Source organism: Dongia sp. (genome assembly GCF_041909655.1).
Classification (GTDB): Bacteria; Pseudomonadota; Alphaproteobacteria; order Dongiales; family Dongiaceae; genus Dongia.
Map to the genome: position 1 here is coordinate 1 of NZ_JAYRDA010000012.1, position 55,206 is coordinate 55,206.

The 55,206-nt window shown below is 62.2% G+C and carries 55 protein-coding genes; 25 read left to right on the top strand and 30 right to left on the bottom strand.

All coding sequences use genetic code 11. The annotated features are described in order from the left end of the window. Window positions 1–395: TauD/TfdA family dioxygenase (locus tag ACE3PR_RS18645; protein ID WP_374375118.1), on the top strand; the 395-nt coding region annotated here is incomplete at its 5' end. Then, window positions 392–934, top strand: a complete 543-nt coding sequence (locus tag ACE3PR_RS18650) for a phosphonate degradation HD-domain oxygenase (RefSeq protein WP_374375120.1) — start codon at window positions 392–394, stop codon at window positions 932–934. The genes ACE3PR_RS18645 and ACE3PR_RS18650, both read left to right, overlap by 4 nt. A 114-nt stretch (window positions 935–1,048) precedes the next feature. On the opposite strand, the gene ACE3PR_RS18655 is transcribed toward ACE3PR_RS18650, so the two are convergent. Continuing rightward, complete coding sequence (locus ACE3PR_RS18655; protein WP_374375122.1) at window positions 1,049–1,537, bottom strand: transcriptional repressor; 489 nt, start codon at window positions 1,535–1,537, stop codon at window positions 1,049–1,051. 208 nt (window positions 1,538–1,745) lie between these two features. Between ACE3PR_RS18655 and ACE3PR_RS18660 the strand changes: the two genes are divergently transcribed. Genes ACE3PR_RS18660 through ACE3PR_RS18675 form a run of 4 tightly spaced genes read left to right on the top strand, consistent with a single transcriptional unit; the run spans window position 1,746 to window position 5,149 of the window. Further along, window positions 1,746–2,660 carry an NAD(P)-dependent oxidoreductase gene (locus ACE3PR_RS18660; protein ID WP_374375124.1) on the top strand — a complete coding sequence of 305 codons (915 nt, stop codon included), beginning with the start codon at window positions 1,746–1,748 and terminating at the stop codon, window positions 2,658–2,660. A gap of 4 nt (window positions 2,661–2,664) precedes the next feature. Then, window positions 2,665–2,985, top strand: a complete 321-nt coding sequence (locus tag ACE3PR_RS18665; RefSeq protein ID WP_374375127.1) for a DUF2849 domain-containing protein — start codon at window positions 2,665–2,667, stop codon at window positions 2,983–2,985. Between the two features lie 12 nt (window positions 2,986–2,997). Continuing rightward, window positions 2,998–4,680, top strand: coding sequence for a nitrite/sulfite reductase (locus ACE3PR_RS18670; protein ID WP_374375129.1), 1,683 nt, complete (start codon window positions 2,998–3,000; stop codon window positions 4,678–4,680). Then, the gene (locus tag ACE3PR_RS18675) at window positions 4,643–5,149 is read left to right on the top strand and encodes a DUF934 domain-containing protein (protein WP_374375131.1); all 507 of its coding nucleotides are present in this window, start codon (window positions 4,643–4,645) and stop codon (window positions 5,147–5,149) included. Before ACE3PR_RS18670 ends, ACE3PR_RS18675 begins: the two co-directional genes overlap by 38 nt. A gap of 72 nt (window positions 5,150–5,221) precedes the next feature. Here ACE3PR_RS18675 and ACE3PR_RS18680 read toward each other — a convergent pair whose 3' ends face one another. After that, on the bottom strand, window positions 5,222–5,911 hold the full coding sequence (locus ACE3PR_RS18680; protein WP_374375133.1) for an OmpW family protein: 690 nt from the start codon (window positions 5,909–5,911) through the stop codon (window positions 5,222–5,224). Window positions 5,912–6,081: 170 nt separating this feature from the next. Then, the gene (locus tag ACE3PR_RS18685; protein WP_374375136.1) at window positions 6,082–7,533 is read right to left on the bottom strand and encodes a deoxyribodipyrimidine photo-lyase; all 1,452 of its coding nucleotides are present in this window, start codon (window positions 7,531–7,533) and stop codon (window positions 6,082–6,084) included. A gap of 110 nt (window positions 7,534–7,643) precedes the next feature. Between ACE3PR_RS18685 and ACE3PR_RS18690 the strand changes: the two genes are divergently transcribed. Both ACE3PR_RS18690 and ACE3PR_RS18695 read left to right on the top strand, forming a co-directional pair. Further along, window positions 7,644–8,426 carry a 5'-methylthioadenosine/adenosylhomocysteine nucleosidase gene (locus ACE3PR_RS18690; protein WP_374375139.1) on the top strand — a complete coding sequence of 261 codons (783 nt, stop codon included), beginning with the start codon at window positions 7,644–7,646 and terminating at the stop codon, window positions 8,424–8,426. Window positions 8,427–8,428: 2 nt separating this feature from the next. Next, the gene (locus tag ACE3PR_RS18695) at window positions 8,429–8,656 is read left to right on the top strand and encodes a hypothetical protein (RefSeq protein WP_374375141.1); all 228 of its coding nucleotides are present in this window, start codon (window positions 8,429–8,431) and stop codon (window positions 8,654–8,656) included. Here ACE3PR_RS18695 and ACE3PR_RS18700 read toward each other — a convergent pair. Then, window positions 8,650–9,072, bottom strand: coding sequence for an HIT domain-containing protein (locus ACE3PR_RS18700; RefSeq protein ID WP_374375143.1), 423 nt, complete (start codon window positions 9,070–9,072; stop codon window positions 8,650–8,652). The two genes, ACE3PR_RS18695 and ACE3PR_RS18700, sit on opposite strands and share 7 nt — an antisense overlap. An 87-nt stretch (window positions 9,073–9,159) precedes the next feature. Between ACE3PR_RS18700 and ACE3PR_RS18705 the strand changes: the two genes are divergently transcribed. Further along, window positions 9,160–10,038, top strand: coding sequence for an EamA family transporter (locus tag ACE3PR_RS18705; RefSeq protein WP_374375145.1), 879 nt, complete (start codon window positions 9,160–9,162; stop codon window positions 10,036–10,038). Continuing rightward, window positions 10,035–11,309, top strand: coding sequence for an MFS transporter (locus ACE3PR_RS18710; protein WP_374375147.1), 1,275 nt, complete (start codon window positions 10,035–10,037; stop codon window positions 11,307–11,309). The genes ACE3PR_RS18705 and ACE3PR_RS18710 overlap by 4 nt, the downstream gene beginning before the upstream one ends. A 120-nt stretch (window positions 11,310–11,429) precedes the next feature. Here ACE3PR_RS18710 and betA read toward each other — a convergent pair whose 3' ends face one another. Beyond that, window positions 11,430–13,097: a choline dehydrogenase gene (gene betA / locus ACE3PR_RS18715; protein ID WP_374375149.1), complete on the bottom strand. Its 1,668-nt coding sequence runs from the start codon at window positions 13,095–13,097 to the stop codon at window positions 11,430–11,432. Between the two features lie 4 nt (window positions 13,098–13,101). Next, window positions 13,102–13,686, bottom strand: coding sequence for a transcriptional regulator BetI (betI, locus tag ACE3PR_RS18720; protein ID WP_374375151.1), 585 nt, complete (start codon window positions 13,684–13,686; stop codon window positions 13,102–13,104). 343 nt (window positions 13,687–14,029) lie between these two features. Between betI and ACE3PR_RS18725 the strand changes: the two genes are divergently transcribed. From ACE3PR_RS18725 to ACE3PR_RS18740, 4 genes are all read left to right on the top strand, one after another. Continuing rightward, on the top strand, window positions 14,030–14,974 hold the full coding sequence (locus ACE3PR_RS18725) for a glycine betaine ABC transporter substrate-binding protein (RefSeq protein WP_374375153.1): 945 nt from the start codon (window positions 14,030–14,032) through the stop codon (window positions 14,972–14,974). Window positions 14,975–15,100: 126 nt separating this feature from the next. Then, window positions 15,101–15,979, top strand: coding sequence for a choline ABC transporter permease subunit (gene choW, locus ACE3PR_RS18730; protein ID WP_374375155.1), 879 nt, complete (start codon window positions 15,101–15,103; stop codon window positions 15,977–15,979). 13 nt (window positions 15,980–15,992) lie between these two features. Beyond that, window positions 15,993–17,234 carry a choline ABC transporter ATP-binding protein gene (choV, locus tag ACE3PR_RS18735; protein WP_374375157.1) on the top strand — a complete coding sequence of 414 codons (1,242 nt, stop codon included), beginning with the start codon at window positions 15,993–15,995 and terminating at the stop codon, window positions 17,232–17,234. A gap of 5 nt (window positions 17,235–17,239) precedes the next feature. Further along, window positions 17,240–17,953 carry an HAD family hydrolase gene (locus ACE3PR_RS18740; protein ID WP_374375159.1) on the top strand — a complete coding sequence of 238 codons (714 nt, stop codon included), beginning with the start codon at window positions 17,240–17,242 and terminating at the stop codon, window positions 17,951–17,953. A gap of 122 nt (window positions 17,954–18,075) precedes the next feature. Here the strand turns inward: ACE3PR_RS18740 and rnd are convergent, their stop codons facing one another. Next, entirely contained in the window at window positions 18,076–19,224 is a 1,149-nt protein-coding gene (rnd, locus tag ACE3PR_RS18745; RefSeq protein ID WP_374375303.1) for a ribonuclease D, read from the bottom strand. 202 nt (window positions 19,225–19,426) lie between these two features. Here rnd and aspS point away from each other — a divergent pair, with 202 nt between their 5' ends. After that, window positions 19,427–21,208: an aspartate--tRNA ligase gene (gene aspS / locus ACE3PR_RS18750; protein ID WP_374375162.1), complete on the top strand. Its 1,782-nt coding sequence runs from the start codon at window positions 19,427–19,429 to the stop codon at window positions 21,206–21,208. A gap of 137 nt (window positions 21,209–21,345) precedes the next feature. Continuing rightward, a complete protein-coding gene (locus tag ACE3PR_RS18755; RefSeq protein ID WP_374375164.1) occupies window positions 21,346–22,383 on the top strand; it encodes an agmatine/peptidylarginine deiminase in 1,038 nt (345 codons plus the stop codon). 151 nt (window positions 22,384–22,534) lie between these two features. Here the strand turns inward: ACE3PR_RS18755 and ACE3PR_RS18760 are convergent, their stop codons facing one another. From ACE3PR_RS18760 to bmt, 5 genes are all read right to left on the bottom strand, one after another. Beyond that, the gene (locus ACE3PR_RS18760) at window positions 22,535–23,671 is read right to left on the bottom strand and encodes an aminotransferase class I/II-fold pyridoxal phosphate-dependent enzyme (RefSeq protein ID WP_374375167.1); all 1,137 of its coding nucleotides are present in this window, start codon (window positions 23,669–23,671) and stop codon (window positions 22,535–22,537) included. 12 nt (window positions 23,672–23,683) lie between these two features. Then, window positions 23,684–24,313, bottom strand: coding sequence for a transcriptional regulator (locus tag ACE3PR_RS18765; protein WP_374375169.1), 630 nt, complete (start codon window positions 24,311–24,313; stop codon window positions 23,684–23,686). Window positions 24,314–24,531: 218 nt separating this feature from the next. Then, window positions 24,532–25,074: a GNAT family N-acetyltransferase gene (locus ACE3PR_RS18770; protein WP_374375171.1), complete on the bottom strand. Its 543-nt coding sequence runs from the start codon at window positions 25,072–25,074 to the stop codon at window positions 24,532–24,534. Between the two features lie 4 nt (window positions 25,075–25,078). Then, the gene (argS, locus tag ACE3PR_RS18775; protein ID WP_374375172.1) at window positions 25,079–26,842 is read right to left on the bottom strand and encodes an arginine--tRNA ligase; all 1,764 of its coding nucleotides are present in this window, start codon (window positions 26,840–26,842) and stop codon (window positions 25,079–25,081) included. A 133-nt stretch (window positions 26,843–26,975) separates the two neighbouring features. Beyond that, window positions 26,976–28,025 carry a betaine--homocysteine S-methyltransferase gene (gene bmt, locus ACE3PR_RS18780; RefSeq protein WP_374375173.1) on the bottom strand — a complete coding sequence of 350 codons (1,050 nt, stop codon included), beginning with the start codon at window positions 28,023–28,025 and terminating at the stop codon, window positions 26,976–26,978. Between the two features lie 117 nt (window positions 28,026–28,142). Here bmt and ACE3PR_RS18785 point away from each other — a divergent pair, with 117 nt between their 5' ends. Then, the gene (locus ACE3PR_RS18785) at window positions 28,143–28,811 is read left to right on the top strand and encodes a gamma-glutamylcyclotransferase (protein ID WP_374375174.1); all 669 of its coding nucleotides are present in this window, start codon (window positions 28,143–28,145) and stop codon (window positions 28,809–28,811) included. Here the strand turns inward: ACE3PR_RS18785 and ACE3PR_RS18790 are convergent. Next, window positions 28,801–29,268 carry an Lrp/AsnC family transcriptional regulator gene (locus tag ACE3PR_RS18790; protein ID WP_374375176.1) on the bottom strand — a complete coding sequence of 156 codons (468 nt, stop codon included), beginning with the start codon at window positions 29,266–29,268 and terminating at the stop codon, window positions 28,801–28,803. The two genes, ACE3PR_RS18785 and ACE3PR_RS18790, sit on opposite strands and share 11 nt — an antisense overlap. A 130-nt stretch (window positions 29,269–29,398) precedes the next feature. Between ACE3PR_RS18790 and phhA the strand changes: the two genes are divergently transcribed. Further along, complete coding sequence (gene phhA / locus ACE3PR_RS18795; protein ID WP_374375179.1) at window positions 29,399–30,274, top strand: phenylalanine 4-monooxygenase; 876 nt, start codon at window positions 29,399–29,401, stop codon at window positions 30,272–30,274. A gap of 6 nt (window positions 30,275–30,280) precedes the next feature. On the opposite strand, the gene ACE3PR_RS18800 is transcribed toward phhA, so the two are convergent. Continuing rightward, a complete protein-coding gene (locus tag ACE3PR_RS18800) occupies window positions 30,281–31,054 on the bottom strand; it encodes a ferredoxin--NADP reductase (RefSeq protein WP_374375182.1) in 774 nt (257 codons plus the stop codon). 271 nt (window positions 31,055–31,325) lie between these two features. On the opposite strand from ACE3PR_RS18800, the gene ACE3PR_RS18805 reads away from it, so the two are divergent. Next, window positions 31,326–31,913: a hypothetical protein gene (locus tag ACE3PR_RS18805; RefSeq protein ID WP_374375184.1), complete on the top strand. Its 588-nt coding sequence runs from the start codon at window positions 31,326–31,328 to the stop codon at window positions 31,911–31,913. Window positions 31,914–32,069: 156 nt separating this feature from the next. Next, the gene (locus tag ACE3PR_RS18810; RefSeq protein ID WP_374375186.1) at window positions 32,070–32,525 is read left to right on the top strand and encodes a hypothetical protein; all 456 of its coding nucleotides are present in this window, start codon (window positions 32,070–32,072) and stop codon (window positions 32,523–32,525) included. Here the strand turns inward: ACE3PR_RS18810 and ACE3PR_RS18815 are convergent. The 3 genes from ACE3PR_RS18815 to ACE3PR_RS18825 form a co-directional block, all read right to left on the bottom strand. Beyond that, the gene (locus ACE3PR_RS18815) at window positions 32,509–33,387 is read right to left on the bottom strand and encodes an alpha/beta hydrolase (protein WP_374375188.1); all 879 of its coding nucleotides are present in this window, start codon (window positions 33,385–33,387) and stop codon (window positions 32,509–32,511) included. The genes ACE3PR_RS18810 and ACE3PR_RS18815 overlap by 17 nt on opposite strands. Window positions 33,388–33,615: 228 nt before the next feature. After that, window positions 33,616–34,509 carry a hypothetical protein gene (locus ACE3PR_RS18820; protein WP_374375190.1) on the bottom strand — a complete coding sequence of 298 codons (894 nt, stop codon included), beginning with the start codon at window positions 34,507–34,509 and terminating at the stop codon, window positions 33,616–33,618. Between the two features lie 148 nt (window positions 34,510–34,657). Next, window positions 34,658–37,219, bottom strand: coding sequence for an FAD-dependent oxidoreductase (locus tag ACE3PR_RS18825; RefSeq protein ID WP_374375193.1), 2,562 nt, complete (start codon window positions 37,217–37,219; stop codon window positions 34,658–34,660). 314 nt (window positions 37,220–37,533) lie between these two features. Here ACE3PR_RS18825 and ACE3PR_RS18830 point away from each other — a divergent pair, with 314 nt between their 5' ends. Together ACE3PR_RS18830 and ACE3PR_RS18835 are read left to right on the top strand one after the other, a co-directional pair. After that, window positions 37,534–39,111, top strand: a complete 1,578-nt coding sequence (locus ACE3PR_RS18830; RefSeq protein ID WP_374375196.1) for a trimethylamine methyltransferase family protein — start codon at window positions 37,534–37,536, stop codon at window positions 39,109–39,111. A gap of 178 nt (window positions 39,112–39,289) precedes the next feature. Continuing rightward, window positions 39,290–40,843 (top strand): phospholipase D family protein, encoded by a 1,554-nt coding sequence (locus ACE3PR_RS18835; RefSeq protein ID WP_374375198.1) that lies wholly within the window; start codon window positions 39,290–39,292, stop codon window positions 40,841–40,843. A gap of 15 nt (window positions 40,844–40,858) precedes the next feature. Here the strand turns inward: ACE3PR_RS18835 and ACE3PR_RS18840 are convergent, their stop codons facing one another. From ACE3PR_RS18840 to ACE3PR_RS18850, 3 genes are all read right to left on the bottom strand, one after another. Then, on the bottom strand, window positions 40,859–41,389 hold the full coding sequence (locus ACE3PR_RS18840; protein ID WP_374375200.1) for a PAS domain-containing protein: 531 nt from the start codon (window positions 41,387–41,389) through the stop codon (window positions 40,859–40,861). Window positions 41,390–41,577: 188 nt separating this feature from the next. Then, complete coding sequence (locus ACE3PR_RS18845; RefSeq protein ID WP_374375202.1) at window positions 41,578–42,348, bottom strand: sulfite exporter TauE/SafE family protein; 771 nt, start codon at window positions 42,346–42,348, stop codon at window positions 41,578–41,580. Between the two features lie 8 nt (window positions 42,349–42,356). Beyond that, the gene (locus tag ACE3PR_RS18850; RefSeq protein ID WP_374375205.1) at window positions 42,357–42,929 is read right to left on the bottom strand and encodes a septation protein A; all 573 of its coding nucleotides are present in this window, start codon (window positions 42,927–42,929) and stop codon (window positions 42,357–42,359) included. A gap of 92 nt (window positions 42,930–43,021) precedes the next feature. Here ACE3PR_RS18850 and can point away from each other — a divergent pair, with 92 nt between their 5' ends. Beyond that, window positions 43,022–43,693, top strand: coding sequence for a carbonate dehydratase (gene can, locus ACE3PR_RS18855; RefSeq protein ID WP_374375208.1), 672 nt, complete (start codon window positions 43,022–43,024; stop codon window positions 43,691–43,693). Window positions 43,694–43,876: 183 nt separating this feature from the next. On the opposite strand, the gene ACE3PR_RS18860 is transcribed toward can, so the two are convergent. The 6 genes from ACE3PR_RS18860 to ACE3PR_RS18885 form a co-directional block, all read right to left on the bottom strand. Continuing rightward, window positions 43,877–44,341: a hypothetical protein gene (locus ACE3PR_RS18860; protein ID WP_374375210.1), complete on the bottom strand. Its 465-nt coding sequence runs from the start codon at window positions 44,339–44,341 to the stop codon at window positions 43,877–43,879. Between the two features lie 96 nt (window positions 44,342–44,437). Continuing rightward, the gene (locus tag ACE3PR_RS18865; RefSeq protein ID WP_374375213.1) at window positions 44,438–45,277 is read right to left on the bottom strand and encodes a DMT family transporter; all 840 of its coding nucleotides are present in this window, start codon (window positions 45,275–45,277) and stop codon (window positions 44,438–44,440) included. 182 nt (window positions 45,278–45,459) lie between these two features. Beyond that, entirely contained in the window at window positions 45,460–46,071 is a 612-nt protein-coding gene (locus ACE3PR_RS18870; protein ID WP_374375216.1) for a sarcosine oxidase subunit gamma, read from the bottom strand. Next, complete coding sequence (locus ACE3PR_RS18875; RefSeq protein WP_374375218.1) at window positions 46,064–49,078, bottom strand: sarcosine oxidase subunit alpha; 3,015 nt, start codon at window positions 49,076–49,078, stop codon at window positions 46,064–46,066. The genes ACE3PR_RS18870 and ACE3PR_RS18875 overlap by 8 nt, the downstream gene beginning before the upstream one ends. 1 nt (window position 49,079) lies before the next feature. After that, a complete protein-coding gene (locus ACE3PR_RS18880) occupies window positions 49,080–49,370 on the bottom strand; it encodes a sarcosine oxidase subunit delta (RefSeq protein ID WP_374375220.1) in 291 nt (96 codons plus the stop codon). A 22-nt stretch (window positions 49,371–49,392) separates the two neighbouring features. After that, a complete protein-coding gene (locus ACE3PR_RS18885; protein WP_374375222.1) occupies window positions 49,393–50,646 on the bottom strand; it encodes a sarcosine oxidase subunit beta family protein in 1,254 nt (417 codons plus the stop codon). A 426-nt stretch (window positions 50,647–51,072) separates the two neighbouring features. Here ACE3PR_RS18885 and ACE3PR_RS18890 point away from each other — a divergent pair, with 426 nt between their 5' ends. Then, window positions 51,073–52,077, top strand: coding sequence for a GlxA family transcriptional regulator (locus ACE3PR_RS18890; protein WP_374375225.1), 1,005 nt, complete (start codon window positions 51,073–51,075; stop codon window positions 52,075–52,077). 128 nt (window positions 52,078–52,205) lie between these two features. Here the strand turns inward: ACE3PR_RS18890 and ACE3PR_RS18895 are convergent, their stop codons facing one another. The 3 genes from ACE3PR_RS18895 to ACE3PR_RS18905 all read right to left on the bottom strand — a co-directional run bounded on the left by ACE3PR_RS18895 (window position 52,206) and on the right by ACE3PR_RS18905 (window position 53,524). Next, complete coding sequence (locus tag ACE3PR_RS18895) at window positions 52,206–52,493, bottom strand: hypothetical protein (RefSeq protein ID WP_374375227.1); 288 nt, start codon at window positions 52,491–52,493, stop codon at window positions 52,206–52,208. 157 nt (window positions 52,494–52,650) lie between these two features. Next, window positions 52,651–52,932, bottom strand: a complete 282-nt coding sequence (locus ACE3PR_RS18900; protein ID WP_374375230.1) for a hypothetical protein — start codon at window positions 52,930–52,932, stop codon at window positions 52,651–52,653. Window positions 52,933–52,942: 10 nt separating this feature from the next. Continuing rightward, entirely contained in the window at window positions 52,943–53,524 is a 582-nt protein-coding gene (locus tag ACE3PR_RS18905) for an HD domain-containing protein (protein ID WP_374375232.1), read from the bottom strand. Between the two features lie 87 nt (window positions 53,525–53,611). Between ACE3PR_RS18905 and ACE3PR_RS18910 the strand changes: the two genes are divergently transcribed. Further along, window positions 53,612–54,301: a ferredoxin gene (locus ACE3PR_RS18910; RefSeq protein WP_374375234.1), complete on the top strand. Its 690-nt coding sequence runs from the start codon at window positions 53,612–53,614 to the stop codon at window positions 54,299–54,301. Between the two features lie 207 nt (window positions 54,302–54,508). Here ACE3PR_RS18910 and ACE3PR_RS18915 read toward each other — a convergent pair whose 3' ends face one another. Beyond that, window positions 54,509–55,024 (bottom strand): DUF4410 domain-containing protein, encoded by a 516-nt coding sequence (locus tag ACE3PR_RS18915; RefSeq protein WP_374375237.1) that lies wholly within the window; start codon window positions 55,022–55,024, stop codon window positions 54,509–54,511. Window positions 55,025–55,206 lie beyond the last annotated feature (182 nt).

Here is a 55,206-nt window from a genome sequence, read left to right on the forward strand (position 1 = left end):
CCGTCAATTTCCGTTTCCAGGCGGTTGATGCCGATCTCGAAGCGCGCCAGACCCTGATCTCGGTCGATGCCTCCGGCGACGTCATCGGCGTCCATTTCAACAACCGCTCGCTCGATTGGCTGGATGCACCGGCCGGCAGTGTCACCGCCTGGTTCGCGGCGTATCGCAAATTGGCCGAGATCCTGCACCGGCCCGATGGCGAATTGATCTTCCGCCTGGAACCGGGCGATTGTGTGGTGATGCAGAACGACCGCGCCCTCCATGGCCGCACGGCCTTTGATCCCAGCCGGGGCCGCCGGCATCTGCAAGGCGCCTATGTCGACAAGGATGGATTGGAAAGCCGCGCGCGGGTCCTGCGCCGGCGCTTGAAGGAAGGAAGAGGGGTAGCGGCATGAAGGTGTTGCGGGAAATCCGCCAGGCGTTCGACAAGCGCGGCCTGGAAAGCTATGGCGAAGGGGTGAGCCAGCTCGAGCACGCTTTGCAATGCGCCTATTGCGCCGAGCGCGATGGCGCCCAGGCCCCGCTCATCGTGGCGACGCTCCTCCACGATATCGGCCATCTGCTGCACGACCTCCCCGAGGACATCGCCGATCAGGGTATCGACACCCAGCATGAAAGCCTGGGCTCCGCCTGGCTGTCGCAATATTTCGGCCCCGAGGTTTCCGAACCCGTGCGCCTGCATGTTCCGGCCAAACGCTATCTCGCCACGAAGGAGAAGGGCTATTACGACCTTCTCTCGGAAGCCTCGTTGCTCTCGCTGAAACTGCAAGGCGGCCTCATGTCGGAGGCGGAGATGCAGGCCTTCGAACAGGAACCCTATCGCCGCGAAGGCATCCAGCTCCGCCGCTGGGATGACGAAGGCAAGATCGTCGGCTGGGAAGTCCCCGACCTCGGCCATTTCGAGAAATACATCGAGGAATGCGCGGCGCGGTAATTGGTCACCGCTATTCCCTCTCCCTTCAGGGGGAGGGTTAGGGTGGGGGCGTCATTCCGGAATCCAGTCTGATCGCTCCCCTCCCGACCTCCCCCCTAAAGGGAGGAGGAGAAGCTAACCCGCCGCCCTACTGCAATTCGGGCACAGGCCCTGCAATTCGATCGTCAGGCGGCTGACCGTGAACCCCGCCGTGCCTGCGCTCTTCTTCACCGCGCTCGAGATCGCCGGGTCCTGGATCTCGACCGCCGAGCCGCATTTGGTGCAGATCAGGAACTGGCTCACATGCCGGTCTTCCGGGTGGTCGCAGCCGATGAAGGCGTTGAGGCTCTCCAGCTTGTGGATGAGACCGTTCTCCAACAGGAAATCGAGGGCGCGATAGACCGTGGGTGGGGCGGCGCCCCGATCTCCCTCCCGGAGATGGTCGAGGATCGCATAGGCGCCGACCGGCTTGTGACTGTTCCAGATCAGTTCCAGCACCTTGCGGCGGAGCGGCGTCAGGCGCACCCCGCGTTCCTCGCACAGGCTTTCGGCGCGGCTCAGGGCCTCGCTCTGGCAATGGGTATGGTCATGGGGCGCTGTCGCCCGGCTGGCAGATTTGTCCATGATTCCAACGACCGTCACGCGATTCCGGCAACATTATACCCAGTCTTGGCGAACCGGTCCCGCTGTTAAAATATCTCACGCTCGTGTGAATTATCATTTTACAGTGTAAATAGGCGTTGACTGGTCAATGGGCGGGTATATATCAGCCTGATGCAGTCGTTTATGTGGCTGAGATAAAACCCATTTCACCGGTGTGAATAGGCTTCAGATGCGTGCGTTTCCGCTTTTCGTCCGGCTCGAAAATCGCCCGGTGCTGCTCGTCGGTGGTGGCGAGATGGCGGCGGCGAAGCTGCGCTTGCTGCGCGCCGCCGATGCCGCGGTGACTCTATTGGCCCCGGATCTCACGCCGGACCTCGCCGTCTTGCTTGATGACAAGGTTACCTGGATCGCGCGCGATTTCATGCCCGCCGACCTTGCCGGCCATTCGCTGGTTTTTAGCGCGATCGAGGACGAGGCGAAGGATGCGGCGGTCTCCGCCGCTGCGCGTGCCGCCGGCATCCTGGTCAACGTGGTCGACCGCCCGGAGCATTCCGACCTCATCATGCCTGCCATCGTCGACCGTGGCGAGATCGTGGTCGCCATCTCCACCAATGGCGCCTCGCCGGTCCTGGCCCAGCGCGTCCGCGCGGCAATCGAGGCGGCGATCCCCCACGGTATCGAAAAGCTGATCTCCTTTGCGCGCCGCTTCCGTGGCGCTGTCCATCATCGCATTGAGGGTCATGACGGCCGCCGCCGTTTCTGGTCGGGCTTCTTCGACGGCCCCATCGCCGAAGCGGTATTGAAGGGGCAGGAACGCCAGGCCGCGCGCGAGATCATCCGTGCGATCAACGGCAAAGGCGCCGAGGGTCACGATCTCGGCCGTTTCATCGAACTCTCCGTCGATCCCGCGAATGTCGACCTGCTCACCCTGCGTGACCTCCGCGCTTTGCAGCAGGCGGATATCGTGCTCTTCGACACCGGCATCGCGCCCGAGATCGTCGATCTTGCGCGCCGCGATGCGCGCCGGCTTGCGTGGGACGAGGCGGGCAGTGACGTTCAAACCGCGGCCTTGGCCGCCGGCAATTTTGTGGTACGCGTGACATCGCGCGGCATGGCTGCGCAGCGCGCGGCCAATTCGAGGTAACATCATGGCGAACGATCGCACGGAACATCAGATGGTGACCGCCCAATGGCTGCTGGGCGGTGAATCGATCTATTGGACCGGCCAGGCCTGGTCGGAATCCTTCGGCGATGGCGCGATCTATGCCGATCAGACATCCGCCGATGCGGCACTCGCCGCAATTGAGTCATTCGTCAAGGACCGCATCATCGTCGGCCCCTATCTCATCGAGGTCGAGGTGGATAATGACGGTCCGAAGCCCACTTCCGCACGCGAACGCATCCGCGCCGCCCACAACGCCACCTTCGCGATCGATCACGGCTCCTGGACGAGCCGGATCGCGGATTAAGGAGCAGCCGGCATGTACCGCTACGATGAATTCGATGCCACTTTCGTCCGCGAACGCACGGCCCAGTTCAAGGGCCAGGTGGCGCGCCGCCTCGCCGGCGAGCTGACGGAAGAGGAATTCCGGCCGCTGCGCCTGAAGAACGGCCTTTATCTGCAGCTTCATGCCTATATGCTGCGCGTCGCAATTCCCTATGGCGAATTGTCGTCGAAGCAGATGCGCAAGCTCGCTTTCATCGCGCGGCGCTACGACAAGGGTTATGGCCATTTCACCACGCGCCAGAACATCCAGTACAACTGGCCGCGCCTCGACGACGTGCCCGATATCCTCGCGCATTTGGCCGAGGTCGAGATGCATGCGATCCAGACCAGCGGCAATTGCATCCGCAACGTGACCGCAGATCACTTCGCCGGCGTGGCCGCCGACGAAATCGAGGATCCGCGCGTCTGGGCCGAGGTCATCCGGCAATGGTCGACCCTGCATCCGGAATTCAGCTACCTGCCGCGCAAGTTCAAGATCTGCATCATCGGATCGGAGCACGATCGCGCCGCCATGCGGACGCACGACATCGGATTGCGCATCGTCAAGAACGAGAAGGGCGAGCTTGGCTTTGCCTTCTATACCGGCGGCGGCCAGGGCCGCACGCCGATCATCGGCCCGCTGGTGAAAGCCTTCGTCGCCAGGGAGGATCTGCTCTCCTATCTCGATGCCACCTTGCGCGTCTACAACATGCATGGTCGCCGCGACAATATCTACAAGGCCCGCATCAAGATCCTGGTCCAGGCCCTGGGGGCCGAGGAATTCGGCCGCCAGGTCGAAGAGGAATGGATGCGCATCAAGGAAAGCGTCCTGAAGCTGCCCGAGGAAGAGGTCGCGCGCATCCGCCAGTATTTTGCACCGCCGGCCTACGAGAAGCTCCCGGCCTATGTCGAAAGCTTCGAGGACAGGAAGCTCGCCGATCCCGATTTCGCCCGTTGGGTCCGCGCCAACACCCATGCCCACAAGGTCGACGGCTATCGCATCGTCACCATCTCGCTGAAGCCGGTGGGTGCCGCGCCCGGCGACATGACGGCCGATCAGATGGATCTCGCCGCCGATCTCGCCGATGCCTACAGCTTCGGCCAGGTGCGCGTGACGCATCGCCAGAACCTGGTGCTGCCGGATGTCCGCCAGCAGGATCTCTTCGATCTGTGGCAGAAGCTCACGGGCTCGAATCTGGCGGAAGCGAATATCGATTTCGTGACCGACATCATCGCTTGCCCGGGTCTCGATTACTGCAACTTGGCCAATGCCCGCTCGATCCCGGTGGCGCAGCGCATCTCGCGGCGCTTCAGCGATCCCAAGCGCCTTGCCGAGATCGGCGAATTGCGCCTCAACATCTCCGGCTGCATCAATGCCTGCGGCCATCACCATGTCGGCCATATCGGCATCCTGGGCGTCGACAAAAAGGGCGAGGAATTCTACCAGGTGACCCTGGGCGGCTCCTCGGCCGAGGACATTTCGCTCGGCAAGATCCTGGGTCCGGCTTTTTCGTTCGACGAAATCACCGACGCCGTCGAGACGGTCGTCGACACCTATCTCGATCTGCGCACCGGGCCGGAAGAGCGCTTCATCGACACCTATCGCCGCACCGGCATCGATCCCTTCAAGGAGAAGGTCTATGGCAATCTTAAGGAACGGCGTTCCGCAGCCGAATGAATGGGTCCGCGTGGCGGACGACCAGCCGCTGCCGGAGACTGAGAAGGCGATCGTCTCGCTCGAGCGCTGGCAGGCCGAGCGCGAGAGTCTGCGCCAGCGCAATGCCGCCATCGGCGTCTCGCTGAAGAGCGATCAATCGCCGCTGCTGATTGCCGAGGATCTCGACCGGCTCTCGCTGGTGGCGCTTGAATTCCCGAAATTCACCGATGGCCGGGCGTTTTCCTATGCGCGCCTGCTGCGCGATCGCTTGGCCTTCACCGGCGAGATCCGTGCTTTCGGCCAGGTGTTGCGCGACCAATATGTCTTCATGCTTCGCTGCGGCATCGACACGATCGAGCCGCCGGCCGGGAAGCGCATCGAAGGCTATGCCGAGGCATTGAAGGAATTCTCGGTCTTTTACCAGCCGACCGATGACGGCCGCGCGACACCCTTGCAGCTCCGTCACCGCAAGGCCGCCGTCGCCGCCTGATCCGATTTGACGATGACAAAAGGCCCGCGACCATCCAGTCGCGGGCCTTTTTCATTTGGGTAGTCGTGTCGTTTAGAACTTATACCCAATACCCATACCGAAGATCCACGGATCGACGTCGACATCGGCCTTGACGCCGCCATTGTTGACGTTGACGTCGGTGTCGAGGAATAGCCGCTTCACGTCGGCGTTGACGTACCAGTTCTCATCCAGCCGGTAATCGACGCCGACCTGCAAGGCCCAGCCGATGCTGTTCTCGTAATCGACATCGGTGGCGATGCTGTTCTTCGCTTCATCGACGCCGTAGAAGATCGTGTAGTTGATGCCGGCGCCGACATAGGGGCTGAAGCGTTCCTTGGTCAGGAAATGGTATTGCACCAGCAGCGTGGGTGGCAGCAGCCAGACGTCGCCGAGATCGATATCGCCCGCATCCGTATTGCGCGCCGAGACTTCGTGATGGGTTGTGGCGGCGATGAGTTCGAAGGCGATGTTGTCGGTGACGAAATAGGTGAAATCGATTTCCGGCATGCCGGTATTCGACAATTCGGTATCGCCGCCGATCGGATCGATATCCGCATTGTCCGCCGGAATGACCCCGATGCCGCGCAGGCGGATCATGAAATCGCCCGCATATTTGCCGGGCACCTTGGCCGTTGTATCAGCGGGTGCCGGCGTCGCTTCCTGTGCCACGGCATTGCCGGCCGCGAGTGTCAGCATCAGCGCGGCGATGGCGCCGGTACCAAGTCCTTTGATCTGAATCATGTCTGTCCCCAGTTGAGTCCCGAACAGATTTCGGCATCACCCGATGCCGAAGTCGTGAGCGGAATGTGGACTTGGAACATGGATATGTCAGTCCGACCGAATGCCGCGTGTCACGGTGGCGCGGCTGGCGCAACTTTGATTCAGGTCAATGCGGCGGGAGCGCATAGCACTTAGGAGAATAGATCGTCCTGCTTCTTCGGGGTCGGACCCGATAGGGGATTCTGGCCGCGGCCTTGATAGAGATCAAGCGCATGCTGCCGAGCTTTCGCATGATCGACCATGGGGCGCGGATAGTCGCGGCCAAGTCTTATACTCGCATCGATCAACACTTCAGCTGGTGCCGTTTCCGGTGCATGTATGTATCGTGCCGGCATCTTCGCTAGCTCCGGCACCCAGCGGCGGATGTAATCGCCATTGCCGTCGAACTTGATGCTCTGTGTGGTGGGATTGAAAATGCGGAAATAGGGAGCCGCATCGGCGCCGCATCCCGCGACCCACTGCCAGTTACCGGCATTCTGCGCGAGGTCGGCATCGACCAGCGTATCCCAGAACCATTTCTCGCCTTCGCGCCAATCGATCAGCATATCCTTTATCAGGAATGACGCGGTGATCATGCGCACGCGATTGTGCATCCAGCCGGTCAGCCAGAGTTGCCGCATGCCGGCATCGATGATGGGATAACCGGTCAGCCCCTTCTGCCATTGGCGGAATTGCTTGCCGGGTTTTTCCCAGGGGAAGGCGCGAAACTGCGCACTCCAGCTTTCCACCGGGAGTCGCGGGAAGTGATAGAGTAGGTGTGTGTTGAAATCGCGCCAGCCCAACTCGCGCAGGAATCCGTTTTCCACGGCCTTGCCGCTGCCGGTCAATTGCCGCCAGATCTCATGCACGCTGATCTCGCCCCAGGCGAGATGCGGGCTCAGGCGCGAGGTGCCGTCGGTCGCGGGCAGATCGCGCGCCTCATGGTAATGGGCGAGTTTGCCGGCGACCGATTTGAGGTGAACGAGCGCACCGGCTTCGCCGGGCTGCCAGGCAGCGGCCATTCCGGTGGTCCAGATTGCCTTCTCCTGCAGCTTTTCCATCGGCAAACCTCCGGGCCAGATCGCAGGCGCTACCAACTTCTTCGGTCGTGGCCAAGCCTGCGGTGTCCGGTAATTCTCGGCGAGCCGACGCCAGAAAGGCGTGAAGACGCGGAATGACTCTCCCTTCAGCGTCTTCAGCGCCCAGGGCTCGTGCAAGCGGTTCCCCTGATGCTCATGCACCTCGATTCCCAGATGGCCGGCTTCTGTGGTGATCTCCGCGTCTATTCCGAGGCCTTTCGGCTCGAAGCGGCGGTTGATGTGGAGATGTCGCGCCCCGGTCTCATGGAGCAGCGCCATGATCGCATCGAGCGGAGTGCCCTCGCGCAGGATCAGCCGGGATCCCAACCTCTCCAATGACGCGCCGAGCATTTCCAGCGACCGCCCGCGCCACCAACGTGCGGCACCGCCCAGCCGGTCTGGGCGCTCCACAATAAAGACCGGGATCACCGGCGCGCCGGAATCCGCCGCGGCGGCGAGGGCTGGATTATCCTCGAGCCTCAAATCGCGGCGGAACCATACGACGTGGGGGGATTGTTTGGGCATGCGGGACTTTTCTGACGCTAGTTGCTAATTTACGACCCGTGCCGGCCGGTGGATCACCCATCCATTGCATCGGCCCGGTGCGCAATCCCTTTCAGCCTTGCCAGGATACCATGTCCACACCCTTAGCGCCCCTTGCCGTCATTTGTGCCATGGCCCAGGAAAAGGCGGCCTTGCGGGCCTTGATGAGCCATATCGAAACGCGCGACCTGCTGGACCGCAAAGTCACCCTCGGGCAATTGGATGGTCATGACGTGGTCGTGGCGGAGAGCGGTATCGGCAAGGTGGCCTCGGCCGTCATGGCCTCGCTGATCGCCCGCGAATTCGGCTGCCGCGGTTTGGTGGTGAGCGGCGTGGCCGGCGGGCTCGATCCGGAACTGCATATCGGCGATACCGTCATTGCCCATTCCCTGGTGCAGCACGATTACGGCCAGCTTCATGATGCCGGCCTCAAATCCTTCCGCCCCGGCGTGCCGCCGCTGGGCCCGGACCGGGCCGATTTCGCCTTCACTGTTGCGCCCGATCTGGTGGCCAAGCTCCAGCACATCGCCGGCGATATCGATCTTCCGGATCTGCCGGCGGATCTCTTGCCCGCCTCGGCACCCAAGGCCTGGCGCAAGCGGCGCGTGATCATGGGCCGCATCCTGAGCGGCGATCAATTCATCAACAGCGAGGTTGTGCGCGAGCGCTTGCACCGCGATTTCGATGCTCAGGCGGTCGAGATGGAAGGGGCGGCCGTGGCGCAGGTCGGCGCTCTCCTGGGCCTGCCGGTCGTCGTCGTGCGTTGCCTCAGCGACCTTGCCGGTACCGACAGCCATCTCGATTTCCCGCGTTTCGTCGACGCCGTGGCGCCGGGCGCTGCCATGGTGCTGCGCCAGATCGTGCGCGAGCTCTGATCGTGCCGGGCGGTCCCTCGCTCACGGCAAGCGTGTCTGTGCTGGTGGTCGCCATTCTGGTGGCCGCTTTTGCGAACTTCCAGTTACGGCGCGACTACATCCATCGCATTCCAGGCGTGCCCTGGTTCGGGGTGCAATTCGTCGCGGCGGCGGTCTGCCTGGTGATGACGGCGCATCTCGTCTCGCTGCTCACCGGGCACGATCTTCACAGCAGCCGCATGGGCTATTGATCGGGTTTCAGGGCCGCGCGCCATTTCGCCAGTTCAGCCGCGGCTTCCTCAGCGCTGAAAGCTGCCGGCGCCACCACGCCCCAGATCGGCTTGGGCCAGGCGGCATCCTTGGTGAAGCGCGCGATCACGTGGACATGCAATTGCGGCACGGCGTTCCCGAGCGCCGCGACATTCAGCTTGTCAGGTCGGGTCACCAGGCGCAGCACCTTGCTGGCTTGCCCGATCTCGCTCATCAGGCGCTGCTGCTCGGAATCGCTGAGGTCGATCATGTCACGCATGCCCGGCACGCGGGGCACCAGGATCAGCCACGGATAGGTGCTGTCATTCATGCGCAGCAGCCGGCAGAGCGGCCAATCGCCGATCACCAGGCAATCCGCCGCCAATTGTGGGTGCAGCTCGAATCCAGCCTCGCTCATCGCCATAACTCCCAGGGTTAGTGCCTTGTCCCCGAATCCGGTTCTGGGGCATGGTAGCGCATCTTTTGAAGCCTGGGTCCAGATCTCATGAAGCCAGTCCATATCGCCCTCGCGCTGCTCGTGGCAGCCCTGTGGGGCACCAATTTCGTTGCCATCAAAATCGGCCTGGGCGCCTTTCCGCCCTTTCTGCTCTCGGCGCTCCGCTTCCTTGCGGTGGTCGTGCCGATGATCTTCTTTGTGGGGCGGCCCTGCGTCTCCTGGCGCTGGATCCTCGGCATCGGCTTCGTCTTCGGCATCGTCAAATTCGGCCTGCTGTTCCTCGGCATGGATCTCGGCATGCCGGCGGGACTGTCCTCGTTGGTATTGCAGGCGCAGGCACCTTTTACCGTGCTCTTTGCGGTCCTGCTGCTGGGTGAAAGGTTACGGCCGGCACAGCTCGCGGGGATGGCGCTGGCGGCCGGCGGCCTGGTCCTGATCGGCATCGAGCGGGCGCAATCTACCAGCCTCATCGGCCTCATCCTCGTCGTGGCCGCGGCCTGTGCCTGGGGTTATGCCAATATTCTCATGAAGCAGGCCAAGGCGCCGAACATGCTCAATCTGGTGATCTGGATCGCAGTGGTCCCGCCGGTGCCTATGGCTTTGGCGTCGCTTGCCTTCGAAGGCCCGGATCGCGTCTGGGCGACGCTGTCCGGCCTCGACTGGACCGGCGCTCTTTCCGTTCTCTATATCGCCTGGGCCTCGACCATCATCGGCTTCTCGCTCTGGGTCTATCTGCTGAAGCATTATTCCGCCAGCCTCGTGGCGCCATTCTCGCTGATGGTGCCGATCTTCGGCATCGCGGCCTCGGCCTTCTTCCTGGGCGAAGCACTTTCCGGGCTTGAGATCGCCGCCGGAATACTTACCCTCGTCGGGCTGCTGCTGGTCGTCCGGCCACCCAAACCAAAACCGCAGGTCGCCACACCGTGATCATCGCCCTTCGTGCTGTCTTCTCGCTGCTGTTCGGCGCCGGCCTGCTGATTCTGGGCAACGGCCTCATCGGCATCCTGCTGCCGATCCGCCTGGGTGTTGAGGAAGTTTCGCCGCATCTCTCCGGCGTCGTCATGTCGGCTTTTTACCTCGGCTTCATGCTGGGCAGCATCGCAGGGCAGGGGATCATCCGCCGCGTCGGCCATATCCGCGCCTTCGCCGCCTTCGCGGCCCTCGCCACTGCAACCTCGCTGGTTCATGCGCTGGTCTTCGACGTCACGGTCTGGGCGATCCTGCGCGCGATCTCCGGCTTCTGCATGGCTGCCCTCTACGCCACGATCGAAAGCTGGCTCAACGTGAAGAGCAGCAATGACCATCGCGGCCAGGTGCTATCGATCTATCTGGTGACCTCCTATCTCGCGAGCCTCCTGGGCCAGTTGCTGGTCAACACCTACGAGATCGAGGGGCTGGGATTGTTCTGTCTCGGCGCCGTGCTGATGGCGCTCTCATTGGTGCCGGTGGTTCTCACGCGGGTGGCGGGACCGGAAATCGGCGCGGTCAAACGCTTGGGCCTGCGCGTGCTCTACAAGGCATCGCCCCTGGGCGTGATCACCACCTGGGGGGCCGGCATGCTCTCGGGCGCCTTCTATGCGCTGGGTGCCATTTACGCCGACAGTCTCGATCTCTCCATCTGGCAGATTTCGCTTTTCATGGGTGTGCCCATCTTCGGCGGGATGGTGCTGCAATGGCCGATCGGGCGTCTCTCCGACCGGTATGACCGCCGCACGGTACTGCTGGGCGTACTTGTCACCTGCGTCGCTGCCAGCGTGGTCCTGAGCTTTTTCGGCTATGGCGGCGCTTCCCTGCCGACCCTGCTGGTGGCATCGGTGTTTCTCGGCGGCGCGCTCGCCACGATCTATCCCCTCGCCGTGGCACAGGCCTTCGACTATGTCGATCGCGCCGACATGGTGGGCGCTTCCGGTGGATTGCTGCTGGTCTGGGCGATCGGTGCCACGATCGGCCCGCTCATCGCCTCTTTCGTGATGGGCCGCTTTGCAGCCCCGGCACTCTTCATCTATCTCGCGGTTGTGGCATCGGCGCTGGTCGTCTTCACGCTCTACCGCATGCTGCGCCGCCAGGCGCTACCCACATCCGAGCAGACCAATTACGTCTCGATGCAGACTACCTCGGCCATCGCCAACGCCCTCGACCCCCGCACCGATCCGCTGCCGGAATTCTATTACAACGACGAGGATCCGGGGGATCGGTGAGTCCAGATCCTCAACGTCGTCATGGTCGGCGAAGGCCGACCATCCACGAGTTTCATCGAGGCTGAAGGAGAGAAACTCGTGGATCCCCGCCTGCGCGGGGATGACACTTGCTGAGAGTCGTCACCTCTGCTTGCTCTGCCATTCCGGATGCACCCAGACCGGTGCGTTAGCCGGCGGCAGCGGATCCTTGCCCAGGATCATGTCGCTGCACTTCTCGGCGATCATGATCGTGGGTGCGTTCAAATTGCCGCTGACGATCGAGGGCATGATCGAGGCATCGACCACGCGTAGATTGTCGATGCCATGGACGCGCGCCTGCGGATCGACCACCGCCATCTCGTCGGTGCCCATCTTGCACGAGCAGGAGGGGTGATAGGCGCTGTCGCCGCGGCGGCGGATGAAGGCGTCGATCTCGGCATCCGACTTCACATTGTCGCCGGGATTGATCTCCGGACCGCGATAGCGGTCGAAGGCCTTCTGCGCGAAGATCTCGCGAGTAAGCTTGACCGCATCGCGGAATTCGCGGCGGTCGTTTTCGGTCTGCAGGTAGAAGGGCTGGATGCGCGGGTGATCGGTGGCCTTCGCTGATTTCAGCTTGATCCAGCCGCGCGCTTCCTGGCGCATGTTGCCGATGTGAACCTGATAGGCATGCGACGTACCGTTGACACGGCCATGATCGTTGACGGTCGAGGGCAGGAAGTGGAATTGCAGATTGGGATGCTCGATCCCCGCCGATGAGCGGATGAAGCCGCCGGCCTCCAACTGGGCCGAGGCGCAGACACCCTTCTTGTCCATGAACCAGCGCATGCCGGCCAGCGCCATCGGCACCGGCTTGGTATAGGTATAGAGCGTGATCGGTTCCTTGCATTGCTGCTGGATATACATCTCCAGATGCTCCTGCAGATTCTGCCCCACACCGGGCAAATCGTGCTTCACCTCGACGCCGACCTCGCGCAGGTGATCGGCGGGGCCGATGCCCGAGAGCATCAGGAGCTGCGGCGAATTGATGGCACCGCCCGCCGCGATCACTTCACGTTCGGCACGGTAGCGTTTGACCTGGCCGTTCTGCACGAACTCGACGCCCACCGCGCGCTTGCCTTCCAGGAGAATGCGGGAAGTGAGGGCGCGGGTCTCGACCGTGACATTGCTGCGCTTCTCGGCCGGCCGCAGAAAAGCCTGCGCCGCCGACCAGCGCCGGCCGTTCTTGATGGTCATGTCCAGGCGGCCAAAGCCTTCCTGGCGATAGCCGTTCATGTCCTCGGTCTTGGCATAGCCCGCCTGCTGTGCCGCTTCGATGAAGGCCTCGAAGAGCGGGTTCTGCTGGTCGCCGGTATGGACGTTGAGCAGGCCCTTGTCGCCGTGATAGGCATCGCCACCTTTCTCCCGCGTCTCGGCGCGTTTGAAATAGGGCAGGATCTCCTGATAGGACCAGCCCGGGCAGTTCTCCTTGAACGCCCAGCGGTCGTAATCCAGGGCATGGCCGCGGATATAGACCATCGCGTTCAACGATGACGAGCCGCCCAGCACGCGGCCGCGCGGCCAATACATGACGCGGTTGTCCATGTAGGGCTGTGCTTCGGTGTGGTAGTACCAATTGTAGCGGTCGTGGCAGAGGTTATACATCAGCGCCGCCGGCATATGGATCTGCCAGTTCCACCAATGATCCTTCGGCCCCGCTTCCAGCACGCAGACCTTGTGGCTGCCATCCTCCGAGAGGCGATTGGTCAGCACGCAGCCGGCGGAACCGGCGCCGACGATGATGTAGTCGAAGGTCGCGTCGAATTTCATGATCTTATCCTAGCTTCGCATTCAATTTCGCATTGAGGTAGTCCAGCACCACGTGCCGCGCCGCCTTGGAATCCGGCCCTCTGGCCGACAGGGCCGCGCGCAGCCACAATCCGTCGATGAGGGCGGACGTGGCACGCGCCATCTCGCGCGCATCCTTGCGGCCCATCAATTTGAGGGCATGGGTCAGGTTGTCATCGAGGCGCGAGATGATGATGTGCTGCACGCGGGCGAGGCGCTCGCTGTTGGGCACCATGGCCCAGAAGGCGAGCCAGGCCGAGACGCCTTGCGGCGTGAACTGATCGGTGCCGATATTCCCGTCGATCACGGCGAGCAGGCGTTCCGTCGGCGAGCGCGCTTTCTGGAGCCGCCGCACCACGGAAAGCCGCAGGCTGATCCCGAGATGGCGCAACGTCGCCTCCATCAGATCGGCCTTGTTCTTGAAATAGTGATGGATGATGCCGGTCGAGACACCGGCCTTGGCCGAGATGCGCGAGAGGCTCGATTCCGCAAAGCCGATCTCGTGGATCGAGGCGATCGTAGCCTCGATCAACTGGCGGCGCCGAATCTCTTCCATCCCGACTTTTGGCATAGCCTCCCTTTCGCACATTTCTGCCGCACTGCAGCATCGCGGAACTTTGATCCGCCGGGCTCTTGTGGCCCGGTTCGCGCCGCCGCAGATTGGTAGAAGACCCGCCGGCATCTTGCGTGGCAGGGAAGGTATCCTGGTGATTTTATATTGGACGATCAATCAAAAAAAAGACTCGGTTTTGCCGCACGCTGGTCATATCATGGCGTCCTGGCGAAATTTTTTTGCCAATTTGCCCCTACCTTTGAAGTCGCCCTGAAGCGCGGCACAGGATTGACCGGGCCAAGAAGACAGAAGAGCCTGGGGCAGGCATAAGAGGATGGCAAACCTTTTGGGAGATAAACTGATGTCTATGCGTAAGTTGCTGGCCACTTCGGCCATGTCGTTGGTGGCGGTGGTTGCGGCTCAATCGGGGGCTCAGGCCACCGATGGCGAAAGCTGCAAGACGATCCGCGTGCCGAGCGTCGGCTGGACCGACAACGACGCGATCAACGGCCTCTTCTCGACGGTCGTGAAGCCCCTTGGCTATGAAACCCAGATGGACGTGCTCGGCTTCCCGATCGTCCTCGAGGGCATGAAGAACAAGGACATCGACATTTTCCTCGACAACTGGATGCCCAGCCAATCGGCGGAAATCACGCCGTTCCTGGACGACAAGTCGGTGGTGACGGTCGGTGCCAATCTGGAAGGCGCCGGTTACGGCCCCGTGGTCCCAACCTATGTCGCCGATGCCGGCGTGAAGGATCTCAAGGATCTCGGCGGCGCCAACACGGAAAAGTTCGAGGGCAAGTTCTACGGCATCGAACCCGGCAATGACGGCAACCGCATCGTTCAGGGCAAGATCGACGATCCCGCGAACGGCCTCGATGGCTGGGAAGTCGTGGAATCCTCGGAGCAGGGCATGCTCGTTCAGGCCGAAAAGGCCATCAAGAACAACGAATACGTGGCCTTCCTTGCCTGGACCCCGCATCCCATCATGGGCAAGATGCCGCTCCATTACCTGACTGGTTTCGAAGCTGATGGCTTCGGCCCGGCCACCATCTACACCGTGACCCGTGCCGGCTATTCGGAAGAATGCCCGAATGTCGGTGCGCTCCTGAAGAACCTGAAGTTCAGCCTCGAACAGGAAGGCGCCATCATGGAAGCCATCCTCGGCGGCAAGGACGGCGAGACCGCGGCCAAGGAATGGCTGGTTGCCAACCCGGCTGTGCTCGACACCTGGCTCGCCGGCGTGAAGACGCTCGACGGCCAGGATGGTCTGCCGGCCGTCAAGGCGGCGCTTGGTCTCTAAGCTCGTCTATTTTCGATAAAGATGGCGGCCTTGGCGAAGGGGAACTTGCCGAGGCCGCCGTTTTTTTAGAAGATTCGGTTTTCGTAACGCTTCCAACATACGCCAAACATTGCTGGGGGATTGGGCATGGAGTGGCTAGACGCACTTGCCGACTGGATTTCCGCTCGTGAAAATCGCCTGCCGATCGGCGAATGGAGCAAGAGTTTCGTCGGCTGGGCGAAATCAAATTTCGAAGCCTTCTTCGACGGCATCACGGCGGGCCTGAAGTTCGTGCTGGAAGGCACGGTCAATATGCTCATCGGCATGCCGGCATTGCTGCTCATCCTGGTCCTGACCGGTGTCGTCTATTACCTCCAGCGCTCCTGGAAGCTGGCCCTTTTCACATTCCTCGGCCTTCTGCTCATCCTCAATTTCGATCTCTGGAAGGAAGCTGTCGAGACCCTCTCGCTGGTTCTCTATTCGACGCTCGTCTCGCTCATGATCGGTGTCCCGATCGGCATCATTGCCGCGCGCCGGCCGACCTTCTATCAGATGATGAGTCCGGTCCTGGATCTCATGCAGACGATGCCGACCTTCGTCTATCTCGTGCCCGTGCTGTTCTTCTTCAGCTTGGGGCCGGTTCCGGGGCTCATTGCCTCGGTGATCTTCGTCGTACCGGCGCCGATCCGTCTGACCTATCTCGGCATCAGCCAGGTGCAGAAGCCGCTGGTCGAAGCCGGTGAAAGCTTCGGCTGCACGCGCTGGCAATTGCTGGTGAAGGTCAAGCTGCCGGCCGCCATGCCAACCATCATGGCGGGCGTCAACCAGACCATCATGCTGTCGCTGTCGATGGTGGTGATCGCGGCTATGGTGGGTGCCCGCGGCCTTGGCGCCCCGATCATGCGCGCGCTCGCCCAGGCCAATCTACCGCTCAGCGTCGAGGCGGGCCTTGCCATCGTCGTCCTCGCCATCGTGCTTGACCGGACGCTGAAGCAGCGCCGCGTCGCCAAATCCTCCAAGAAGTAAGGTGGGCAGAACGATGACTAACGTAAACGCTGTCCGCTTTGAAAACGTCGACGTCGTCTTCGGTCAGAGGACCAACGAGGCTATTTCCCTGATGGACCAGGGCGAAGGCCGTGACTCGATCCTGGAAAAAACCGGCTCGCTGGTCGCAGTCCACGATGCCTCGCTCTATGTGAACGAAGGCGAGATCCTGGTGCTGATGGGCCTGTCGGGCTCCGGCAAGTCTTCGTTGCTGCGCTGTGTCAACGGCCTCAACAAGGTCAGCCGTGGCCGTGTCATGGTGAAGGCGGGGGATCAGGAGGTCGATGTGGCCTCCTGCTCGGAAGACACCTTGCGCGAAGTTCGCCGCAACCGGATTTCCATGGTGTTCCAGCAATTCGCGCTGATGCCCTGGCTCACGGTGCGTGACAATGTCGCCTTCGGCCTCGACATCCGCGGCACCCCGAAAGCCGAGCGCGATCGCCTGGTGCAGGAAAAGATCGACCTCGTCCGCCTCGGCCAGTTCGCCGAGAAGTTCCCGCATGAGCTTTCCGGCGGCATGCAGCAGCGTGTCGGTCTCGCGCGCTCTTTCGCAACCGAGGCCGAGATCCTGCTGATGGACGAACCGTTCTCGGCGCTCGACCCGCTCATTCGCGAACACCTGCAGGACGAACTCATCGAATTGCAGCGGCGCCTCAAGAAGACCATCATCTTCGTCAGCCATGATCTCGACGAGGCGCTGAAGATCGGCTCGCGCATCGCCATCATGGAAGCGGGGCAGGTGGTGCAGTTCGCTGTGCCCGAGGAAATCATCCTCAATCCCGTGAACGATTACGTCCGCCAGTTCGTGGCCTCGATGAATCCCCTGACCGTTCTGAAAGGCGGCACGCTGATGCGTCCGGCCGACGAATTGGTGCGCGAGGCGGGATCGAGCTTCATTCAGCTCGACCGCGCTGGCCGCTGCCGCTGCCAGTTGGACGAGGCAGGGCGTCCGACCAATCTCATGGTCAATGGTCTTCCGGGCCAGTTCGTGCCCTATGCGACCGATCTCGATCTCAACAAGATCGCCGAGAATGCCGTCATGGTGACCGGTTCCGACCGCACCCCGATGCGCGCCGCGGTAACCGTCCGCCAGCAGACCAAGCGGCCGCTCGTCCTGCTGGGCGATGACGGCGCGCTCATGGGCGTCGTCGGCGAACAGGAGATCTATCGCGGCATGCTGCGCCAGACCGAGATGGCCAAGGTCGATGTTTCCGGTCCCAACAAGGCGATGGTCTGACGATCGTGGCGCAAGTGCTGGATGACGTGCGCGCTGTTCTTTTCGACAAGGATGGCACGCTGTTCGACTTCTACAAGACTTGGGGCCCGGTAACAGAAGCGGCCGCCCTGGTGGTTGCCGGCGGCGATGCCGAGAAGGCCGCCTATCTCATGCAGGAAAGCGGCAAGGATCCGGCGACCGGCCGCTATGTCCCGGGCTCGCCCATCGCCTCTGGCAGCAACCGCGAGATCGCCGAGCTCTGGGCCAATCTCGCCGGTCGCAGCGATTACGATGTGGTCTATGCCGAGGTCCACAAATTGTTCCTGGCCCACCAGGCCAATGCCGCGACCCCAGTCACCGATCTCGACGCCTTCTTCGCCCTGATGCGCGGCCGCGGTTTCGCCCTCGGCATCGCCACCATGGACAGCGAGGAATCGGCCCGCGCCGCGATGGCGCGTCTCGGCGTCCACGGCTCGCTCGATTTCATCTGCGGCTTCGATACCGGCCATGGGGTGAAGCCAGGCGGCGGCATGGTCGAAGCCTTCTGCCGCCACGTGAACCTCCGCCCGCAGACCATCGCGGTCGTGGGCGATTCACCTCATGACATGGAAATGGCCCAGGCCGGCGGGGCAGGGCGCATCATCGGCGTCCTCACGGGGGTGAGCTCCCGCGACATCCTCATGGACCACGGCGCCGACACCGTCATCGACAGCATCGTCGACCTCAATGACGTGATTTGAGAGGCTGACGCTTTTTCCTGTCATGGTCGGCGAAGGCCGACCATCCACGAGTTTCACCGAGACTGATGAGAGAAACTCGTGGATCCTCCGCCTTCGCGGAGAATGACAACGAATTTTACGCCCTAAAGCTCGATCACCTTCACGCGCTTCCCCGCGGCCGTCAGCGCGAGCTTTCCGTGTTTCAGCTTCAACGCCTCTTCGCCGAAGATCTCGCGGCGCCAGCCTTTGAGGGCGGGGATGTCGGCATCGTCATCGGCAGCCAGCGATTCCAGATCGCCGGCATTGCCGATCAGCTTCTGCGCCACTTCATGCTCGTCGCAGCGTAGCTTCAGGAGCACGCGCAGCAATTCGATGATCGGCCCCAATCCCTGCGGGATGTCGGCCTTGGCGGCCAGGCGTGGTGCCTCGCTTTCAGGCATGTCGAGGCCGCGCTGCACGGCGGCCAGAATACCGTCGCCCATTTTGCCGTCGGCGAAACCGCGCGACAGGCCGCGGCAGCGGCCGAGCGCCTCGGCGTCACGGGGCGGATGCGCAGCGATCTCCAGGATGGTCTCGTCCTTGACCACCCGGTTGCGGGGCAGGTCGCGGGCCTGGGCCTCGCGCTCGCGCCAGGCGGCCACTTCCTTGAGCACCGCCAGGAAGCGCGGCTTGTCGCTCCGCGCCTTCAACCGGATCCAGGCATTGTCTGGATCGACCCGGTAGGTATTGGGATCGGTCAGGATCTCGATCTCGTCCGCCACCCAATGGCCGCGGCCGGACTTTTCCACCTTCTGGTGGAGCTTTTCATAAACGGTCCTGAGATAGGTCACGTCCGAGAGGGCATAGGCCAGCTGCTTGTCCGAAAGGGGACGGTGCGACCAATCGGTAAAGCGCGAGGATTTGTCGATCCGGGCGCCAGCCAGCTTGCTGGCAAGCGTCTCATAGCTCGCGGAATCGCCGAAACCGCAGACCATCGCCACCACCTGGGTGTCGACGATCGGGCTGGGCACCTTGCCCGTCATCCGGACGAAGATCTCCACGTCCTGCCGGGCGGCGTGGAACACCTTGATGACGTTGGGATTTTCCAGAAGCTCAAAAAGCGGTGACAGATCAAGGCCCTCGGCCAGGGTATCGATGGCGGCGGCCTCGTCGGGGCCGGCCAGCTGCACCAGGCACAGAATCGGCCAATAGGTCTTGTCGCGCAGGAACTCGGTATCGATGGTGACGAAGGGGGCGGACGCCAGCCGGCCGCAGAAATCGGTCAGGGTGGCGGTGTCGACGATCAAATGCACCGGGTGCTTGGCAGTAACCATGTTCATCATCTTATCTATAGCCAGTGGGGCCGAGTCAGGGGAAGGCCTAGCTTTGCATGGCGGCTATCCGCCCGGACCCGGGCCAAAACCCTCAATCAAACCTTGACATTGGGCCGCTTTCCGCGTCTTTTGCCGAGCAAATTTCGAGGTAAATTTCGGTTCTTTTCAAGGGCTTCCCAACATGCACGCCTATCGCACGCATACCTGCGGCCAATTGCGCGCCGCCAGCGCCGGTGAGATCGTCCGCCTCTCCGGCTGGATCCATCGCAAGCGCGACCACGGCAATCTGGTCTTCATCGATCTTCGCGATCATTACGGCCTGACGCAATGCGTGCTCGACATCTCAAGCCCGATCTTCAAGGCGGTCGAACAGACCCGTCTTGAAAGCGTCGTGACCGTGACCGGCAAGGTCGTGGCCCGCACCGGCGATACCATCAACACGCGCCTGCCGACCGGCGAGGTCGAGGTGGTGATCCAGGATTTTGCGGTCCAGGGCACCGCCGACACCCTGCCACTCCAGGTCAACAGCGAAGAGGATTACGGCGAGGAGATCCGCCTCAAATACCGCTTCCTGGATCTCCGCCGCGACAAGGTCCACCGCAACATCCTGCTGCGCGCCAATGTGATCGCCAGCCTCCGCCGCCGCATGATCGGCCAGGGCTTCACCGAGTTCCAGACGCCGATCCTGACCTCGTCCTCGCCGGAAGGTGCCCGCGACTTTCTGGTCCCCTCGCGCATCCATCCCGGCAAGTTCTACGCCCTGCCGCAGGCGCCGCAGCAATTCAAGCAGCTCCTGATGGTCGCGGGCTTCGACCGTTATTTCCAGATAGCACCCTGCTTCCGCGACGAGGACAGCCGCGCCGACCGTTCGCCGGGCGAGTTCTACCAGCTCGATTTCGAGATGTCCTTCGTGACCCAGGAAGACGTGTTCCAGGCGATCGAGCCGGTGCTCCATGGCGTGTTCGAGGAATTCGCCGAGGGCCGTGTCGTCTCGGCGATGCCGTTCCCGCGCATCCCCTTCGAGGAATCGATGCTGCGCTACGGTTCCGACAAGCCGGATCTCCGCAACCCGATCCAGATCAGCGACGTCACCGAGATCTTCCGCGGTTCCGGTTTCGGCATCTTCGCCAAGGCCGTCGAGATGGGCTCGGTCGTCCGCGCCATTCCCGCACCCGGTGCCGCCACAAAGCCGCGCTCCTTCTTCGACAAGCTCAATGAATGGGCGCGCGCCTCCGGTGCGGCCGGCCTCGGCTACATCGTCTACGAAGCGGCCGGCGCCAAGGGCCCGATCGCCAAGAATCTCGACGAGGATCGCCTGGCGAAGCTCAAGGCGGCGGCCGGTCTCAAGGATGGCGATGCCGTCTTCTTCGCTTGCGACAAGAAGCTGCCCGCCGCGAAATTCGCCGGTGCTGTGCGCACGCGCCTGGGTGACGAGCTCGATCTCATCGACCAGAAAAAATTCGAGTTCTGCTGGATCGTCGATTTCCCGATGTATGAGCTCAACGAGGACACCAACCAGATCGAGTTCAGCCACAACCCGTTCTCGATGCCGCAGGGTGGCCTGGAAGCGCTCCTCACCAAGGACCCGCTGACCATCAACGCATTCCAGTACGACATCGTCTGCAACGGCATCGAATTGTCGTCGGGCGCCATCCGGAACCATCGCCCGGAGATCATGTACAAGGCCTTCGAGATCGCCGGTTATCCGGCCTCGGTGGTCGAGGAAAAGTTCGGCGGCATGCTCAACGCATTCAAGTTCGGCGCCCCGCCGCATGGCGGTTCGGCACCGGGTATCGATCGCATCGTGATGTTGCTGGCGGAAGAGAAGAACATCCGCGAAGTGATTGCTTTCCCGCTCAATCAGCGGGCCGAGGATCTGCTGATGCAGGCACCGGCGGAAGTGCCGCCCGCGCGCCTCAAGGAACTCAGCATCCGCCTCGATTTGCCTTTGGCAAAAAAGTAGGCCAGTATCCCGCCGGTACGTTAACTAATTTGTGCCCGCGCTGCGGATCGCCCGCCGGTTTCCGCACGGATTGGGTGATCCGTCATCGCTTTCCGCGATAGGCGCCGGCAAGAAAAGATCAATCGCCAGGGGAGCGGATGTCCTTACCCTTCGATGACGGCTTTCAGGTAACGGCCGAGTGGGCGCTTCATGCCCGCTGCTGGATGGCGTGGCCGACGCGCGCCGAAAGCTGGGGCGAGCATCTCGATGCCGCGCGCGACAGCGCTGCCGAATTTGCGAACACCGTCGCGCAATTCGAGCCGGTCTCGATCATCACCAAGCCCAAGAACGTGGCCGAGGTTTCGCTGATGACCGGCAACGGCGTCAGCCAGATTTCCCTCGCCCATGACGATTGCTGGGTTCGCGACATGGGGCCGAGCTTCCTTGCCAATGCGGCGGGCGAGATTGCCGGCGTCACCTGGGGCTGGAACGCCTGGGGCCATCGCTTCGAGGATTTCGAGCGTGACGCCGCCGTGGGCGAGACCCTGCTCGAGCGCCTGGAAATGCGACGCTATGTGGGCTCGCTCATTCTCGAAGGCGGTGCCATCCATGTCGATGGCGAAGGCACGCTCATCACCAGCGAAAGCGTCCTGCTCAACCCCAACCGCAATCCCGATCTCACCAAAGAGCAGGTCGAGGAACAGCTCATCCAGATGCTGGGCGTGCGCCACATCATCTGGCTGGGTGAGGGTTTGCAGGATGATCCGCGCGGCGGCCATGTCGAGAACCTCGCGCGCTTTGTGCGCCCCGGCGTCGTGCTGGCGACCACCTGCAGCGACACCGCCGATCCCCATCACAAGATCTGCGCCGACAATCTGCAGCGCCTTCGTGCCACCCGCGATGCCGCGGGCCGCGAGCTGGAGATTGTCGAGATCGAACAGCCGCGCCCGCAATTCGATGCCGACGGCCGGCGGCTCGCCATGTCCTATGTAAATTTCTATCTGCCCAACAGCGCCGTGATCCTGCCGGCCTTCGAAGACGGCGCCGCCGACAAGCGCGCCTTCGACATCATGACAAGGCTCTATCCGAAGCGCGAGATCGTCCAGCTCCCGGCGATCGAACTCGCCTATGGCGGCGGCGGCTTCCACTCCATCTGCCTGCCGCAGCCGGGTGGTAACCCCGCGAAGCCGCGGTAGACCACTTTATCCGTCATCCCCGGGCTTGACCCGGGGATCAAGTGCGACTTGGTGAGGGCTTGCAGTTGTTGGCTGATGCCCGGGTCAAGCCCGGGCATGACGAAGTAAGAGGCCGTCAACTCCGGGCGAAGACCCGGAGATCCCAGAGTCTCTAAGCCGCGTTCTTCATCAGGTATGATCGCATGGCACTGAGGCCCTCCGGCACATGGTTGCGCCCGAAGCCGATGCGGAAGCGGTCAATCGGCGTTTCGGTGAGCGACGAGGCATAAAGGCTGGCCGGCAGCAACACGATGCCGGCATCCTCCACCAGGCGGCGGCAGAAACTCTCGACGCCGTCCTTGCCCTTGTAGCGTGGGAAGGCGATGCAGCCGCCATCGGCGGGTTGCCAGTCGAAGAGGTCGGGGAAATCCGCGAAGAAGGCATCGGTCACCTTGAGATTGGCGGCGATGAGGGCGCGGTTCTGCGCCATGATCTGGGCACCTGCCTTGAGCGCGATGACGGCGAGGTGCTCGCTCGGCCCCGCATTGCAGATCGAGAGGTAATGCTTCATCCGTTCCATGCGATAGAGCAGATCGCGATCGCGGCTGGCGATCCAGCCCACGCGGAGACCCGGCAGGCCATAGGCCTTCGACATGACGCCGAGCGACAAGCCCTTCTCATAGGCCTCGATCGCCGCTGGCAATTGAATTTCCGGCGCGCGTTCCAGCCCGCGATAGACTTCGTCCGAGAACAGCCAGATGCCGTGCTGCCGGCAAAGCGCCACCAGGCCGTCGAAGGTCGCGCGGTCCAGCACCTTGCCGGTCGGGTTGTGCGGGAAGTTGATGCTGATGAGCTTGGTGTTGGGCCGGATCGCCGCGCGCATCTTCCCAAGATCCAGCGCCCAATCATTATCGGGATCGAGGGCGACACCGCTCACGGCGCAGATGGCGCGCGGCAATTCCTCGGCCGATTGGTAATTCGGCGTCACGATGATGGCATGATCGTCCTTGTCGAGGATCGCATGCATCGCACAGAAAATGCCTTCCTCGGCGCCGGCAAAGGCGAGGATGTCTTCCGGGGCGACGCCCTGATAGGTGGCGGCGATCGCCTGGCGGAGGGCAGGGCTGCCCGTGGGCTCGATGTAATGGAGCGGCAAATCCTCCCAGGCGGCACGGTCCGCTGGGCTTGCCATTGCCAGCAATTCCTTGAGGCTCAGGGTCTGCATGTCCGACGCCGTCATATGGTAGCGGCAGGCGAATTCCCATTTGCCGAGATAGGTCTCCAGGCGGAAATCGGGCAGCATGGTCATGGCATCACATCCTCACGCGCCGCGCGCGTCGTTCAGGAGATTGTAGATCGTGGCGCGCGAGAGGCCGAGGGCATCGGCCACGTGCTGCGCCGCATTGCGGGTGGCAAAAAGATTCTGCGCGTCGAGTGCTGCCACCAGGGCCACACGGTCATCGCGGTCGAGCGCCTTCAAGGTGATCTGCCGTTCCTGCAGGAAGGCGCGGATGCCCAGATTGATCTGCTCGCGCCAATCCTGCGCGAAGATCGGTTCCGGCCGCGGTTTCTCGGCGCGCGTGAAGGCCCGCATCAGATCGATCGCCTTGTCGAACACGCCGACATCGAAATTGATGCAGAGCAGGCCCACGCGGCGCCCGCTCTCGTCACGCAGGACCGCGCTCACCGATTTCAGCCGCCCGCCATCGGCGCCCGCCTTTTCATAGGGTCCATAGACATCCACATCGCCGATCAGCTCCGGATCGTCCCCCAGCAGCGACGGATCGCCCGGCTGCCGCTTTGAAAACGCATTCCAGATCCCCGCAATGCGGTCCCTGGCAAGGTCATGAATCACCACCTCCGCCTGCGGCGCCAGAAGGGCTGCGATGGCGGCGGCGGTCGGGAAATGCTGGGTAAGCGCACCCGGCGGTTTCGGCAGCTTGCGGCTCATGTCTGGGTAAATAGTCTAAATTAGACTAAGTGTCAATATTTGGGTGATCGCAATGCCGTCTTCGGGGGGAGGGCGGAATCGCAAGTGACGAGCACTGACAGCACTTCCATTGTCATGGTCCGCGAAGGCGGACCATCCACGAGTTTGTCGGCAAGTGATCAAAGTAACTCGTGGATCCCCCGCCTTCGCGGGGGATGACAAATTAAAGTGCGAACTGCCTAAAGCCGCCCCTTCCGATAGAGCACATGCGGCCGCAGCGGATGGTCCGGGCTGAGGCTTGGATGATCGAAATCCCCCGCGGGATCACGGACGAGGCCGATCCGCTCCATCACCTTGCGCGAGCGCGTATTGCCGATTGTCGTGAAGGACACGATCTCGGGCAGGCGCAAAACATTGAAACCGAAATCCAGCACGGCGCGCGCCGCCTCCGTCGCATAACCGTGGCGCCAGTGTTCGAAGGCAAGCCGCCAGCCGATCTCGACACAGGGCGTGAAGGGGGCGTCGAAGCGCGGGCGCGAGAGGCCGGCATAGCCGATGAAAGGTGCCCCCTCTTTGATCTCGATCGCCCAGAGGCCCCAGCCATGTTCATCGATATGCGTGGCGATGCGGTCCGCGAAGGCATCGCTCTCGTCGCGCGTGAGGTTGCCGGCCAGGGTCGCGGTGACGCGCGGGTCGGCATTCAACGCCGCGAAGGGGGCGTAGTCCTCCGCATACCACGGCCGCAGGATCAGCCGCTCGGTGATGAGCGTCGATCCGGCCACCGCCTTACATCCGCTCAGGCGTCGCGATGCCGAGGAGATCGAGGCAGAGCTCCAATTCTTTCAACACCAGTTCGGCCAAGGCGAGGCGCGATGAACGCTTCGCTTCATCCTTCTCCGAAAGCATGTGGAAGGCGTTGTAATAGGTGCTGAAGACCTGGGCGAGGTTGAAGGCGAAATCGGCGATGCGGTTGGGCGCCAATTCCTTGTAGGCATCGGCGATGGCGTCCGGCATCTGCCCCAGCATCAGCATCAGATCGCGCTCGCCTTCCTCCGGCGGAAGAATGGCGCCCGGCTTGAAACCCTGCGCTTCCGCCTTCTTCAAGAGCGACTTCACGCGCACGGCGGCGTAGAGGAGATAGGGTCCGGTCTTCCCCTCGAAGCGCGAGAAACGGTCGAGGTCGAAGACGTAATTGGCGATGGGGTTGTTGGAGAGGTCGGCGAATTTCAAGGCCGCGACGCCCACCTTCTTTGCGATGTCGTCGCGTTCCTCGGCGCTGTAATCGGCGCCGAGACCGTGTTCGGTCAGCTTCGCCATCGCTTCGGCCGACATCATCTGGATGAGGTCGTCGAGGCGCATGACGCCGCCGGCGCGCGTCTTGAACGGCTTGCCGTCCGTGCCGTTCATGGTGCCGTAGCCGAGGTGGAACATGGTCGATTTGCCGTTGATCCCGGCTTTCACCGCGGCGCGGAACACCTGCAGGAAATGCAGGCCCTGGCGGTGATCGACCACATAGATGATGCGGTCCGGGTTCTGGCAATTGACACGGTCGATGATGGTCGCGAGATCCGTCGTCGCATACATCGCGGCACCGTCGGATTTGATCAGGATCAGCGGCGGGATGTCCTGCTTGTCGGTCTCTTCCTTCACGGGAATGATGAGGGCGCCCTTGTCCTCGATGGCGATGCCCTTGGCCTTCATTTCCGCGACCATCGGCGGAATGAGATCGTTGACGCAGGCCTCGCCTTTCCAGAGATCGAAGTGGACGCCGAGATTGCCGTAATCGCGCTTCATCGCCGCCACGGAGATGTCGAAGAAATGCTGCCAGACGGCGCGGTAGCCGGGGCGACCCTCTTGGAGTTCCGCGGTCGCAAGGCGTGCGCGCTCGAGCCGCGCCGGGTCGGCTTTGCAATCGCCGGACGCCTTCGGATACATCTCCTCAAGCTCGGCCAAAGTCACCGGGCTCGCCTCGGGATAGGGACCGTTGAAGCCGGGCTTGAAATAGGGAAGGTCGGGCCGCCGGATTTCCAGTTCCGAAATCAGCATGCCCATCTGCAGGCCCCAATCGCCCATATGGACGTCGCCCACGGTCGTGTCGCCGACGAATTTGAAAATGCGCCGGATGGCATCGCCGATGATCGCGGCGCGCAAATGCCCCACATGCATGGGCTTGGCGATGTTCGGCCCGCCGTAATCCAGCACCACCATCTCCGGCTTCTGCTTCACCGGCTGGCCGAGGCGCGCATCACCCGCGACACGGTTCATCGCCTGGGCGAGATATTCGTCCGTTACCGAGAGATTGATGAAGCCGGGTCCCGCCAGCGAGACGTCGCGGAAGATCGCTTCGGCGCGCAAGGCTTCCGCCACCTTCTCGGCGATGGCGCGCGGATTCTGCTTTGCCGCCTTCGCGGCCGCGAGCGCCCCGTTGCACTGGAATTGCGCGAGGTCCGGCCGCCCGGAAACGATCACCTGCCCGAAGGCGGGATCCAGCCCCTGGGCCACAAAGGCCTTGGCGGCGATGGCGCTCAATTGGTCGGTAAAGGAGGTCATTTTCGGGTGTTTCTGCTGGGTCTCTGTAAGGTCTCAACCGTCATCCCCGGGCGAAGACCCGGGGATCCACCGCCTAAAGGCAGGAACTGGATGCCCGGGTCAAGCCCGGGCATGACGACAAATGAAGGGGGCGTCAGAACGCCACGTCGCCGCCGCGTTCCCGGCGTCGCTGGCGGCTCGAGACGGCCGGCGCTTCCCCGGACAGGGTCGCGGCAGCACCCGCGGTGAGGGGCCCCAGGCGCGCGATGATGGTCTCGACGCTGGGCGCCGCCCCCGGCTGGTGCTGATCCAGGGATTTCCGCATGGCGACCAGATGCTCCGGCGCGGTGCCGCAGCACCCGCCGACGATGGCCGCCCCCGCATCGCGGGCGAGGCGCACGTAATCGGCCATCAATTCCGGCGTGCCGTTGTACTTGATCTTGTCGTTCTCGAAATAGGGGATGCCGGCATTCCCCTTGGCGATGATCTTGTCACCTGTCCAGCCGCCCGCCTGCGCCGCCGCATGCAACTGCACGATGGTGGCGGTGAGGTCCGAGGCGCCGACGCCGCAATTGGCGCCGTAAGCCACCGGCTGCGGATCGAGCGTATGCACGAAGGCCACGAAATCGGCCGGCGTCAGGCCCATCATGGTGCGGCCATTCGTGTCGAAGCTCATCGTGGTGACGATGGGAAGGCCCGCCGCCGCGGCACCTTTCACGGCCGCCGCCACTTCCTCTTTCGCCGACATGGTCTCGATCCACAGCACGTCGACGCCGCCGGCTTTGAGGGCCAGGGCCTGCTCGCGGAAGGCCGCCACACCGTCTTCTTCCGAGAGGGCACCCAAGGGCTGGAACAATTCGCCGGTCGGGCCCATCGAGCCCGCGACCACGATCTCGCGGCCGCTCCTGTCGGCCACGCGCCGCGCGATCTCGGCCGCGCGCTGGTTGATCTCGACGACGCGGTCTTGCGCATTATGCAGTTTCAGCCGGTAGCGCGTGCCGCCGAAGGAATTGGTGAGGATGATGTCCGATCCCGCATCGACGAAGCTCTGGTGCAAGGCCTCGATCCGGTCGACATGGTCGAAATTCCACATCTCCGGCGCATCGCCCGCCTGCAGGCCGACCTGGAACAGATTGGTGCCGGTGGCCCCATCGGCCATCAGGAACGGCTTCTCGGCCAGGAGCCGCAGGAATCGGTTACTCATTTGAATTTCCTCGGAAAAATAGGCGAAACCTCATATAAAGGTTCCTATATATCTGCTTTCAATCTACGGCTTTATGGCCGCTGCTTCAAGCCAGGAGATTGGCTAATATCGAGGCCCATGACTGATGATTCCACACCCGCCGACAAGCTCTTCGACCCCGCCGAATACTGGCCGGATCAGCCCGCTCCCGGCTGGCTGACGGATGCCGAGCGCCAGGCTTCCCTCGACGCCATCCTGGCCGAGCACGAGCCAGGCGCCCCCATCTGGATCTTTGGCTATGGGTCGCTGCTCTGGCGCCCCGCCTTCCAATCCGTCGAACAGAAACTCGCGACCCTCATCGGCTATCACCGCCGCTTCTGCCTCGTCATGAAACGCTTCCGCGGCACCGAGGAATGCCCGGGTCTGATGCTGGCTCTGGATCGCGGCGGGCTTTGCCGCGGCATGGCCTTCCGCCTCGACGCCGCGAGCGCGGAGACCGATCTCAAGGGCCTCTGGAAACGCGAGATGGTGACCGGCGGCTACCGCCCGCGCTGGTCGCGGCTGAAAACGGCCGAGGGTCCCTTGCGCGCCATTACCTTCGTCGCCAATCGCGGCAACGACCGCTATCTCAAACCACATTCGATGGATTACGCCGCCGAGATGATCGCCCGCGCCTGCGGCCCGGTGGGCTCCAACGCCGAATACCTCCATGCGACCCACGAACATCTCTTGGGGCTCGGCATCAGCGACCGCGGCCTCGCGCAACTGGATCGTCTGGTGCGCGCGAAGGGATGCGTCACCCGCTGAGCGGCACGGCGCTCTCGGCTTTCACCACCGAAAGCACGATGCTGGATTGCGTGTCGCGGATGCCGGGCAGGCGCAAAAGTGCTCGCGTGGTGAAGTCGCTCAAACTGTCCAGATCGGCCGTCATGACATGGATCAGGAAATCGCTGCTGCCCGTGACGGCGTAGCAGGCAACCACTTCCGGGCGGCGTAGCAGAGCGGCCTGGAATTCCGCCACCACCGTTTCCGTGTGATCGCCGAGGCGCACCTGCACGAAGGCCTGCAAGCCGCAGCCGACCTTCTTCGGATCGAGCCGCGCGTGATAGCCGCGGATATAGCCCTCATCCTCCAGGCGCTTGAGGCGCCGCGCGCAGGGTGTGGGGGAGAGGCCGATCTCGGCGGCAAGGTCCGTGGTCGAGATCCGGCCGTCCCGCTGCAATACCCGCAGCATTTTCACATCCATCGCATCGAGATCGCCCATGGATAAATCTCCCTCATATTTCGAGATATATTAGCGGATTTCGCCAATATTGTCGCCTATGCAGGCGAAATTGGCGACATCCACTCAGGGATCGGTGGGATCATATGTGGGCGAACTGAGGAGTCCCGCCATGCTGAACACGGCCCACCGGAACGATGCCGCGACCTGGATCGCCACTCAGGAAAAGTTGCGCGGCGATTACACAGGCTGTGCGCCCGATTTCACCATCGCCCAGGACATGGCCGCCTATACGCCCGCCCAGCACGATCTCTGGCGCCGCCTCTACCGGCGGCAATCCGCCGTGGCGCGGCAGCATGCGGCACAGGCCTTCATCGACGGCATGCGTCATCTCGATCTCGCCGCCGACGGAATCCCTGATTTCGATCTGGCAAGCCAGCGCCTCCGCGCACTCACCGATTGGGAGATCGTCGCTGTGCCCGGCCTCATTCCCGACGACGCCTTCTTCCGTCATTTGGCGGCACGGCGTTTTCCGGTGACCGTCTGGCTGCGCGAGGAACACGAGATCGACTATCTCGTCGAGCCCGACGTGTTCCACGATTTCTTCGGTCACCTGCCGCTGCTCACGCAGCCGGTCTTCGCCGATTATCTCCAGGAATATGGCCGCAAGGGCGAGGAGGCGATGGCGCTGGGCGCCACCAAAATCCTGGCGCGGCTCTTCTGGTACATGGTCGAGTTCGGCCTCATCCGGGAAGAGGGGGCCGTGAAAGCCTATGGCGCCGGCATGCTCTCCTCGGCGACGGAAACCGAATACAGCGTCACCTCACCGAAACCCAACCGCCTGCGCTTCGATCTCGCGCGCGTCATGGGCACCGATTTCCGCATCGACGCGTTCCAGGAAACCTATTTCGTGCTGGAAAGCTATGACGAGCTCTTTAGCGCAATGGCGCAGGACTTTGCGCCGCTCTACCGGCGCCTCCTCGATACTCCGCCGATCCCGGCCCGGAATATCCGCGCCGGCGATCACATCATCAATGTCGCGGCGTAAGCGCGCTTACTGCTCGGCGAAGGCCTTCTCGATCACGTAATGGCCGGGCTGGGCGACGCTGCCTTCCGAGAAGCCACGCGTCTCGAACAGCGGGCGGAGATCGGCCAGCATGGCGGGTGAGCCGCACAGCATGACGCGGTCTTCTTCCGCGTTGAGCTGCGGCAGGCCGATATCGTCGAAAAGTTTCCCGCTCTCGATGAGATGCGTGATGCGGCCATTATGCTTGAAGGGCTCGCGCGTCACGGTCGGGTAATAGATCAGCTTCTCGCGCGCCAACTCGCCGATCAGCTCATGGGCCGGCAATTCCTTTTCCAGGAAATCGGCATAGGCGAGTTCGTTGGCATGGCGCACGCCATGGACCAGGATGATCTTCTCGTACTGGTCATAAACTTCCGGATCCTTCACCAGGCTCATGAACGGGGCGAGGCCCGTGCCGGTGCCCAGCAGATAGAGATGCTTGCCCGGCAGCAGATTGGTGGGCAGCAAGGTGCCGGTGGCCTTGCGGCCGACCAGGATCTTGTCGCCGGTCTTCAGATGCTGAAGGCGCGAGGTGAGGGGGCCGTCCGGCACCTTGATGGACAGGAATTCCAGCATGTCCTCATAAGCCGCACTCGCGATCGAATAGGCGCGCAGCAGCGGCTTCCCGTTCACTTCGAGGCCGATCATGGTGAACTGGCCGCTGGCGAAGCGGAAGGCGGGGTCCCGGGTCGTCTTGAAGGTAAACAGCCGGTCCGTCCAGTGATGCACGTCGGTGACTTCCGCCTGCAGCAAATTGCTCATGATCTGGGTCTCTTACCTTTGGCTCTTCACATCAAAACAGCGCACCGACCCTAACCGGCCGGGGTGGATAACGCAGCGCAGCATAAAGCCGCGGACCGGGCTGTCTAACCGGGAAGCGGCGCGATTTCAATCACCCATGACATTGGATTCCCACGGCAAAAACTGTGGATTGCCCGTGCCAGGATCGACATTGTTCTTGTCTATTGCGAATGAGTTGCAACTGCAATAGAAAAACCACTCGGGTGAGATCGCAAGAGGGAAACTGGCTGAGATGGCGCGTTCAGGTATCAACTCCTTGTCTTTGGCCGAAAAAGAAGGGGAGGGGCAGCCGCGCCGCCTGCTCCTCAATCTCGACCGGGCCGAACGCTGGCTGGTCCGCGCCATCCGTCTCTGGGCGCAGAGGCGGCAGATGCCGGCGGGGGCGCCGGGCAACGCGGGTCGTGTTGAGGATTGGAGGGTTGCGTTTTTGGCATCCCTGGAGCCGGCGCAATCGCGCTTGGGCCACCCCATCCAGCGCCGGGTTCAGGTGATCGATTCCGCCCTCGACGATGCCCTGGCCGATCTAAACGCCTGCCTCGGCATCCTCGCCGCGGCGCCCGACAAGACCTGGCGCTTTCACCATCCCGGCTGTCTCGGCCTTGATGGCGACGAAATGCTGATGCTGGATTTCCTGCGCCTCGCCGCCGACGGCGAACTCACCGCCGCCCAGACGCTCCTGCGCAGCCAGCTCCCCGCCCCCTGCGGTCCCAACCGCGCCGAACGCGCGCTCCGCTATCTCACCCAGGCCGTCGCCACCCTCGGCGAAATGGGCCTCACCTTTCCCCACCGCACCGGCGACGAGCACAGCGCGCTGCATTGAGGGTGCCACACCTCTATGACGTCATGCCCGGACTTGATCCGGGCATCCACTGCCACGCCACGCGCTCTCGCGGGCTGCGGAGTACCCTGCCCATTAACGGAATTTTATCTCATCCCTCGCTTCCATAGTCGCAACAAACAAACGACAGGAAGCGTGATGACCACAGAACAAATGACAGGAAACCCAGCGTCCGAATGGTCAATGAGCGACGAACGAGAGTTCATGGAGAATCTGCTGAATCAACGCTTCAACTTCTTCATGCTGGTTTTTGCGATCGTGATTGGCAGCGCGGTACAGGTTAAGGAGCAGCTACATTTGCAATTGCTACTGAGCGTGGGAGCGATCCTGCTCATGATGTTCCTGCCGACGCTTTATCGAGCACAGGTCAAGCTCGACAAGATCATCTGGATTCTCAAGAAAAGATCTAAAGAGTCGGGCAAATTGCATCCGGTTACCGAAGTAGACAAAGAGCTGATCGAGGATGGGCACTGCAACTGGAGTGTCCGCCGCTATATCGGCTTTTACATCCCGACCGTCTGCACTCTGATGATGTTGGCTGGGATGGGCACAGCTTGGCTCGGAATACTGCAAATTTCTAGTTCCCCGCAATGAACCCCGCGATCTCGCTCAGCGACGCGCGCGCTTCCGGCATGTCGATGTAATACTCGAACACATGCCACATGCCTTCCCAGACGCGGAGCTCGCACGCGATCCCGGCCTGCCGCATCTTTGTGGAGAGCCGCGCACAATCGGAGAGGAACAGATCGCGTGTCCCCGTGGTGATCTGCGTCTTGGGAAAGCCCTGCGGGAAATCGGCATAGAGCGGCGAGAGCAGCGGATCGGCGAGGTCGCGTCCATGCGCATAGGCCTTCGCCGCCGGCTCCAGCGTCGCCGCGTAATCCAGCCAGGGATCGATCCCCTGCAACGTTCTGATCGTGTCGCCGGTCGCGGTGAGATCCGACCAGGGCGAGAGCAGCACCAGTTTCTTCGGCAATGCGAGGCCCGCTTGCGCCGCAGCCATCATCAATGAGAGAGCCAGGCCCGCCCCGGCGGATTCCCCCATCACGGTCACGGCGTTCGCGCCATGCGCGGCGATGAGCGCCCGATAGCTCGCCAGCGCATCTTCAAGCGCTGCCGGATAGGGATGCTCCGGCGCCAGCCGGTAGGCGGGGGCATAAACACGGCAGCCCGCCTCGTCGGCGATCGTCGCCGTGATGCAGAGATCCTCCTCGGGCGATCCCTGCACATAGCCGCCGCCGAAGAAATAGAGCACGACATCCTTGGAGCGCGTTTCCTTCGGCGACACCACCTGCGCCCGCACGCCACCCAGCTCAACGTCTTCCGTGACCCCACCCAACTTCGCGCACCATTTCACCCCCTGCGGCGCATAAAGTGCATAAGTCTCCTTCCGCCGCTGCTGCAACGAAGCAAGATCCGTCGGCCGCGCCATGATCTCGGGGGCTGCGTTGAGCATCGTCCGCGCACGGCGGCTGATGGAAGCGGGGCGGGGAAACGGCGCGGGGGCATGGTGCGTTCCTTCATCTAAGCCTGCCCCAAGTTGTGCCTGCCCCAAGTTGTCATGGTCCGCGCAGGCGGATCATCCACGAGTTTGTTGGTAAATGAGACGGGTGGATTTCGTCTTGATGTTGGAAGAGTGAACATCTTGGAAGGATAGTGAATTCTCAAACTGACGGATTTCTCATCAGTATGCTTCCCTCCAGGTTCGAACTGCATCCCTGTACTGCTTCCGGGTCATTCCGTGAGAAACATAGCGGCTATACAGGAATCGAAGTACCATCGTGGGATTGAAACCAGAACTGCGATCTGACAGCAAGGAATCAGATTCTCCTCGAAAGACTGCCTTCATTTCCGCAGGCCAGACACCGAGAGAGGCGAAGGAATAGAACGCGGCGCAGCGAACATGTGCGGCGCTATCGACCGTATCGGCCAGCAGAAGTGATGCCTCTATGACATTATCTCGATGTATTATTCTGCCTAGGCAGTAGCCCTCCGAAGCTCGTTCACTGAGCCTCTTGAACTCCTTTATAATCTCAATCTCTGCATGGTCCGAAGCATAGGTCAGGTGCAGAAGAATCCGCTCAATATCGCCCAAATCCTCTTCGGAGTGTGGGTATACGACGACTAAATCTGCAGCCGCCCGCTTTGCACAAGGCGGAAGGTCATCTAAATCGTCAGCAATTCGTACTTGGCACCAAGCGACATCAACCCCAGCTGTGGCCGCGGTTTCCATTTGGAGACGCAAATCCCGACTGACCACTCTCTCGCTTGTGTTGGGAGATTCTATCGTGAGGAAGAGGAGTCGGTCCTTCCTCCAGCGAATGAAGGAGGCCTCTTCCGTGTCGGGAGACGGAAGTACAGAAAGGCCTCTGCCTTGCGATGTTGCTGAGACTACATAGTCGATGAACGCGTCGAGATTAGACCCGGTAAGGTCGTTGTGATCAGATTGCGCCGATGCCGATGTTGCACCCAGAAACAATACCGCGGCGGCAAGTAAGCCAATAGCATGGAAGAATCGGAGCATGCTATTGCGGAGTTCATTCACAGGCGGTCGTGATCGCTCGATTTTGGCACTCATCACCAACGCGTCCCCAGAGTCGTTAGGGGGTTCATGCTACAAGCAACAACAGCGTGAGACATCCCATTTTTTCACAATTAAGCGGCTGATAAAAACGCCCCGGTTTTTCAACCGGGGCGTTTCGCATTCAAGACCTAAAGACCAGACCTCACGTCCGCGGCTTCAGATTCTCCGGGTCGTAGAGCGGCTTGTAGCCGATCGAAACGACCTCCACCGGATAGGTCTCGCCGAAATATTCGACGATGAGCTTGCGGCCCTCCTGGCAGTACGACCAGGGGAGATAGGCAAGCGCGATGTTCTTGCCGATCGTGGGGCCGTAGGCGATCGAGGTGGTGAAGGAGCGGCGGCCGAGTTCGTCGACCAGGGTCTCGCCGGTCGCCGGATCCATCACGGGGAGGATGCCGACGGGATAGCGGGCGACACCCTTCTTGTCGATGTTGTCGGTCATCACCAGCGTACAGAGCATGGCCGGCTGGTTGGCGCGCGCCTTGTATTCGAGGTGCTTCGCCTTGCCGCGGAAATCGGCTTCCTTGACCTTCGGCCGCGCGAGATCCGCCTCGATGAGGTTGTATTCGGTGAGGAGATCGGCGTTCTGGAGGCGCAGGCTCTTCTCCATGCGGCGGGAGTTCGCGTAGGTCTCGACGCCGAAGGCCATGACACCGGTCGAGCGCAGGGCGTCCCAGACGGCAAGGCCGTCCTCGTATTTCATGTGGAGTTCCCAGCCCTGCTCGCCGACATAGGAGATGCGGAAGGCGGTGACGTTTTTGCCGCCGATCTGGATCTGCTTGATCGCGGCAAAGGGGAAGGCTGCCGGTTCGAGGCCCGCCGGGTCCGCGACCACCTTCTGCAACGTGACGCGGGCATTGGGGCCCCAGATGCCGATGGTGATGAATTTCGACGTGACGTCGGTCACGGTGACGTTGTAGCCCTTGTCCTCGGCCACGCGGCGAACATAGTGGAAATCGCGCGGGCCGGCATCGGCGCCGTCGATGAGGCGGATACGATCGGCCATGCGGATCACGGTGAAATCCGCGCGCACCATGCCCTCGTCATCGAGGAAATGGGTGTAGATGCCCTTGCCGATATTGGCATCGCCGCCGATCTTTGCAGCACACAGCCATTCCATCAGCTCGACATGGTCCGGGCCTTCGATATCGAACATGGCGAAATGCGACAGGTTGACGATGCCGCAATCCTCGCTCATGGCGAGGTGTTCGGCATTGGAGACGCGCCAGAAATGGCGGTTGTCCCATTCATTCGCGCGCACCGGCACGCGGTTGCCGTATTTCTCGAGGAGATGCTCGTTGGCCTTGTAGCCATGGGCGCGTTCCCAGCCGCCCAGTTCCATGAAATAGCCGCCCAATTCCTTCTCGCGCTCATGGAAGGGCGAGCGGCGGACATTGCGGCCGGTATCGTAGGGTTCGCGCGGATGAACCGCGGGGTTGTAGATCTTGCGCGCCGCCTCGCCGCAGCGGCCTTCGATGAACTTCTCGTCGAATTGATGCGGGTAGAAGCGGGCGAAATCGATCTTGTTGTGGTCGATCGGCGTGCGCCCGTCGGTCATCCAATCGGCGATGAGCTTGCCCATGCCGGGGCCGTCCTTCACCCAGATGCCGACCGCATACCACAGGCCGCGCACCTTCTGGCTTTCGCCGATCGAGGGGCCGCCATCGGTGGTCACCTGGAGGAGGCCGTTGAACGAGCGCTTCTCTTCATAGCCAAGCTCGGCCAGGATCGGCGTCAGCTCGATCGCGCGCTCCAGCGGCTCGATGATCTGCTCCATGTCGAGATCGCGCTGCGAGGGCGAGAGGCGTGCCTGTTCCTTTTCGAGGAGATCGCGCGGATGGCAGAGGCGCGGATTCTTCTCCTCGTAATAGCCCCATTCGATCATGCCGCCTTCCGAGGTCTTGGGATCCCCGGTATCGCGCATATAGGCGGAATTCCCCTGGTCGCGCAGCAGCGGCCAGCCGATCTCCTTCCCCGTATTCGCGAACTCGTTATAGGGGCCGAAGAAGCAGAGCGGATGATCGACCGGCATGACGGGGAGATCCTCGCCCGCCATTTCCGCGATGAGGCGGCCCCAGAGGCCGGCGCAGACCACCACGTAATCGGCCATGATGGTGCCGCGATCGGTGACGACACCCTTGATGCGGCCATTCTCGATCACCAGCGACTTCGCCGGCGTGTTGGTGAAGATCTTCAGCTTGCCGGCGGCTTCCGCCTGGTTGACCAGCTTGCCGGCGACCGTCTGCGAGCGCGGGATGACGAGGCCGGCATCGGGGTCCCAGAGACCGCCTTGCACCTTGTCTTCCTCGATGAGCGGGAACTTCTTCTTGATCTCGGCCGGATCGACCAGGCGGGCGCGGGTGCCGAAGGCCTTGGCGGAGGCGACCTTGCGCTTGATCTCGTCCATGCGGCCGTCATCGCCGACGCGCGCCACTTCCAACCCGCCGATGCGCTCGTAATGGCCCATCTTGTCGTAGAAATCGATCGAATAGAGCGAGGACCAGCAGGACAGGAAATCATGGCTGGTCATGTAGCAGAAATCGGAAGCGTGGGCGGTCGAGCCGATATCGGTGGGGACGCCCGATTTGTCGATGCCGACGATGTCGTCCCAGCCGCGCTCGATCAGGTGATGGGCGACCGACGCGCCCACAATGCCGCCAAGGCCGATGATGACGACCTTAGCCTTTGCCGGAAACTCTGCCATATCCCGTGACTCCGAAATGGTAATTTGGCCCGAATATAGCCGGGCCGGGGCCAGCTTGCCGCCTGTTTGCGACATTAGCAAAATGCGGCGCGACACGAACCGGCCGAACCGGTGTCCGGCGGCTGAAAAGACGGCGCAAACTGGACAATTCGCCGCATTGCGCCGCAATATCAAGGTTTTCCGGGATGGCGCGTTTGGCGCGATCTGGTGAGGGCTTGTCGCCCTGTCGCTAGAGCGCGCTGGCCTATCGGGGCGAAATGGCAGACGATTTTGTCATCCTGCCATTAGATTGATTCACCGGAAAGGCACCTATCATGTCCAGTGCGGAACAGATCCCAGAAGCCGTCGAAGGCCAGCCCGTTACCGGGCGCCGGACGCGCGGCGGCGCCGATGCGCGCCGGGCCCTGCGCCAGAAGCCGACCATCGTCCAGAACCCCTATATCGTCCGCAAGATTCCGCTGGTGACGGTGCTGGACGAAGAGGGCCTTGCCATCATCGAACGGAATGCCGACACCATCCTGCAGGAAGTCGGCATCGAATTCCGCGACGAGCCCGAGGCTCTGGAGCTGTGGAAGAAGGCCGGTGCCGACGTTCAGGGGACCCGCATCAAATTCCCGCGCGGCCTTGCCCGTTCGATCATCCAGAAATCGGCGCCCAAGGAATACATCCAATACGCCCGCAACCCGGAACGGAACGTCCAGATCGGCGGCAACGCCACGGTCTTCGCCCCGGTCTATGGCCCGCCCTTCGTGCGCGATCTCGATGGCGGCCGCCGCTATGCCACCATCGCCGACTTCCAGAACTTCGTGAAGCTCGCCTATATGTCGCCCTCGCTCCATCATTCGGGCGGCACGGTCTGCGAGCCGGTCGATCTGCCGGTGAACAAGCGGCATCTCGACATGGTCTACAGCCATATGAAGTTCTCCGATAAGCCGTTCATGGGCTCGGTCACCGCGCCCGAACGCGCCGAGGACACGGTCGAGATGGCGAAGATCCTGTTCGGCGCCGATTTCGTCGCCAAGAACACGGTCATCACCAGCCTCATCAACGCCAATTCGCCGATGGTCTGGGACGGTACCATGCTCGGCGCGATGAAGGTCTATGCCCGCAACATGCAGGCCTGTATTACCACGCCGTTCATTCTCGCCGGCGCGATGAGCCCCGTCACGGCGGCGGGCACGCTCGCCCAGGTCCTGGCCGAGGTTCTCGCCGGTGCCGGCACCTGCCAGCTCTACAATCCCGGCGCGCCGGTGATCTTCGGTGTCTTTGCCTCCTCGATCTCGATGCAATCGGGTGCGCCCACCTTCGGCACGCCGGAACCGACCCTGGTCAGCCTCGCCGCGGCTCAGCTCGCGCGCCGTCTCGGCCTGCCGTTCCGCACCGGCGGCTCGCTCTGCGGCTCCAAGATCGCCGACGCCCAGGCGGCCTATGAAAGCGCCCAGACCCTGCTGCCGACCCTCCAGGCCGGCACCAATTTCGTGCTCCATGGTGCTGGCTGGCTCGAAGGCGGCCTCTCCGCCGGCTACGAGAAGTTCATCATGGATGCCGACCAGCTCGGCATGATGCAGACCCTCGCCAAGGGCATCGATCTCTCCGAGAACGGCCAGGCCCTCGACGCCATCCGCGAAGTCGGCCCCGGCAGCCATTTCCTCGGCTGCGCCCATACCCAGGCGAATTTCGAGACCGCCTTCTACCGCTCGAACATCGCCGACAACAATTCCTACGAACAATGGGAAGCCGAAGGCGCCCTTGATGCTGCCCAGCGTGCCAACAAGATCTTCAAGCGCATGCTGAACGAATACGAAGCCCCGGCCCTCGACCCCGCCATCGACGAGGCGCTGAAGGAATTCATCGCCAAGAAGAAGGCGGCGACACCGGACAGCAATGTCTGATTGAGCAAGCGGAAAGGGCGCCCTTCGAGGCGCCCTTTTTCTTGCCAAACTTCCCAAAAGCAGGCCTGCTTGGCATCGGGCGGCCCGATGCACTAGCATTCCGGCGCGCGTGCATGCCGGGGCGAGTCATCAGCAAGGGGATGTGAATGTCTTCCAGGCCCGAGGGACGATGTTCAGAATGACTCGCATCCCATACCTGCTCAGGGCGCTGTTGCCGGGATTGGGGCTGGCCTTGCTGCTCGGCGCATGCGGCACCACCGTCGACTGGGATTATCCGCGCCAGCCCTCCACGGCCTTTCCGCAACCTGAGACCACCGCGATCGGCGCGCTCTTCCAGGAAGCGGCCGACCGCCATCCCGATCAGTCCGGATTCTCCCTGGTCACGGAAGGCGCCCGCGCCTTCACCGCCCGCCTCGCCATGGCCGATCTCGCCGAGAAGACGCTGGACGCCCAATATTACATCTGGGACGGCGACACCACCGGCCGGATCATGGCCGACCGCTTGATCCGCGCCGCCGATCGCGGCGTCCGCGTGCGCCTGCTGCTCGACGATCACTATCAGAGCGAAGAGGCCGATTTCCGCATCTCCGCCCTCGACACGCATCCCAATATCGAGGTGCGCTTCTTCAACCCGCTCGAAAACCGGCGCTGGCGCAATTGGAGCTTTCTCAGCGATTTCGGTCGCGTCAACCACCGCATGCACAACAAGCTGTTCGTCATGGACAATGCCGTGGGCATCGCCGGCGGCCGCAACATCGCCGATACCTATTTCGGCGTCCGGCCGGATCAGAACTTCCGCGACCTCGATCTGGCGATGACCGGCCCGGTCGTGCGCGATCTTTCGGCCAGTTTCGATCTCTTCTGGAACAGCGAATGGGCCATTCCGGTCGGCGCGGTGGTGGCAGAGCAGGCGAGCGAGAAGGCCTATCAATTCCTCCGGCAGCAGCTTGCCGACCGCATTACCGCCGGCGGCTATCCCTATCCCGTCGAGGAAGAGATCGCCGATCTCCGGGGGCGTCTGGTCGACATCAGGGATGGCCTTGTCTGGGCGCCCGCCCACGTCCTGGTCGAGAATCCCACCCGCGTCGGCGGGGAGGATGCAGGCATGGTGATCACCGAAGCGATCCTGCAAAGGATCGCCACGACCAAACACGAGATGCTGGTTGAATCGCCCTATGTCATCCTGCTCGATCGCGGCATCGAAATCGTGCGGGAACTGGGTGACCGCGGCATCAAGGTGCGGATCCTCACCAATTCCGCGGCCACCAACGATGTCCTCGCGGCACATGCGGGCTATGCCAATATCCGCGAGGACCTGCTGACGGCCGGCGCCGAACTTTATGAATTGCGGCCGGACAGCGATATGAAGCGGAAATGGTCGCTTGCCGCCGGCAAGTCGCGCGCGGCACTTCATTCCAAGGTGCTGGTCTTCGACCGCGAGACGGCATTTCTCGGCAGCTTCAACTTCGATCCGCGCTCGCGTTTCATCAATACCGAGATCGGCATCATGATCGACAGCCCGGAAATCGCGGCGCAGCTCGCCGCCTTCATGGATGAGGGCATCTTGCCCGGCAGCGCCTTTCGCGTCGCGCTGGACGACGACGGCGATCTGGTCTGGACGGCGGAGACCGACGGCAAAGCCATCGCATTCGACACCGATCCCGAAACCACTTTCTGGCAGCGCCGGCTGATCGATGTCGTCGGCCTGCTGCCGATCGACGAACAGCTCTAGCGCCGGGATCGCGCCTTAAACCGCACGCCCGCGGGCCGGCTCGATCATGGTGAAGTCGTCGACGCCCAGGCAATGCGTGATCGTCTCGCCGTCATCGGAAATCGGGAAGCGCGCGAATTCGAAGATGTGGTCGCTGCGATCTTGCCAGTGGATCAGCGACAGGCCGAATTGCGGCTCGGCCAGGTCGATGATGCGCCGATAGGTCTCGTGCGTGTCGTGGATATCCTGCTCGGGCCAGATTTCCATTTCATGGACCCATTTCCCGCGCATCTCGCCGCCATAGAAACGCGCCACCTCCGTACCCACCAGGCGATATTGCACGCCGAACGGCTCGCGGGCGATCGATACCAGCGACAGATACGGAAGGAGGCAGGGACTCAGCGCCAGCGGGTCGATATCGCCGCGCGCCGGATAGAGCTTACCCGCACGCTGCCGCTCCCAATAGGCCTGGGCTGCCTCGATCATCGCCGAACGGCCGGTTGGCGCCGGGAGATACAGCACCTCGCCGTCCCACAAATCCGGATTGTTGTAGAGATGCTCCGACATTCAACCGCGATCGTCGCTTATGCCCGCACACAATTGCCGGGCCGAAAGGCTGGGCATGCAATCATGGCGCCCATGAAAAGTCGACGTTCATTTCTGTGAAGAGCGTCGGACGGAGCTTGCGAATTCGCAGCCTGGATTACACGCTCACAAATGATAAATATAGCAATATCAATTGGTTGTGGTGGGAATTAAGGCGCCATGAAGGCGCGCAGGATGGCGACGACCGCGATCGCCAGCAGGAACAGCAGCGCCACCCGCTGATAGGTCGTGGCACTCGAGCGGTCGAACATCCGGTCGCCGATGACATTGCCCAGCGCCATGACCGGGATCATGAGGAGGGCCAGGACCACCACCTTGAGGTCCATCAGCCCGCCCACACTCTGCATGACGATGCTCCAGGCCGAGATGAAGAAGAAATAGATGAGCAGGCTGGCACGACCCACCGCGACACCTTCGGGTGCCGCCAGGAAGAACAGAATGACCGGTGGACCGCCCATCGCAGTGGCACCATTGAGGAGGCCGGAAAAGACACCGATGCCGAGCTGCGCACTGGTAGGCGGTGTCTTCTTGAAACGATAGCCGCGCCACAGCAGCAGGACCGCGGCCAGCAGCACGCCGCCGATGATGATGCGCATGACATTGGCAGGGAGATAGGTGAGGGCCGCCACACCGAAAGGCGCACCGATGATCGCACCGATCAGCAGCCGCCTGATGGCGGGCCAATTCGCCTGGCCCCAGGCACGGCGCAATTGTTCGGCGCCGGCCACCATGGCCACGATGGGAATGGCGGGCACGATCGCCGCCGGCTCCAGGAACAGGGTGATCACGGGAACCGCGGCGAGGGCAAAGCCGAAACCGGTGAATCCGCGCAGGAACCCCGCCAGGAACACGGTGCCGAAGACCAGCAGCGCCGCCCCGGCGCTCATCGCCGGCATCAGATTGAGAAGGGCGGCCGGCATTTGCTTTGCTAGCTTTTCTCGCCCTCTGGCGCCTCGATCATATACCGCTTCATCAGCGGCATCTGGGCGATCGAGAAAACCATCGTCAATCCCAGAATGCCAAACACCTTGAAGTTGATCCAGAAGTCTTCAGAGAAATTTCGCCAGACAATTTCGTTTAGGATAGCCATGACGGCAAAAAACACAGCGTAGCGCAAAGTGAGTTGTCGCCAGCCTTCTTCACGCATCTGCAGCGCCTCGCCCAAGACATATTGCAGTGTTGGCTTCTTGAGCAGAAATCCGGCAAAGAGCACGATGGAAAAGAAAGCCTGGACGGCTGTTGGCTTCAATTTCACGTATGAATTGTCGTTGAGCAGGAAGGTCAGGCCGCCGAATAGCAGCACCGCCACCGCGGTTACCTTCTGCATCGGCGAGATATGTCGGACAACGATATACCCCAGCACCAGACCGATCACGGTCGAGACCATTAGTGCGCCGGTGGCAACGCGCATGTCATAGAGCTTGAATGAGGCGAAAAAAATGACAAGTGGGCCAAAATCCACAAGGAATTTAAGCCATTTAGGGGCTGGCCGGCTTGTCATCGTCACTTTGATCCTGTTGTTCCATTGCGTTGCGGCATGCTATGCGAGGGCAGTCCTTCTGCCTAGCCCTCCTTGCCGGAAATAAGGCCATCATGACCGACGACGCCGCCAAGAAAACCCATGCTGAGATTTTCTCCCGGAACCGCGCCTGGGCCGAGCGCCAGGTAGCGGCGGATCCCGATTATTTCAACCGCCTGGCCGAACAGCAGGCCCCCAAATATTTCTGGATCGGCTGCTCGGACGCCCGTGTTCCCGCGAACCAGATCCTCGATCTGCCGCCGGGCGAGATCTTCGTCCACCGCAACATCGCCAACCTCGTCTACCACATCGACACCAATTGCCTCTCGGTGCTGGAATTCGCGGTCAACGTGCTGAAGGTCGAGCACATCATCATCTGCGGCCATTACGGCTGTGGTGGTGTGCGTGCCGCCATGGGCAATACCGAGATCGGCCTCATCGACAATTGGCTGCGGCAGATCAAGGACATCTATTCCGCCAACCAGGAATTGCTTGAAGCGGAAGCGAACATGGAGCGCCGCGTCAACATGCTCTGTGAGATGAACGTCCGGCAGCAGGTGCGCAACATCTGCCACACGACCATCGTGCAAAACGCCTGGAAGGCCGGCCAACCCTTGAGCGTCCACGGCTGGGCCTATTCGGTCCGCGACGGCCGTCTCCGCGATCTCGATTTCTGGGCCGACGGCGTCCACGACCTCGACCCCATCTACCAGATGCTCTCCTTCGAAGAGACACCGAGTTTTTGAGCGTCCCACAACGCACCCGTCATCCCCAGGCCTTCTGCGAATGCCGGCATGCGTCGGCGGACCCCATACGACCCTGTTGGCTTTCCGTCCTGACCTGGTTGGAAGCGTATGTCAGTTGGAGGTTATTGATCGTTTCGTTGCTCCGAACCCAAAGCGACCTACGGGCGGCTATCTAAACCAGTATCACGCACCTGTAGGGCAGGGGTAAGCGTCGGCGAGGACCAGGAGGAACACAAGTTTTGGCTCAAGCGTCAATCGTTCCGGATTCTTGGTCGACCAAGCAATTACGGCATGTGCGAGGCGATTGCTATTGTCGTCAATGCTTTCGTCCCAGTTCCATACCGGCCCACCAATACAAAATGGAATCTCGGTCCCATTACCGTCGCGCAGCGACAATGCAGTTCTGGAAGGAACAAAAATGGCGCCAGAAAGAATTGTCCGCTCGCACAACCTGCCTATCTCTTCTTCACCATTGATAAAATCCTGACAACTCGCAGCCAACTCCTCCCCGGTAGCGACATGTGGCGTGAGGTGGTAGGCCCATGCGCCTGTCACAAGGATCAACAAGACCAGCCCCCACTTTCGTCTCTCTGTCACCAGGCCAATGAAGGCGAAGATCAGGCCGAATGCGGTTATCAGCATCAACATGGAGCGGAGAGCCCCCCAAGTGCGAACGTAGAACCGCGCAAATCTACTTTAGGTCGTAATCACGGGCCACATCTATCTTTGGTCGCGTGCAGTCCCTCACGCCTTCTTCCGTGCCTCGCGATGCGCGATGTAGATGGCGCAGGCGATGATGATGGCGGCACCGGCGAGGACCTGTGTCGTCGGCAATTCGGCCCAGAAGATCCAGCCGAAGAGCACGGCCCAAATAAGGCCGGTATATTCAAAGGGCGCCAGCATCGAGGCTTCCCCCTGGCGGAAGGCGCGGATCATGCAGGTCTGGCCGATCGTGCTGCAGCAGCCTTGCGCCAGCACGATCGTCCAGCCAATCGTATCCGGCCAGATCCAGTAATAGAGCGCCATCGGCATGGCCAAGAGGCCGCTGAAGAGCGTCGTGTAGAAGATGATGTTGTGGCCGACCTCGCGCCCGCTCAAGGGCCGCAGCCACAATTGCAGCAAAGCGTAGGAAGCGGCCGCGCAGAGGGCGAGGAAGGTGCCATAGCCGATGCCCTCGGCGCCCGGCCGCACGGCGATGATTACGCCGACGAAGCCGATCACGACGGCGCTCCAGCGGCGCCAGCCGACCTGTTCCTTGAGCAACGGTCCGGAAAGCGCCGTCATGAACAAGGGTGCTGCGAAGGCAATTGCAACCGCATCGGCCAAAGTGATGTAGCGCAGGCATTCGAAAAAAGTCCAGGTCGTGGCGATGACCAGGAACGAGCGCAGGATATGCGTCTTCAGATGCGATGAACGCAGCGGCCGGATGCTGCGATGGGCCCGCGTCACCAGCGAGAGGATCAGGATCGTGGTGACGACGCGCGACAGAAAGATGATCTGCCAGGTGTTGTAATCGTCCGTGAGCCGCTTGGTCAGCGCGTCCAGCACGCAGAAACAGAAAACACCCGCGGCCATGTACAGCATGGCAATGATCGTGGTGCGGGAATACTGGACAGACATGGAATGCGACCTGACAGATACGGGCCGCGTCTGGCCTCTTGTCCACCTGGATAGCATGCCGGGCGGCGGAATGCCATGCGGGCAGGGCCAGACAAAAGGGCCGCTGTTTGGCGCAGCGGCCCTCCGTCGCTTTCTCTGGGCGGACCTTAGTCCGCCTTGATGGCCATTCTAAAATCGCGGCCGATCAGGCCGATCCATTGCCACAGGTAATCGGCAAAGCTCTTCAGGACATAAATGTCGTAGCTCGGCACGGAATCCCGCTGGTCGATGAGCACGTTCGCCTTGGTCAAGCCGGTCTGCGCGCACTGGCCGGGGCCGAAGACGCGCGGATGGAGGTCGAGGCTGCAGCCGCGCGCGAGAATCTCGCGGGCATCGGGGCCGGAAATCGAGATCACCGTGCGGCTTTCCGAAACGTCGATCACCGCCGCGTGCTGGCCGGTGAAGGCCTGGCGGAGATCGGCGACCAGCTTTTCCTCGGAGCCGCCCGGCGCCGTCACCCAATATTCGGTGGGGCCGAGCCAGAGCAGGCGGAATTCGCCCGCTTGCGTGGTGGTGTTCGGCTTTACCGGCAGATCGGCGCCGGTCACGGCCTTCACGGCTTGAACGAAGGCCGCATCCTGGCCATTGCCGCGGATGTTGACGATAGCGCGGTGTGCGCTCTCGCCGATAAAGACACGGGCTGCACCCGCATTATGCGACGCGGCGGCCTTGAGGCCGAAATGCTGCAGCGCGCTGCGGCGGTTATAGGCTTCAGCCATTGGCGGGCGCTCCATCCTCAAGGAAGGTCGGTTTGGTGATCTTGGCGGCGATGACCTTGCCGTCATAGGGCAAGTACACGGTCTGGCCCATGCGGTTGCGGCCGTTCTTGATCACCGCCATGGCGATCGACCGATTGGCGTTGGGACTCCAATAGCTCGATGTGACATGGCCGATCATGGTCATCGGCGGCTTGTCCTTCACATGCTCGACCACCTGCGCACCTTCGGCCAGCACGTCGAGCGGGTTCTCGGTGAGGAGGCCGACCAGATGCTTGCGGTCGGGCCGCGCGGTATCCGAACGGAGATGCGAACGGCGGCCGATGAAATCCGGCTTCGCCTTGCCGATGATCCATTCAAAGCCCAGATCCTGCGGCGTCATGGTGCCGTCGGTTTCCTGGCCCACGATCACGAAGCCCTTTTCGGCGCGCAGCACATGGAGCGCCTCGGTGCCGTAGGGGGTGATGTTGAACTCTTCGCCGGCACTCATCAGCGCGCGCCAGACATGCAGCGCATAGCTCGGCTGCACGTTGACTTCGTAGGAGAGTTCGCCGGTGAAGCTGATGCGGTAGATGCGCGCCTTGGCGCCCGCGACCGTGCAATCACGCCAGGTCATGAACGGGAAGGCTTCTTCCGAGAGGTCGATACCTTCGACCACCTTCTCCAGCACCTTCCGCGAATTAGGGCCGTTCAAGGCGAACACCGCCCATTGCTCGGTGACGCTGGTGAAGTAGACCTTCTTGTCCGGCCATTCGCATTGATGCCATTCCTCCAGCCAGCTCATGACGCGCGGGGCGCCGCCGGTGGTGGTGGTCATGTGGAAATGGTTTTCCGAGATGCGGCTGGTGACGCCGTCATCGAACACCATGCCGTCTTCGCCGCACATGAAGCCATAGCGGCACTTGCCGGGCTCCAGCTTGGTCCAGGCATTGGTATAGACCATGTTGAGGAACCAGGCCGCATCCGGTCCCTGGATATCGATCTTGCCCAGCGTCGAGGCGTCGACGATGCCCACGGAATCGCGCGTCGCCTTCACCTCGCGATTGACCGCCGCATGCATGTCCTCGCCGGGCTTCGGATAATACCAGGCGCGGTGCCATTGACCGACGCATTCGAAGGGTGCCCCGTGATCGGCATGCCATTGATGGAGCGGCGTCTTGCGGATGGGATCGAGGAAATCGCCCTTGTCCGATCCCGCGAACACGCCGAAGGTCACCGGCGTATAGGGCGGGCGGAAGGTCGTGGTCCCGACCTGCGGGATGTCGATGCCGCGCAGACCCGCCATGATGGCGAGCGCGTTGACGTTGCTGGTCTTCCCTTGATCCGTCGCCATGCCCATCGTGGTATAGCGCTTGAGATGCTCGACCGAGAGATAGCCTTCGCGATGCGCCAGCATCACGTCGGCGGCGGTGACGTCGTTCTGGTAATCGACGAAATGCTTGCCGCCCTGGCCCACGGGCTTGTCCGAGGGCACGATCCAGACGGCCCGCATCGGCTCGGCTTCCGGTTCGGCTTCGGCGCTGGGCACGTTGCCGGTCGCATTGGCAAAACCAAAGCGCGCGGCTGCTTGCGCGCCGGCCTTGTGGCCTTCGCTCAGACAATCATTGAGGCCGAAGACACCCTTGGCCGAACCCACCGAGACATTGTTCTGCCCCGGCATGATCGGGCCCGGCACGAAGGCCAGCAAATTCTCGTCCCACACCACCTTGGCGCGGGTCTGCGAGTGGAGATGCACGGTCGGCTGCCAGCCGCCCGAGCTCAGCACCGTGTCGCAATAGATATGACGCACGCCGCCGGTGACCGACTTCCCGTCGGCGCTCAAGGTCATCACGTCGACCTCGCGCACCTGCTTCTTGCCTTTGACATTGGTGATGGCGGAATTGGCGATCACCTCGATCCCCTTGGCGCGCGCGGCCTGGACCAGGGCGCCTTGCGGGTTGGTGCGGAGATCGACCACCGCCGCCACCGAGACGCCGGCGACGGCGAGATCGATCGCGGTCTGATAGGCGGTATCGTTGTTGGTGAGGATCACCACGCGCTGGCCCGGTGCCGCGCCATAGCGGTTGACATAGGTGCGCGCGGCCGAGGCCAGCATGCAGCCCGGGCGGTCGTTGTCGCTATAGACCAGCGGCCGCTCGATCGAGCCGGTGGCCAGGATCACTTCCTTGGCGCGGATGCGCCACAGGCGCTGGCGCGGGCCGGTGGCTGACGGTCCAACATGATCGGTGATGCGCTCGACGCAGGAAAGCATGTTGGCATCGAGATAGGCGAAGGCGGTGGTGCGGGTGAGGATTTTGACTTCCGGCATGCCGGCAAGCTCAGCCTGCGCCGCCGCCACCCAATCCAGGGCCGGCTTGCCGTCGATGGTCCGGTCGCGTTCCGAGAGAAGCGACCCGCCCAGTTCCGATTGCTCGTCCACCAGCACCACGCGGGCGCCCGATCTTCCGGCGGCCAAAGCCGCGGCGATACCGGCGGGACCGGCGCCCACGACCATCACGTCGCAATGGCCATAGACCTTGTCGTAGCGGTCCGGATCTTCTTCCGTTGAACCGGTGCCGAGACCTGCCATGCGGCGGATGAACTTTTCGTAGAACAGCCAACCGTCCTTCGGCCATTTGAAGGTCTTGTAATAAAAGCCCGAGGGCAGGAAGCGGCTGGCCAGCGAATTCACCTCGCCGAGATCGAAATCGAGGCTGGGCCAGCGGTTCTGGCTGGCGGTGGTGAGGCCGTCATAAAGCTCGATCTGCGGGGCGCGCGTGTTGGGTTCGCGCCGGTTGCCGGTACCCACTTCAATGAGCGCGTTCGGTTCCTCGGCACCTGCCGAGACGATGCCGCGCGGGCGGTGATATTTGAACGAGCGGCCGACCAGCGTCACGCCATTGGCGAGCAGGGCCGAAGCCAGGCTGTCGCCCTGATAGCCGTAATAGGTCTTGCCGTCGAAAGTGAAGCGGACCGGCTTGGTGCGGTCGATGCGGCCACCTTGCGCGAGGCGGTTCTTCTGCGCGCTCATGTTACTTCTGCTCCAATTGCGGGGCCGGTTCGCCCATCGGATAGACCTTGATGATCTCGTGCGTCACGGTGTGGCGCGCGACGTTGAACCATTGGCGGCAGCCGCGTGCATGCACCCAGCGCTCGAAATGCACGCCCTTCGGGTTCTTGCGCATGAACAGGTAATCGGCCCATTCCGCATCGGTCATTTTTTGCTGCTGCTCCAGGGTCGGGCGCGCGATATGCGCCTCGTGGCCGTAGGAGAATTCGTGCTCGTCGCGGGGACCGCAATGGGGGCAGGAGATGAGAAGCATGGGATGTCTCTCTCAGGGATCTTTAGTGAGCGACGCCGGCGGCGCCGTGCTCGTCGATGAGATAGCCGCTGGTGAAACGGTCCAGGGCGAAGGGGACGGCGAGGGGATGCGGCTCGCCGCGCGCGATGGTATGGGCAAAGACGTTGCCCGAACCCGGCGTCGCCTTGAAGCCGCCGGTGCCCCAGCCGCAATTGATGAAGAGGTTCTCGACCGGCGTCTTGCCGATGATGGGCGAGGCGTCGGGGCAGGTATCGACGATGCCGCCCCATTGCCGCAGCATCCGCAACCGCCCGAAGCAGGGGAAGAGGTCGGTCAAGGCGTTGAGCTGGTTCTCGATGATGAAGGGCGAGCCCACCTGCGCGTAGGAGGTATAGGCGTCGATGCCCGCACCCAGCACCAATTCGCCCTTGTCCGACTGGCTGACATAGACGTGGACCTGGGGCGACATGACGACGGTATTGAGGATCGGCTTGATCGGTTCGGAGACCAGCGCCTGCAGGGGATGGCTCTCGACGGGGAGGCGGAACCCGGCCATGCCCGCGAGCACGCCGGAATGGCCGGCAACCACGATGCCGATCTTCTTGCCGCCGATGAAGCCGCGCGTGGTTTCGACACCCTTCACCACGCCGTTCTCGATCTTGAATCCGGTGACTTCGGTGTTCTGCAGGATATCGACGCCGCGCTCGTCGGCCTTGCGGGCAAAGCCCCAGGCGACCGCGTCGTGGCGCGCGACGCCACCGCGGCGCTGCAGGCTGGCACCCATGATCGGATAGCGCGCCTTGGCCGAGCAATCGAGGATCGGCACCATTTCCTTGATCTGCTCAGGGGTGAGGATCTCGCTGTCGATACCGTTCAACTGAATCGCATAGACACGGCGGCGCAGCGCCTGCATGTCGTGCTGCGTATGGGCAAGGTTCATCAACCCGCGCTGGCTGAACATGACGTTGTAATTAAGGTCCTGCGTCAGGCCCTCGAACAGCTTCAGCGAATGTTCGTAGAGATGCGCCGATTCATCCCACAGGTAATTGGAGCGCACGATGGTCGTGTTGCGGCCGGTATTGCCGCCGCCCAGCCAGCCCTTTTCGATCACCGCCACATTGGTGATGCCGTGTTCCTTGGCCAGGTAATAGGCGGTCGCCAGGCCGTGGCCGCCGCCGCCGATGACGATGACGTCATATTCCGGCTTCGGCGCCGGGCTGCGCCACGCCTCCTGCCAATCCTGGTGGTAGTTGAGGGCGTTCCGAACCAGGGTGAAGATCGAGTAATTCTGCTTCATAGCGATCCCGAATGGGTTCCCCGAATGGCGATATGCCGCCCGGTTGGCGAAATGGGTCGGCGGCGTTTTTGCGCTGCAACATCGATGACGCCGGATCATGGCAAGATGGGCCAGCCGATTCCGCCGATGGCGCGCCATCTATTGTCCCGTTAACGCCGCCGGTCAAGGCGCCGCAGGCTCCCGCGACCAGAAGTCATGGGCTTTTGCCTTTCGGGCAAACGAGACCTTACAGGCCTTGGGGATGCCACTCATATTCGTCCAAAGTTACAGGAAATTGGCGCGATGGTGGCGCCGCGGGGCTTTTCTGACCATTGGGTCGATTAAATGTCGCTATCGCGCCATATTGCCTATAGACGACATGTCGGAAATGAGATATTTCCCCTCGGCTCGCCATGAAGGCCAGCCATTCGCAAGGGGGATGTTACCGTGTTCGGTGATTTGTCCGTGAAGCTGCCGCAGGAGATTGCCTTCCTGCTCGTGCCGAACTTTTCGATGATTGCCTTCACCTCGGCGGTCGAGCCGCTCCGCCTCGCCAACCGCGTCGCCGGGAAGGAACTATATTCCTGGCATCTCTTCTCGCCGGACGGCAAGCCGATCAACGCCTCCAACGGCATCCTGCTGACCCCGGAAGGGGCGGTCGAGCAGATCGGCAATTACGACACCATCATCCTGTGCAGCGGCGTCAACGGCCATCTCTACGACGACAAGAATGTCTTTGCGCAATTGCGCCGCGCCGACCGCCAGGGCTCCGATATCGGGGCCCTTTGCACAGGCGCCCATATCCTCGCCAAGGCCAATCTCCTCAATGGCTATCGCTGCACGATCCATTGGGAGAACCTGGCGAGCTTCGCCGAGAACTTCCCCGAGATCGAAACCACATCCGAACTCTTCGAAATCGACCGCAACCGCTTTACCTGTTCAGGCGGCACGGCGGCCCTCGACATGATGCTCAATCTCATTTCGCAGCAGCACGGCCACGAACTCGCCGCCGCGGTCTCGGAGCAATTTATCCACGAGCGCATCCGCGATCGCCACGACCACCAGCGCATGGCGCTGACGGCGCGCCTCGGCGTCCGTCACCCGAAGCTGATCCAGGTCATCCAGCAGATGGAAGCCAATCTGGAAGAGCCGCTGGATCGGGCGGAACTCGCCGAAGCCGCCGGGCTTTCCAGCCGCCAGATGGAGCGCCTGTTCGCGAAATATCTGCACCGCTCGCCGGCGCGATATTACGTCGAATTGCGCCTGCACCGGGCGCGTCTCCTGCTGCTGCAGACCAACATGTCGGTGATCGACGTGGCCCTGGCCTGCGGCTTTGTCTCGGCCTCACATTTCTCGAAATGCTACCGCGACTTCTTCGGCAAGACCCCGCGCCGCGAACGCGCAACGCCGACACCCCTGCCACGCATGCCCCTGGCCAGCGTCGCGGCTTAAGGATCATTCGCGGATGGAGTGGATCGCCGGGTCAAGCCCGGCGATGACGAAAATGGTTTAGCGGGTCTTGCCCTAAAGCGTCATGCCCGGGCTTGACCCCGGGCAACACAGCTGCCGGTTGGAATCCCTCAGCACTCCACCGTCGCAAATGTCGCCGCCGGTTCTTCGATCTCTTCCGAATCGACCGGGTTGGATTGCGGTCGCGGTTGCGCCGCGCGTTCCTTGATGTAATCGCTGAAATCGTAGACGTCGGCTTCCGCAAGGTTGTCGACGATGGTCTCGTCCCTAGGGCCGGTCGCATCGTTGATATGGCTCGGCGCCTGTTGCGGCACCTCGCCGGCAAAGGCAATGCCGGCACCGACGAAGAAGCAGATCAGGATCAGAACCAAAGTGGCGATGCTCATGGCGCGGAACATGGCGGTCTCTCACGATTGACTGGCGCGACTTGAGATGCGCCGTTTCGATGCTGAGAGACTAGGCCCGTCCGCCCCGGAAATCTGTGATCCGGGCCACACTGCCGCGCGTTATTAATCTATTGCTACAAAAAGGAAAAACGTCCGATCGTGATATCGCTCACTCCATCCCGAGCGTCGACTTCCAGTATTCCAGCGCGCAGGAGACCAGGGGCGGCAAATTGGGGTGGCGGTCGCGCATGGCGGCTTCGGCGATGGCGCCGCCGGAGAGGTTCTGCACCAAGGCGGCGCCGAGATCGTTGCCGAGCTGGCTGCCATTCGTTTCCTTGGCCACCATCTTTTGCTCCAGCGCGTCGCAGGCGCCGGTGGCGGATTCGAGGACCTGCGGTGCCCAGAGGAAGGCGGCGCCGACCAGGATCAGGAGAACGATCAGTCTTTTCATGTCTCCCGCCTCACGCGGCCATGCTGTCGCGCAGGCGCCCGAAAGGCGGCTTGGCGAAGAGGCGCTGCACCATCGGCTCGAACACCTCGATGGGTGCCGTGTCGTAAGTTGGGTCGAAGCTGTTCTGGTCGTATTTGTGGCAGAAATCGGCAGTCGCCTGGAACGCCGGATGACCGCGATACTGCTCGCGCTCATTCCGGTCCATGCCCAGATGGTGGAAGAAGTAGTAGCCCTGGAACACGCCGTGATGCTTCACCAGCCAGTAATTCTGCTCGCTCACATAGGGGCGCAGGATCGAGGCGGCGAGTTCGGAATGGTTCTCAGGCGCCAGCAGATCGCCGATATCGTGGAGCAGGGCGCAGACGATCAATTCCTCGTCCTGCCCGTCGCGCATCGCCCGCGTCGCCGATTGCAGCGAGTGCTGGTAGCGGTCGATCTGGTAGCCCATCTTGTCGCCTTGCAGCAGCTTCAGATTGGCCAGCACGCTCCCGGCCAGGCCATGATTGAGCTTCTGATAGATCCGGTCGAGATACTGGTATTCCTCGAACGTGCCATCTTCCATGCGGATGAAGCTGACGGATTCTGATTCCATGGCGCCGTTTCCTCGACATCATTTTGACAAACTCGGATGCACTCTACGGGTAACCTTTTGACCGGTCCAGACCGCCCCGAGCGAATCATGTCTTCTGCCGTCATACCCACCCTCGAAACGGCGCTTGCCCGATCCGGCATGGCGATCCGTGGCGGCTTTGTACCGCGCGCGGAGGATGCCGTCCCCGATCTGGCGCCCGGCCGGCCGGCACGCGCGCTCCTTCTGATCGGCAATATCGGTGGGGCGATGTGGCCGGCTTTTGCCGCCGCTCCCCATGACGACGACGATCCGATGGATCGCTGGACCCGCCGCGTCATCGATCCGCTGGCCGCTGCATGCGGCGCCACGGCGCTCTATCCTTCCGACGGTCCGCCCTATCGGCCGTTCCAGCTTTGGGCGCGGCGCGCGGAAGGCGTGCAGCCGTCGCCGCTGATGATCTTCATCCATCCGCAATACGGTTTGTGGCACGCCTACCGCGCGGCACTGCTCTTTGCCGAAGACCTCGCCTTGCCATCGATGGCGACCGGCGCGCGGCCCTGCGATAGCTGCGCCGGCCAGCCCTGCCTTCATGCCTGTCCGGTCGATGCCTTCACCTCCGCCGGCTTTGACGACATGAGGTGTGCCCGCCATGTCGACGGGCCGGATGGGACAGAATGCCGTGAGCGCGGCTGCCTGGCGCGCCGGGCCTGTCCCGTGGGCAAGGAATATGCGTACCCGCCTGCGCAAATGGCGTTTCACATGCAGGCCTTTCTCGCCCGCCGCCGCACATCGGTTTGAACCGATCACCTCATCAGCGCGACAGACCGCCACCAATGAACATCAGATCACGCATACGGAAAATGACCCAAGAATCTGGACTTAAAGCATTTATGTCGCTCGCATTCGCCGTCGGAATCATGCTCTGCGGCGCGCTCTTGGCGGCCTATCTCGCCAACGGAACTTCCAATTTCTGAGTTCGGCCAAGCTTTCCCGAGCAAGTGACGCTCATCGCAGCGAAGCGATGATCTTCTCGACCACCTTGTTGATGGCGTCATCCATGTCGTTCTCGGACGACAAGGGGTGTGCTGCGGATTCTCCCATGACGGTGAAATCCGTCACCTTGTCGCCGGTGGCGAAGTTGGTCACCAGGCAGCGCGCCGAGAATTCGTTCTCGCCGGCCAGCGCCCCCAGAAAAATGCGCGCTCCCTGCGAGACCGTACGGACGCCGTCCACCGTGATCTGCATTTTGTAATCCGCCGTTTCCGCAGGCTGCACGACCTGCTTGAACAAGCCGTTGGCAACCAGACCTCCGAAAAGCGACGAACGCAGCTTCTGCAAAACGGCTTCGGTGTCCTCGTCGCCCGCCTCGTTGCCGGCAGGCACAACTTCCAGGGCCACAACGCTCTGACTTGGGATTGCGGCGGATTTGGGCTGTGTCATCTGGACTTTGGCGGCGGCGCTGCATGCCGTCAGGCTGCCGGCCACGAGCAAAGCGGCAGCCAGCTTAAAGAAGGATGTCATTTTTTCCCCCAATTGAATGGTCTAGGATTGATGTCATCCCTCGTTAATTTTGTACAGCCCTTACGAGAATTGGTTTGTTGTATGATTTTATTGCGACAGTTCGATTATGGCTCTCCATTTTTGGAATCTGCGTACGCCAAAGGCGGCAATTTGCTGAGTGTCGCGTGCCCTGTGACAAAGTC

What these genes read in the sequence shown, in the direction of transcription:
- ACE3PR_RS18875 (WP_374375218.1), bottom strand. Translation starts at nt 49,078, where the DNA reads ATGAGCGCGCAGAAGAACCGCCTCGCGCAAGGTGGCCGCATCGACCGC.
- ACE3PR_RS18785 (WP_374375174.1), top strand. Translation starts at nt 28,143, where the DNA reads ATGACTGATGATTCCACACCCGCCGACAAGCTCTTCGACCCCGCCGAA.
- ACE3PR_RS18800 (WP_374375182.1), bottom strand. Translation starts at nt 31,054, where the DNA reads ATGAGCAATTTGCTGCAGGCGGAAGTCACCGACGTGCATCACTGGACG.
- ACE3PR_RS18815 (WP_374375188.1), bottom strand. Translation starts at nt 33,387, where the DNA reads ATGCTCAACGCAGCCCCCGAGATCATGGCGCGGCCGACGGATCTTGCT.
- ACE3PR_RS18655 (WP_374375122.1), bottom strand. Translation starts at nt 1,537, where the DNA reads ATGGACAAATCTGCCAGCCGGGCGACAGCGCCCCATGACCATACCCAT.
- ACE3PR_RS18725 (WP_374375153.1), top strand. Translation starts at nt 14,030, where the DNA reads ATGTCTATGCGTAAGTTGCTGGCCACTTCGGCCATGTCGTTGGTGGCG.
- ACE3PR_RS18685 (WP_374375136.1), bottom strand. Translation starts at nt 7,533, where the DNA reads ATGCCCAAACAATCCCCCCACGTCGTATGGTTCCGCCGCGATTTGAGG.
- ACE3PR_RS18650 (WP_374375120.1), top strand. Translation starts at nt 392, where the DNA reads ATGAAGGTGTTGCGGGAAATCCGCCAGGCGTTCGACAAGCGCGGCCTG.
- ACE3PR_RS18905 (WP_374375232.1), bottom strand. Translation starts at nt 53,524, where the DNA reads ATGGAATCAGAATCCGTCAGCTTCATCCGCATGGAAGATGGCACGTTC.
- ACE3PR_RS18670 (WP_374375129.1), top strand. Translation starts at nt 2,998, where the DNA reads ATGTACCGCTACGATGAATTCGATGCCACTTTCGTCCGCGAACGCACG.
- ACE3PR_RS18665 (WP_374375127.1), top strand. Translation starts at nt 2,665, where the DNA reads ATGGCGAACGATCGCACGGAACATCAGATGGTGACCGCCCAATGGCTG.
- argS (WP_374375172.1), bottom strand. Translation starts at nt 26,842, where the DNA reads ATGACCTCCTTTACCGACCAATTGAGCGCCATCGCCGCCAAGGCCTTT.
- ACE3PR_RS18790 (WP_374375176.1), bottom strand. Translation starts at nt 29,268, where the DNA reads ATGGGCGATCTCGATGCGATGGATGTGAAAATGCTGCGGGTATTGCAG.
- ACE3PR_RS18825 (WP_374375193.1), bottom strand. Translation starts at nt 37,219, where the DNA reads ATGGCAGAGTTTCCGGCAAAGGCTAAGGTCGTCATCATCGGCCTTGGC.
- ACE3PR_RS18830 (WP_374375196.1), top strand. Translation starts at nt 37,534, where the DNA reads ATGTCCAGTGCGGAACAGATCCCAGAAGCCGTCGAAGGCCAGCCCGTT.
- ACE3PR_RS18810 (WP_374375186.1), top strand. Translation starts at nt 32,070, where the DNA reads ATGACCACAGAACAAATGACAGGAAACCCAGCGTCCGAATGGTCAATG.
- ACE3PR_RS18675 (WP_374375131.1), top strand. Translation starts at nt 4,643, where the DNA reads ATGGCAATCTTAAGGAACGGCGTTCCGCAGCCGAATGAATGGGTCCGC.
- ACE3PR_RS18850 (WP_374375205.1), bottom strand. Translation starts at nt 42,929, where the DNA reads ATGACAAGCCGGCCAGCCCCTAAATGGCTTAAATTCCTTGTGGATTTT.
- ACE3PR_RS18760 (WP_374375167.1), bottom strand. Translation starts at nt 23,671, where the DNA reads ATGACCATGCTGCCCGATTTCCGCCTGGAGACCTATCTCGGCAAATGG.
- ACE3PR_RS18840 (WP_374375200.1), bottom strand. Translation starts at nt 41,389, where the DNA reads ATGTCGGAGCATCTCTACAACAATCCGGATTTGTGGGACGGCGAGGTG.
- ACE3PR_RS18820 (WP_374375190.1), bottom strand. Translation starts at nt 34,509, where the DNA reads ATGAGTGCCAAAATCGAGCGATCACGACCGCCTGTGAATGAACTCCGC.
- choW (WP_374375155.1), top strand. Translation starts at nt 15,101, where the DNA reads ATGGAGTGGCTAGACGCACTTGCCGACTGGATTTCCGCTCGTGAAAAT.
- choV (WP_374375157.1), top strand. Translation starts at nt 15,993, where the DNA reads ATGACTAACGTAAACGCTGTCCGCTTTGAAAACGTCGACGTCGTCTTC.
- can (WP_374375208.1), top strand. Translation starts at nt 43,022, where the DNA reads ATGACCGACGACGCCGCCAAGAAAACCCATGCTGAGATTTTCTCCCGG.
- ACE3PR_RS18860 (WP_374375210.1), bottom strand. Translation starts at nt 44,341, where the DNA reads ATGTTGATGCTGATAACCGCATTCGGCCTGATCTTCGCCTTCATTGGC.
- ACE3PR_RS18885 (WP_374375222.1), bottom strand. Translation starts at nt 50,646, where the DNA reads ATGAAGCAGAATTACTCGATCTTCACCCTGGTTCGGAACGCCCTCAAC.
- ACE3PR_RS18900 (WP_374375230.1), bottom strand. Translation starts at nt 52,932, where the DNA reads ATGAAAAGACTGATCGTTCTCCTGATCCTGGTCGGCGCCGCCTTCCTC.
- phhA (WP_374375179.1), top strand. Translation starts at nt 29,399, where the DNA reads ATGCTGAACACGGCCCACCGGAACGATGCCGCGACCTGGATCGCCACT.
- aspS (WP_374375162.1), top strand. Translation starts at nt 19,427, where the DNA reads ATGCACGCCTATCGCACGCATACCTGCGGCCAATTGCGCGCCGCCAGC.
- betI (WP_374375151.1), bottom strand. Translation starts at nt 13,686, where the DNA reads ATGCCAAAAGTCGGGATGGAAGAGATTCGGCGCCGCCAGTTGATCGAG.
- ACE3PR_RS18835 (WP_374375198.1), top strand. Translation starts at nt 39,290, where the DNA reads ATGACTCGCATCCCATACCTGCTCAGGGCGCTGTTGCCGGGATTGGGG.
- ACE3PR_RS18915 (WP_374375237.1), bottom strand. Translation starts at nt 55,024, where the DNA reads ATGACATCCTTCTTTAAGCTGGCTGCCGCTTTGCTCGTGGCCGGCAGC.
- ACE3PR_RS18880 (WP_374375220.1), bottom strand. Translation starts at nt 49,370, where the DNA reads ATGCTTCTCATCTCCTGCCCCCATTGCGGTCCCCGCGACGAGCACGAA.
- ACE3PR_RS18680 (WP_374375133.1), bottom strand. Translation starts at nt 5,911, where the DNA reads ATGATTCAGATCAAAGGACTTGGTACCGGCGCCATCGCCGCGCTGATG.
- ACE3PR_RS18700 (WP_374375143.1), bottom strand. Translation starts at nt 9,072, where the DNA reads ATGAGCGAGGCTGGATTCGAGCTGCACCCACAATTGGCGGCGGATTGC.
- bmt (WP_374375173.1), bottom strand. Translation starts at nt 28,025, where the DNA reads ATGAGTAACCGATTCCTGCGGCTCCTGGCCGAGAAGCCGTTCCTGATG.
- ACE3PR_RS18705 (WP_374375145.1), top strand. Translation starts at nt 9,160, where the DNA reads ATGAAGCCAGTCCATATCGCCCTCGCGCTGCTCGTGGCAGCCCTGTGG.
- ACE3PR_RS18865 (WP_374375213.1), bottom strand. Translation starts at nt 45,277, where the DNA reads ATGCTGTACATGGCCGCGGGTGTTTTCTGTTTCTGCGTGCTGGACGCG.
- ACE3PR_RS18805 (WP_374375184.1), top strand. Translation starts at nt 31,326, where the DNA reads ATGGCGCGTTCAGGTATCAACTCCTTGTCTTTGGCCGAAAAAGAAGGG.
- ACE3PR_RS18845 (WP_374375202.1), bottom strand. Translation starts at nt 42,348, where the DNA reads ATGCCGGCCGCCCTTCTCAATCTGATGCCGGCGATGAGCGCCGGGGCG.
- ACE3PR_RS18755 (WP_374375164.1), top strand. Translation starts at nt 21,346, where the DNA reads ATGTCCTTACCCTTCGATGACGGCTTTCAGGTAACGGCCGAGTGGGCG.
- ACE3PR_RS18910 (WP_374375234.1), top strand. Translation starts at nt 53,612, where the DNA reads ATGTCTTCTGCCGTCATACCCACCCTCGAAACGGCGCTTGCCCGATCC.
- betA (WP_374375149.1), bottom strand. Translation starts at nt 13,097, where the DNA reads ATGAAATTCGACGCGACCTTCGACTACATCATCGTCGGCGCCGGTTCC.
- ACE3PR_RS18765 (WP_374375169.1), bottom strand. Translation starts at nt 24,313, where the DNA reads ATGAGCCGCAAGCTGCCGAAACCGCCGGGTGCGCTTACCCAGCATTTC.
- ACE3PR_RS18895 (WP_374375227.1), bottom strand. Translation starts at nt 52,493, where the DNA reads ATGTTCCGCGCCATGAGCATCGCCACTTTGGTTCTGATCCTGATCTGC.
- ACE3PR_RS18660 (WP_374375124.1), top strand. Translation starts at nt 1,746, where the DNA reads ATGCGTGCGTTTCCGCTTTTCGTCCGGCTCGAAAATCGCCCGGTGCTG.
- ACE3PR_RS18870 (WP_374375216.1), bottom strand. Translation starts at nt 46,071, where the DNA reads ATGGCTGAAGCCTATAACCGCCGCAGCGCGCTGCAGCATTTCGGCCTC.
- ACE3PR_RS18690 (WP_374375139.1), top strand. Translation starts at nt 7,644, where the DNA reads ATGTCCACACCCTTAGCGCCCCTTGCCGTCATTTGTGCCATGGCCCAG.